Below are 41,981 nucleotides of genomic sequence, written 5' to 3'. Positions count from 1 at the left end.
GGGCGGGAAGGCGGCAAGGGGCGGGAAGGCGGCCAGCAGTGCCTCGGCCGAGGATGGGTCCACCGGCGCGGACGGGCTGACACCCGCCGCCGTCTCGGCCGGGCTGCCGCCGGCTGCCGGTGCGGACGGGTCGACGTCCGAGGTCGGCGTGGTCGCACCGCCGGGCGGGTCGTCGGTAAGGGGCCGGGCGGGTTCGACGTAGACGCGGGCCGCCGGGACGGAGACGAGTTCGCGTTCGGGGTAGCGCAGGGCGCTCAGGCTGCCGCCGAACACGCAGCCGGTGTCGACGCACAGGGTGTTGTTGACCCATTCCGGTTCGAGTGTCGGCGTGTGGCCGTGGACGACGGTCGCCCGGCCGCGGTACTCGCGCGCCCACGGGTGGCGCACGGGCAGGCCGTACGCGTCGGTCTCGCCGGTGGTGTCGCCGTAGAGCGCGAACGAGCGCACCCGGGCCGAGGCCCGGCCGTGGTAGGCCTCCTTCAGCCCGGCGTGCGCGACGACGAGCCGTCCGGCGTCGAACACGTAGTGGGAGACCAGGTCCTGGCAGAACGCCGTCGCCTGGGCCTGGAACTCGGCGGGTTCGGCGGCGAGCTGCTCCAGCGACGCGGCCAGCCCGTGGCTGACCGTCACCTTCCGTCCGGCGAGCGCGCGCACGAGCTTGTTCTCGTGGTTACCGCAGACGGCGAACGCGGTGCCCTCGGCGACCATGCCCATTGCCAGGCGCAGCACGCCGGGGACGTCCGGCCCCCGGTCGACGAGATCCCCGACGAACACCACCCGCCGCCCGTCCGGGTGCCACGCCGACACCGCCCGTCCACCGGCGGCCTCGTCGCGGCGCAGCTGGTAGCCCAGGCCGGTGAGCAGCTGCTCGAGCTCGTCGCGGCAGCCGTGGACGTCGCCGATGATGTCGAACGGTCCGGTCTCGTGGCGCAGGTCGGTGAACAGCTTCGTGTACTCGAGGGTCGCGGACGCCACCTCGTCCACCGAACGCAGCACGTGGACGCGGCGGAAGCCCTCGCGGGCCAGGCCGCGCAGCGAACGGCGCAGGTCGGCGGCCTGGCGGCGGATGACACCTGGCCCGAAGGCACGGTCCGGACGGTCGGCGTTGCGTGCCACGCAGACGCGTTCGGGCAGGTCCAGCACGATCGCGACGGGCAGCACGTCGTACTCGCGGGCCAGCTGGACGAGTGACGCCCGGGCCTTCGCCTGGACGTTCGTCGCGTCGACGACGGTGAGCCGCCCGGCGGCGAGCCGTTTACCCGCGATGTAGTGCAGCACGTCGAAGGCGTCCGGGGTGGCGCCCTGGTCGTTCTCGTCGTCGGCGACGAGGCCACGGCAGACATCCGAACTCAGGACCTGCGTCGGCCGGAAGTGGGCGCGAGCGAACGTCGACTTCCCCGACCCCGACACCCCCACGAGCACCACCAGGCACATCTCGGGAATCGCCAGTGTGCCGATCATGTCATCCCGTCCGTTCGAAGATGGCGAGCTGAGTAGGTGCGCCGAGGTCCGGATCGGGTTCACCGACGCCGCCGAGACGGGCCGTGTACGGGTAGCTGTCGGTAAGGCCGCCAATCCAGGCGGCGAACTCGTCGCGAGTCCACTCGAAGCGGTGGTCGCGGTGGCGCAGCGTCCCGGGGGCCAGACCCTCATAACGGACGTTGAACTCGACGTTCGGTGTGGTGATCACGACCAGCCGCGGACGGGCCGCGCCGAACACGGCCTCGGCCAGCGCCGGCAGCCGCGGCGGATCGACGTGCTCGACGACCTCGCTGAGCACCACCGCGTCCAGGTCGGCCAGGCGCGCGTCCCGGTAGGTCAGCGATGAGGCGACCAGGCGCAGCCGGTCCCGCACCCGCTCGGGCATCCGGTCCAGGTGCAGCCGTCGAGCGACGAGCTCAAGCGCCCGGTGCGACACGTCGACGGCGACCACCTCGGTGAACGCCGCGTCGGCAAGGAGAGCTGCTACCAGCTTCCCGTCGCCGCAGCCGAGGTCCGCGACGCGACCCGCTCCTGCCGCCCGCAGCACGTCAAGGATCACCTGCCGCCGCTGTTGCGCCAGCGGCACCCGTTTCGGCGACGTCTCCACGTCGGCTGCGGGCAAGGCTTCGGGCCCGACTGCCGGCTCCGCACCGGCACCGGCACCGGCACCGGCACCGGCACCGGCGGCATCAGTACCAGCGGGATCGGGTTCCTGTTCGGCGGCGACGAGGCCCGGCTCGAAGCCGGTGGCGATGCTCTCGTCCGGAACGTCGTCGGCCGCGGCCAGCTGCGCGAGGGCGAGGCCGGCGAGACCGCGGCGGTGGGCCAGATACCGACGGGCGATGAGGTGGCGTTCGGGATGCTCTCCGAGCCAGCGCGCGCCCTCCCGGACGAGCTTGTCGGCCTCGGCCTGTCCGACGTAGTAGTGCTTGCCGTCGTCGAGGACGGGCAGCAGCACGTAGACGTGGGTGAGTGCGTCGGCGAGGCGCTGGGTGCCGGTCAGGGTGAGGTCGTGGTGCGGCGCCGTGCCCCACTCGGGAAACTGGGGGTCCAGCGGCGCCGGGCGCGCCTCGACGGCCCAGCCGAGCGGGGCGAACAGCCGCTCGGCGAGCGCCGCCCCACCGCCCCGGCACGGCACGGCGGGAATGCGGATCTCCAGAGGGATGGCGGTGGCGGCCAGCTCCGGCCGGGACTTGCAGATGCCCGCCATCGCCGTGGAGAACACCGCCGCCAGGGCCACCGCGAGCAGGCTCGACGCCGCATACGGCCGGTCGTCGACGTAGCGCGCCTGCGCGTCCGCCGCCGATCTCCCACTCCTGGTTCCGTTTCCGCCGGGACGACCCGCGGGCCCGCCGCCTCGACCGCGGACGAGGCCGACCGGATCGATGTCGAGCAGCAGGGCCGCGGTCGTGCGCTCCTCGGTGGCCTCCGGATAGAACACGTGCGCAGTGCCGGCCGCAGTCGCGAACTGCTGCGCCCGTTCGGGATGCTTGTGTAGCAAAAACCCCAGGTCAGTAGCGGGCCGTACGGTCGTCGACACGGTCAGCAGCACACCAGCATTCTGCCAACCACCCCGCGGATCCAGCCAGCGACTTTCGTCTACGGTGCGCCGACCCCGTCGTGCCCTTGACCTCAGGTCGGGTTGAGCTTCTAGCGTCAGCATCGGAACCCCCACCCGTCGACACGGCCACGGGAGCAGAGCCGAAACAAGGCCGGCGACCCGACGCCGCAGGAGAAGGCGAAGCCATGACGCAGACCAGGACACGCCCGGCGCTCGATGATGACCCGGCGGCGCATGCCGCGGCCGAGGCGGCGGTGGCGCGCTTCACCGCCGAGCTGCAGCAGGCCCTCGACGCCTCCGACGCCGACGCCTATGACAGGTCGTTCGCCGCCGATGTGCTGTGGGGCAGTCCGTACGGCGCGGCCCTGGCCGGCTTCGACGAGCTGAACGCGATCCATCGGCGTCTGATGGCCGTCCGAACCGCGCCGCCGTCGACGTTCGAGGTCGTCGCGGTGCGTGCCCCGGCGCCCGGGATGGCCATCGCCCACATCCGGCGGCAGGCGAACGACGGCAGCGGGTTCTCCGAGCTGGCGCTCTACACCCTGGTCGAGCGGGACGGCCAGTGGTGGCTGGCCGCCGCCCAGAACACCCCGATCGCCGCACCACCGGCGCAGACCTGACCCGGTCGCCCGCCCGGCCCGGCCCACCGGCGGCCCGGCCGGGCCCACCCCGCCCCGCCCGTCAACCCGCGTCACTCACTCCGTGACGGTGGGCGGCGCGGTCAGGAACGGCCGCACCTCCAGCCACTCGTAGATCGGCGCACCCCCCGGGCCGGGCGCGGCCGACAGCTCGCCGGCCAGCTCCACGGCCCGCTCCCACGACTCCACGTCAATGATCATCCAGCCGGCGATCAGGTCCTTCGTCTCCGCGAACGGGCCGTCGGTCACCGGCGGCCGGCCCTCGCCGTCGAACCGCACGAACGCACCCTCCGGCGAGAGCGCCTGACCGTCGACGAACTCCCCCGACTTCTCCAGCCGACCGGCGAACTCCTGCATGAACCGGATGTGCGCGTCCACCTCCTGCGGCGCCCACTGGTCCAGCGGCGGGAAGTCGACAACCCGGGTCGGGCCGCCACGGTAGTGCTTGAGCAGCAGGTACTTCATCTCGGTTCTCCTCGGCTGTCCGGTGGCCCGTCGCGGCCACTCATGCCCCAGGGACGGAGCCGGCCCCCCGTTCTCGACACCCGTCGCCAAGGAATTCCAGGATTTTTTCGCGGCCCCGTCCGGGCGGAGGGTCAGCGCTCGTCGAGCCAGGCGCGGGCGTTCTGGAAGATGCGCAGCCACGGGCCGTACGTCTCACCGCCGGTGTCGGGGCCGGGTTCGTCCCCGGTGGTTGCGGTGCCGGTGCGGACAGGCAGCCAGGAACGTTGCTGGGTGAGGAAGGCGCGCTCGGGGTGGGGCATGATCAGGGTGACGCGGCCGTCGTCGGAGGTCACGGCGGCGACGGCGGCGGGGCTGCCGTTGGGGTTGGCCGGGTAGTCCTGGGTCGGCTTGCCGTGATTGTCGACGTAACGGGCGGTCACCGCACCGGGGGTGCCGGCGGGGCCGAAGTCCATCCGTCCCTCGCCGTGGGCGATCGGCACGGCCAGCACCGAACCGGCCATCCCGGCGAACAGCACCGCCGGTGAGTCCTCGATGAGCAGGCTGGACACCCGGGCCTCGAACCGTTCGGAGGTGTTCTCCAACAGGGTCGGCCAGCCGGTGGCGCCGGGGATGAGGGTGCGCAGGCCCGCGACCATCTGGCAGCCGTTGCAGACACCGAGGGTGAGCGTGTCCGGGCGGTGGAAGAAGGTGCGGAAGGCGGCGGCGAGGTCGGGGTGGGCGAGGATCGACTTCGCCCAGCCGAGGCCGGCGCCGAGCACGTCACCGTAGGAGAAGCCGCCGCAGGCCGCCAGCACATGGAAGTCGTCGAGAGTGGCGGTGCCGGTGAGCAGGTCGGTCATGTGGACGTCGACCGCGTCGAACCCGGCCGCGTCGAACGCCGCCGCCATCTCGACGTGGCCGTTGACGCCCTCGTCCCGCAGGATCGCGGCCTTCGGCCGGGTGCGGGCGGCGGACGGCAGCAGGGTGAACGTGATCCGTTCGGTGATGCCGGGGTCGGCGTCGTCGAGGATCGCGTCGAACTCGGCATCCGCGGTGTCGGGGTTGTCCCGCAGCCGCTGGACGAGGTAGCTGGTCGTCGCCCAGACCCGTTCGAGCTCCGCCCGGCCGTTCGTGTAGACGACCGTGTCGCCGTCGCGCAGCACGATCTGCTGGGCGAGGGTGGGCCGGCCGAGCACGTGGATCCGGTCCGCGCCCAGCGCGGTGGACAGGACCGCGACCACCCGGTCGACGGCGGGGCCGGCCACCTGGAGGACGGCGCCGAGTTCCTCGGCGAACAGCCGGGCCAGCAGCGTGCCACCGGGCAGTCCGGCGAGGTCGACGTCGAGGCCGACCCGACCGGCGAAGGCCAGCTCGACCAGCGTCGCGAGCAGGCCGCCGTCGGACCGGTCGTGATAGGCAAGCACGTCACGGTCGGCGACCAGGGGCCGGGAGGCGGCGAAGAACGACCGCAGCACCTCGGCGTCGGCGTCGGGGACGTCCGCGGGTACGTGCCGCCCGTACGCCAGGGCCAGCGCCGAACCACCGAGCCGTCCCCGGGCGCGGCCACCTGCGCCGACACCGTGACCAGCGCCGACACCGTCACCGTCGCCGGAGAGGTCCACGAGGATCAGGCGGCTGTCCTCGTCGCGGGCGAGCTGGGGGGTGAGCACCCGGGAGACGTCCGCCACCGGCGCCCCGGCGGTGACGATCAGCGACACCGGGGAGGTGACGGCGTGGTCGCCGGCGTCGTCCGTCCAGACGGTGCGCATGCTGGTGGAGTCCTTGCCGACCGGGATCGGGATGCCGAGCTCCGGGCAGAACCGTTCGCCCAGCGCCTCGACCGCGTCGTAGAGCGGGGCCTGCTGCTCGTCCACGCCGACGGCGGCCATCCAGTTCGCTGAGAGGGCCACCTGGCGCAGGTCGGCGACGGCGGCGCCGGCCAGGTTGGTGAGGGCCTCACCGACGGCCATCCGGGCCGCGGCCGGGGCGTTCACGGTGGCCAGCGGCGTGCGCTCTCCCATCGCCAGCGCCTCGCCGGTGCGGCTCCCGTACGCCGACGCGGTGACGGCGACGTCGCTGACCGGCACCTGCCACGGCCCGACGAGCTGGTCGCGCACGGTGTGGCCGCCCACGGTGCGGTCACCGATGGTGATGAGAAACTTCTTGCTGCCGACCGCGGGCACCCGCAGCACCCGCTGCACGGCCTCGGCCAGCACGATCCCGGACTCGTCGAACGGCGCCGTCTCGACGGTGACCGAGCGTGCGGTGCGGGTCTGCCGGGACGCCTCGCCGAACAGCAGCGACATCGGCACGTCCACCGGTGCCGTCTCGAACAGCCGGTCGCGCACGACGAGACGCCGCTCGTCGGTCACCGTGCCGACCACGGCGAACAGGCAGCGTTCCCGCGCGCACAACGCGGTGAAGGTGTCCAGGTCGGCGGCGGTGATGCCGAGCACGTAGCGTTCCTGCGCCTCGTTGCACCAGATCTGCAGCGGGGTCATCCCGGAGTCGGCGTTCGGCAGGTCGCGCAGCTCGAACACGGCGCCGCGGCCCGCGTCGTGCACCAGCTCGGGCAGCGCGTTCGACCAGCCGCCGGCACCGACGTCATGGATGGACACGATCGGGTTGGCCTCGTCCAACGCCCAGCAGGCGTTGATGACCTCCTGTGCCCGGCGCTGCATCTCGGCGTTGCCGCGCTGCACCGAGGCGAAGTCGAGCTCGGCGTCCCCCGCGCCGGTCTGCATGCTGGACGCGGCCCCTCCGCCGAGCCCGATCAGCATCGCCGGCCCGCCCAGCACGATGACCAGGTCACCCGCCGCCAACCGCCCCTTGCCCACCAGGGCGTCGCGGACGTTGCCGATCCCACCCGCGATCATGATCGGCTTGTGGTAGCCCCACCGCTGGCCTCGACCGTCCGGCGCCTCGAAGGTGCGGAGGTAGCCGACGAGGTTCGGCCGGCCGAACTCGTTGTTGTAGCCGGCGGCGCCCAGCGGCGCATCCGTCATGATCTCCAGCGGGGACGAGATCCGCTCTGGACGGCCCTCCTCGCCCTCCCAGGCACAGTCGTCGCCGGGGATGCGCAGGTGGGAGACGGTGTAGCCGGCCAGGCCCAGTTTCGGGACGCCGCCGCGGCCGGTCGCACCCTCGTCGCGGATCTCCCCGCCGACACCGGTCGCGGCGCCGGGGCCGGGCGCGATCGCGGTCGGATGGTTGTGCGTCTCGACCTTGACGAGGATGTGCGCGGGGCCGTCGTGGCGACGGTAGGCGTGGGTGTGCGGGTCCGGGTAGAACCAGGACGCGGGTTCGCCGCGCAGCACGGCCGCGTTGTCCGAGTACGCCGAGAGCACGTTCTCGCCGGAGCGCGCATGCGTGTTGCGGATCATCGCGAACAGGCTTTTGCGCCGGGCCTCCCCGTCGATCACCCAGTCGGCGTTGAACACCTTGTGCCGACAGTGCTCGCTGTTGACCTGCGCGAACATCATCAGCTCGACGTCGGTCGGGTTGCGGCCGAGCTCGCGGTACCGCTCGGCCAGATACGCGATGTCCCCCCCGCCGAGGGCCAGGCCAAGGTCCGCGTTGGCCTCGGTGAGCGCCGAGTCCCCCTGGCCGAGCAGGTCGATATCGGTGTGCGAGTGCGGCTGCCCCGCGGCGAACAGGGCACCAGCGGCGTCCAGCGACGTCTCGACCACCTCGGTCATCCGATCGTGCAGCAGCGGCGCGAGCGCACCCAGATCAGATGCCGCGGCGCCGGGCAGGTGGTAGACGGTGGCGCGTTCGATCCGCCGCACGGCGGTGAGCCCGGCCGACGCGGCGATGTCCGACGCCTTCGACGACCACGGCGAGATCGTCCCCGGCCGCGGCAGCACCACCAGGGTCAGTACGGTCGCCGACCGGTCACCGCCGAACCTCTCCCCATAGGTGAGCAGCCCGCGCAGCCGCGTCTCGTCCAGCCCGCTCAGTCCGCCGGGCTCAGCCATCTCAGCCACACCGGCCGGATCGGCCAGGTCGACGAGATGGACATACTCGGCGGAGACGTCCGTCACACCCGGCACCACAGCCTGCAGCCGGGCCAGCAGCCGGCGGCGTCCCGCTGCGGTCAACGCCGCAATGTCGCCATATGTCCTCATCCCGCCGCCTCCATCGCTGCGCCACGCCGCCCCTGCGTCGAGGAACCCCACGGGAGCGTCACTGTATCCGGACATCCCGCGGCGACCTGCCCTTCCCGCCTATGGTCGGCGGCGTGTATGCGACCCGGATGAGCTGGCGGATACGGGCACCACGGACGGCGGTGTACCGGGCGTTGACCGATCCGGCCGCGATCGCCCGCTGGCGCGTACCGGACGGGATGAGCGCGTACGTCCACCTCTTCGACGCCCGCCCGGGCGGCGCCTTCCGGATCTCCCTCACCTACGACCAGCCCTCGGGTGACCAGCCCTCGAGCCCCGCCGGATCCGCCCCGGGACCGGCGGGCGGGCCGGTCGGCAAGTCGGGCGCCCGCACGGACACCTACCGTGGCCGCTTCCTGCACCTCGTCCCGGACGAGCAGGTCGTCGAGGAGCTCGCGTTCGAGACCGACGACCCGGCCCTGCACACCACGATGACCATCACCACCACGCTGAGTGACGCCGACACCGATGGTCAGGTCACCGTCGTCCACCTCGCGCACGACGGCATTCCGGACGCCATCCCCGCCGCCGACAACGAGAGCGGCACCCGCATGGCCCTCGCCAGACTCGCCGCCCTCGTCGAGGGCCAGTCGACTCACCCGTGACCTGGCCGCGGCGACCTGGCCGCGGCGACCAGGCCGCGGCGACCAGGCCGACGCGCAGCCCAACCGGCGGCGCTGCCGGCGGGCCGTCAGGCCGGCAGGGTGAACACCACGCGGGTACCCACGGCGAGCTCGGTGTCGAGGTGGATCGTCCCACCGTGGTACTCGATGATCTTCTTGCAGAGGGCGAGGCCGATGCCGGTTCCCGCGTACTCCTCCCGGCTGTGCAGTCGCTGGAAGATGACGAAGATGCGCTCGCTGTACTGCGCCTCGATGCCGATGCCGTTGTCGGTCACGCTGATCCGCCAGTGGTCGCCGTCGCGTGCGGCACCGACGTGGATGAGCGGGGCGCGCTCGGGGTGGCGGAACTTGATGGCGTTGCCAAGCAGGTTGGTCAGCAGCATCTCCAGGTGTGCGGGGTGCCCGGTGACGGTCGGGAGCGGGTCATGGGACACCTGCGCGCCGCTTTCCTGGATGACGAGGTCCAGGCCTTCGACCACCCGGCCGTGGAGCTGTTCGAGGTCGACGGTCTCGGCGGGGCGGTCCGCCCGGCCCGCGCGGGAGAACGCGAGCAGGTCCTGGATGAGTTTCTGCATCCGGGCCGCGCCGTCGACGATGAACGTCATGTACTGGTCGCCGCGCTCGTCGAGCTGGCCGGCGTAGCGCCGCTGCAGCAACTGGCAGAAACTCGTCACCTTGCGCAGGGGTTCCTGCAGGTCGTGGGACGCGACGTAGGCGAACTGCTCCAGGTCGGTGTTGGACCGACGCAGTTCCTCGGCCTGGCGGTCGAGCTCCGACCGGGCCTGTTCGGAGGCGGCGAGGGCGGTGGCGAGCCGGCTGCGCATCAGATCCACGGCGCGGGCCACGGTCTGGATGTCCGCGGGGCCGCCGATGCGGATCGGATGCTCGAAGCTGCCGGCGGCGACCCGCTCGGCGTCGCTGGCGAGGCGGGCCAGCGGCGTGGACACCCCGCGGCGCAGCCCGACGAAGGCGAGCACCGCGCCGACGAGGATCACGGCGGCGATCGCGCCGAAGGTCCAGTTCCGCAGCCGCCGGACGTGGATCAGATCCGTGCGGGCCTGGGCGCGGGCGGTGCCCAGCCGATCCTGCAGGGTGATACTCGCCGCGCGCAGACCGTCGAACGCCGCCTTGCCGACGGTGGCCTGCGCGGTGGCGAACGCCACGGGGGCGCCCGGCGGTGCGGCGACGACCCGGTCCGCGTACACCCGATGCCAGGTGCTGGCCCGTCCAAGCAGGGCGTCCAGGGGGCCGGTGGGGGTGCCGTCGACGGTCAGCAGCCGGCGCAGGTCGCCCACCAGCCGGTCCTGATCCGCGAGCCCCTGGCGGTACGGCTGGAGGAACTCGGCCTGACCGGTCATCCCGAAGCCGCGCACCCCGCTCTCCTGGCCCACCAGAGCCGCGTCGAGGCGGACCGCGGCGAGCAGCGCGGGGGTGCTGCGGTCGATCAACCGCTGGTTGACCGAGGTCGCGTGGGCCAGCAGCCAGGTGCCGAGCACCCCCAGCGCGACCAGCACTGTCAGCGTGCTGCCCACCCCGGCCGACAGCCACCGGGCGGTGGTCCAGCCGGACGGCCGGCGCCGCCCGTCCTCGCCCGGTTCTGCCTGGTTGCGGGCGGTCCCGGGCCCCGTCGGATCGACCTCGCCGAGGACTGTCGGTTGCGACGCCACTTCGCCCGCCTTCCACCGGTCCGTCGCACCTGGGGCCCGCCCGTCGGGCACCCAACAAGATCATCGCACTGGACGTCCGGGTCATGTCATGATGACGGGGCACCAACCACCGCACGACGAGTGTGGGGCGATGGAGACCGGGAACCGATGACCGCTGCCGCACCAAGCCGCCCCTACGACATCCTGCTCGCCGAGGACGATCCCGGTGATGCCCTGCTCATCGAAGAGGCGTTTTCCTCCCGGGGGCTCGGCCAGCACCTGCACACCGTCGGCGATGGCGTCCAGGCGCTGGAACACCTGCACGATCCGTCCCGGCCGCGGCCGGACCTGATCCTGCTCGACCTCAACATGCCGCGGATGGATGGCCGCGAGACGCTCGCCGCCATCAAGGCCGATCTGGAGCTGCGCACCATCCCGGTGGTCATCCTCACCACCTCGAACGCGCCCGACGACATCGCCGGCAGCTACGAGCTGCACGCGAACGCCTACGTGTGCAAACCCACCGATCTAGACGACTTCCTCGACACCGTCCACACCATCGACGACTTCTACCTGGGTCTGGTCCGGCTACCACGGCCCTGAGCCGGCCTGACCGGCTCCACGGCGAGCAGCTCCGGTCGGGCAGATGTCCGGTATCTTCCGGGCAGATGTCCGACGATCAGGCGATCATGGGCCGCGGAAGTCAGGATGGGTGCGGTGACGTCGGGCTCTGAGCGGGGGGCGACGCCGGCGGAGCTTCGGGCCGAGCAGCTGCTGGACTCCATGCCGGTGGGGTTCATCGCGTGGGACGCCGACTGGCGTTGCAGCGGCGTCAACCCCGCGGGTGAGCGCCTGTGCGGTCGGTCCCGCGCCGAGCTGCTGGGCAGATCGCTGTGGGACATCTTCCCCTTGGTGGTCGGCACCGAGTTCGAGACCGTCTACCGACGCGTCGCGGCCCGCCGAGCGCCGGAGAACATCGAGATCTTCTACCCCGAGCCGCTGAACCGATGGCTCGACATCCACGTCATCGGGGACACCAGTACCGCCGGTGGTGTCGCGGCCTACTTCCTGGACGTGACGCAACGCCACGAGGCGATCGAACGGGAACGGTCCATCACCCGGTCGCTGCTCGACATCTCCGCGGCCCGCGACGTCGCGGCGCGCCAGGCCGCCAGCCTGGCCGAGGTCGCGCTCGCCCTGACCACCGTGGACACCGTCGAAGCCCTCGAGGCCGTCGTGGTGGTGCGGGGGCTGGCCACCCTCGGCGCCGACGGCGGTGCTGTCACGTCACCCGACCACAACGGCACCTGGCGGATCACCCTCAACGCCGCCCTCGGTGAACGTGCCCAGCGCACCTACAGCCTCGCCCCGTATGACAGTCCGCTGCCCGTCTGCTGGACCGCCCGGACGGGCCGGCGGCTACTGTTGCCCACCCAGGCCGCCGGCCTGGCCTTCGACCCGGTGATGGCCACCGTCTACGCCGACACCGCCCGGCTGGGCTGGGCCGTCCTGCCGCTGACCGTGCGGGGCGAGATCCTGGGCAGCCTCGCCGCGGCCTGGGTGGAGGAACACGAACCCACCGAGAGTGAACTGGACCTGCTCGCCGGCTTCGCGGCCCAGTGCGCGCAGGCGCTGCACCGGATCCGCTCGGTCCAGCAGGAACGGCGCACCGCCCGGGAGGTACGCCAACTCGCGGAGGCCCTGCAGGGCGTCCTGATGACCCCGCCGCCCACCCCCGCCGGCCTGCAGATCGAGGTGCGCTACCAGTCCGCCCAGGACGCCGCCCAGATCGGCGGCGACTGGTACGACGCCTTCGAACACGCCGACGGCTCGACCGTCCTCGTCATCGGCGATGTCACCGGGCACGACAGCACCGCGGCCGCGAAGATGGCGCAGTTGCGCGGCCTGCTGCGCACCCTGGCCTACACCGCCGACCTCACCCCCGCCGCCAACCACATCCCCACCCCCACCGAGGCCGTCCCGGCCTGCAGGCCGCCGGCCAGGGAGCCGAACAGGCAGGACCATCAGGACCGGCCCGGTCCCCTCGCCGCCGTGCTCAGCGCGCTCGAACACACCGCGGTGGGTCTGGGCGTGGACGCCCTCGCCACCATCGTCCTTGCCCGCGTCGGTGCCGCCCCCGCCGACGCCGACGCCGACAGCAGCACGCAGGTACGCGCTCTGCACTGGTGCAACGCCGGGCATCTGCCACCGATTCTCGTGCACGCCGACGGCTCCACCGAAATCCTCGAAACGGCCCGGATCGACCGGCTGCTCGGCTTCGACACCCTCGCCGACCGGCGCGACCACACGGCACCCCTGCCCCCTGGCACCACCCTGCTGCTCTACACCGACGGCCTCGTCGAACGTCGCGGCGTCTCGCTCGACGAAGGACTCGACGACCTCCGGGCGGTTCTGGCCGACCTCGCCGCCGAGGATCTCGCCGGCCTCTGCGACGGTGCCCTGGCCAGAATGGCGCCGCGCACCGGAGAAGACGACATCGCGCTACTCGCCCTGCGTTCCATACCCGCGCACTGACCGGGATACCCGCCGGCCCCGGGTGGCCGTGACAGCGCTGGGTACATACGGAACCGACTGGATTTTCGGCCCGATCCCGGAACCGCGATGTCGCGCCGGGAAAAACTCTTCCGGCCAGTTTCTGGCCGACCACAGTCAGGGCAGGACGACTACCGGTCACATCACGTCCGAAAAGTAATCTCGACGCGGCGGTTGCGGGCCCGGCCCGCCGGATTGTCCTGGCCGTCGGTCGTGTTCGCTGCCACCGGTTCGGCCGAACCCCGTCCCTCGACCGAGAACCCCAGACCCGGCAGCCGCGGACGCAACGCCGTGGCCACCGCCTCGGCCCGTTGGCGCGACAGCGGAACATTCACCGTGTCGCTGCCGACATCGTCGGTGTGACCGACTACCTCGACCGTTCCGGATGCACCCGCCGCCGCCTCGACCAGCGAGTCCAGGCGGGCGCGGGCGCCCGAGGTCAGGGTGGCGCTGCCGAACTCGAACAACACGTCGGAGGCCAGCGTGACCGTGGTCTCGTTGCCGACCTTCCGACTCGACTCGGATCCGTCCAGCGCCTCGACCTCGAAAACCAGCGGCAGAACATCGGCCTTCGTCGCCAGAATGTCGGAAACCAGCGGCACAATTGTGGGCACGGCAGGTGTTCCGATTGCCGGCAGCGGCAGGGCCGGTACCTCCACCGGCACCTGCGCGGCTGCCGGTGGAGGCGAGAAGCCCACCATGGGAGCGACCATCAGGACCATCACCAGGCCAATCGTGAGCCGCCCCACCGGAGCAACCCCCTGACGGCTCATGACAGCGGGACCCCGCCGGCCAGGGTGAAACCATCCCAGTTGACGGTCAGGCTGGACACGTTCTTCGGGGGCGCGGGAAAGGTCACGATGGCATCGGTGCGGGCGCCGGGCGACAGGTCCTCAGTGAAGGGAAAGGGGGTGCAGACACAGTTATTGTCCGTATCCCGCAACGGATAGTAACGAAGCTTCGCGACCGGATCGATGAGCGTCACTCCGGAGGCGGTCATGGAGCTGTATTTCAGGCCGCTACCAGCCAGAACGGAGTAGGACATCGGTTCCGACCCGCCGTTCGTGATGGTGACGGCCAACGTCACCGTGGTCGACGAATCCCGCCGCAGGGACGTCACGGCAATGGCTACTCCGGATCGTTCCGGCCCGGTGCCATGCACGGTCGCAAGCACCGTGGACGACTGCGCCGGTGCCGCCTCGTTCGCCACCACGGACGAGCCCCGGTTTCCCTGCGGCGGAGCAGGCGACTCACCGTCGCTCCCCGATGCGCAGGACGCCAAAGGAAGAATCACGACCGCAAGGAAGGCAGCGAGAAGGGCGGATCCTCTCGTCATGTACATGCAGGACATATTGCCTCATAACATCGAGACAAGGCCTGGTACGGCGACTTTCGGTCGGGATCCCGACAATTTTGCTGACCAGCAGACCAGCAGACCAGGCAGCGGGTTGCCGGGAGAACCCAGGCCGTTCGTCTACAGGTGGTATTGCGGTCTACAGGTGGTACTGCGGACCGCGGGCGTAGATGCGGCGGACGACATCCTCGATGTCAGGTTCCTCGACGGTGAAGTCGAGGACCTCGGCGCGCTGCGCGACCGCGGCGAACACCTGGGCGGCGGTACTGGCCTGCGCGTCGAACGCCAGGCGTTGCCGCAGTCCGCGGATCTCGCTGGCGAGGTGACGTGCGCCGGGGATGTCCGTCAGATCCGGTGTGGGTTCGGCCAGGACCACGGCCAGCACCCGTTCGGCGCCGGACGCGCGGGCGAGCCCGGCCAGGTCGCCATCGTAGACGAGCCGGCCGTGGTCGATGACCAGCACCCGATCGCACAGCCGCTCGACGTCGCCCATGTCGTGGGTGGTCAGCAGCAGCGTCGTGCCGTGGGAGCGGCGCTGTTCGACGAGGAACTCGCGCAGCCGCTGTTTGGACAGCACGTCCAGGCCGATCGTGGGTTCGTCCAGGATGATCAGTCGGGGCGCGTGCAGCAGCGCGGCGGCGATCTCGGCCCGCATCCGCTGGCCCAGCGACAGCTGGCGGACGGGGACGGTCAGAAACTCGGCCATGTCGAGGCGTTCGACCAGCTCGGCGGTACGGGCCCGTTCGACGTCACCGGGCAGGGCGTGGATCGCGGCCAGGATCCGGAACGACTCCCGCAGCGGCAGATCCCACCACAGCTGCGAACGCTGGCCGAACACCACCCCGACCTGCCGGGCGATCCGGCGGCGGTCGGCGACCGGTCGCAGTCCGCAGGTCGTCACCGTTCCGCTGGTCGGGACGAGGATGCCGGTGAGCATTTTGATGGTGGTGGACTTGCCGGCGCCGTTCGCGCCGATGTAGCCCACCGCCTCCCCCGGCTCGATCCGGACGCTCAGCTCGTCGACGGCGGTCAGCACCCGGCGCCGAAGCCCCTCTCGGACTGTGAACCGCCTGGTCAGACCGACGGTTTCGATGATCGTGCTCATCCGCCCCCGCTGCGGTAGTGCCGGACGCCCCAGCGCCAGGACAACAGTGCCATTCCCCACACCCACAGCGCGGCCAGCGGGCCGCACCAGCCCAGCCAGGTCGGAAACCAGGCCGGCCCCGGCAGACCGAGTAGCCGCAGGGTCGGCAGGAATCCGGTGAACGCCATGGGAACGGCAAACCCGAACACCGCCCTGACCGGCCGTGACCACACCGACGCCGGCTGGGTGGCGGCGTAACGGCCGCCATACGTCACCGCATTGGTCATCTCCGCACCGTCAATCAGAAAGAACTGGGCCCCCGCCGCCCAGACGAACAGCGCGGCGAACATCGCGACCCCGCTGACGAGGGCGACCACCACCAGGGCGACGCTCGACGCGCCCCAGGCAATGTCGTTGACGGCCAGGCCGGCCCCGAGCGCGCCGACGCCGACGGATGCGCGGGCCAGCCGACGCAGTGAGATGTCACAGGTGACCAGCTGCAGCAACAGTGGCTGCGGCCGTAGGTAGAACACGTCCAGGGTGCCGGCGCGCAGATAGTCGGACAGTTCGTCGCAATGCCCGAAGGTCAGGTCGGCGAGGCTGAAGGCCAGATCGGCCAGCCCGAAGACCAGCAGCATCTGCTGGAATTCCAGCCCACCGAGCCGGGTCACCGCGTGAAACAGCACCCAGATCTCCGCCAGCTCGACCACCGCGGCGAGCAGCGAACTCACCAGGTCCAGGGCGAAGTTCGCCCGATAGGCGGTCTGCGACCGGGCCCGGGATGCCAGCACCACCCGATAGGGCCGCAGCCGCGCCCGCAGATCGCCCCGCACCGGCAGATGGGCTTCACCGCCCCACCGCCAGATGTCCTTCCCGGCCGGTACCTCAACCACCCCGCACCTCAACCACCCCGCACCTCAACCACCCTGCACCTCAGCCACCCTGCACCTCCAGATGGCGCCGGCCGGCGCGGGTGAGGACCTGACCCAGCGCCGCGATGCCGGCCAGCCAGGCGACCTGGGCCGCCAGCCGGCCGCACATGCCAGCGACGTCGGTGTGCCCGCCGAGCACGTCCACCGGGTACATCATCATGGCCGGGAACGGTGTCGCCTGCGCCAGGATTCGCAGAAACGGCGGAAACAGCGCGACCGGAACGAACATGCCGGCCAGGAAACCTGACATCACCATGTAGCAGATCTGGATGCCGCGCGTCTCCACCAGCCAGAACCCGGCGACCCCGACCAGGTAGGCACTCGCCACCGAAAGCACGATTCCCAGCACGATGCTGAGCGCGCCGAGCGGGAATGCCGCCGCCGAGGCCGGCAGCGCCATTCCGATGGCAGCCCCGATAGCAAGCATCGGAATGGCGCGCGAGATCAGCGCGAACAGTGCACGCCCGACCTCGATCGTGATCTCGGCCGCCTGCACATCGAGCGGACGCAGGAAGTCGACCACGACAGACCCGTCCTTCACCCGGGTGGCCATCTCGCTGCGCCCGTTGAGGTTGAGCGCGCCGAGCAACCCCTGGGAAATCCAGATGTAGGCGTTCATCTGCCCGACGTCGTAGCCGGCCACCTCACCGCCGGCCGCCCGGACCGTGGCGAACAGCACCGCCACCTTGAGCAGCCCGAACGCCGTGTTGGCCGCCAGCCCACCCAGCATCGCCGCCCGATAGGCCGACTGCCGGCGAAAACCCGCCCGCAACAGCCGCCAGTACACCCGTGCCGTGGCCCGCGGGCCGAAACCGACCCCCGGCTCCGCCATAACCACCGACAGACCATATCTCCCATGGACAGATCTCGACGGCCCACAGCGACCGTCTGGCGTCGAATGATCGCCTCTGGTCGTCAGGTTCCTGACCCGGCCACCGGCGTGAACAGCACCACGGCGCGCTCTTCGACCGGCACGAAGCCGAGCCGTTGATACACACCGTTGCTGGTCGGGTTCGCCAGATCGGTGAACAGCAGGACCTCGCGCGCTCCCGCGTCGAGGGCCGCCTGGCTCACCGCTGCCGTCACCGCACCGGCATAGCCATGGCGCCGCAACGCCGGCGGCGTGTAAACGGGCCCGACACGCACCATCGCGCCCACCGGCTGGGCAATACCTGCTACCGAGACCGGCGTGCCATCAACCTCCCACACGGTGAGGCCGCCGTAGCCGAGCCGATTGTCGACCTGCCGTGCCGCATCACCGACCGAATCACCGAGATCCCGATGGAAGGCCGCGATCCAGGCCACCAGCAGATCCCGGTCGGCCGCCTCGGCCACCCGGGGACGACCCGCGGGGCCGGGCCGCGGCGGCACCAGGCTCCCGAGCCGGTACAACCGCTCCCGACGACGAAGATGCGCCGCGGCAGCCGTCCGTCGCTGCCACGCCGACGCGAACGCGCGGGCAACATCACCGCTGGCATTCACCCCGGACAGCGGCCTTCCGGACGGCCAGGACGCGACCAGCGACTCCACGGCCTGCTCCGAAGCCTTCGTCAGCAGGAGACCGTAGGGCGGGGTGTGTACAAAAGCACTCGCCACGAGACCATCGGCCGACAGCCCACCAGCCGAACAGCGGAGCAGCATCCCCGAACGCCGCCAGGCCTCGCGCCCGCAGCGTCTCGACGACCGTCACCAGCACGGTGTTCTCCGCCAGCCGCGACGTCAGAAAACCGCCCGCCGCCGCAAGATAGTCATCAGGGTTATCCGTCATGAACCAGGCCACGCCTCATGGTCCAGCCGAGAACGCCTCGGCGCACCTCGTTTTTCTGCGGCGCTGTCCAAGGCCGCATGACTGTGGCCCGCGGGGCCGGGAGCCGTCCCGACACAGACCACGTAGCCGGGCCGATTCCAACCTCCAGCAAACCGGCCACCCACTTCTCTGCGGGGAGAATGCCGGCGGATCCGGATCTCGATCCTCTTCGCCCGGCCGACCAGGCAGTATTCTCGTGGTTCAGAGGCTGCCATGGTCAGGGTGCGGAGCGCGGTCGCTGGGCACGGTGACAGCCGGGCTGAGCGACCACGCTGTGGCGGGTGACCCCGGGCCTCGCAACGATCGAGCCACAATACGCACACCCAGTATCAGGATGGCTACATTGCGCGGAGGACAGGAGTGGCGCGCAGCTGCTCGACACCACTCAGGGCATCCTCGACGGCGCCGTGGCTCGGCACCGCCGGCCGACAGCACGTTTCCCTCGCAACGGTGGCCCCCTTCCGACACGCACGGGGGTCCCCTTTCACGGAAGGGCGGATCAAACCCAGAAAACTCGTCCGAACTGGGAAGTTACGCACCACGCGTGCGACACCCCCGGGGAATTTCTAAATTATTCAACGTTGACCGGACCTTCGGTGGGCGGTGTATTCGAGCAAAAGGCCAGATGGGAGGATGCCACCGGAAATCGAGAGGAGATCCCCCGTGAATCCTGCCGGACCCGAGGGTGGAGACAGTGCGGACGTCCATGAGGTCACCACACTGACGGCACAGCGGGCCCCGGCCCGGCTTCCGCCACCAGCACCACCCGCCAGCACCACGAGACCCCTGACCCCCATGACGTCCCACCGGCCCACGATTCCCACCCAGGCCGCCGTCATCGAGACCACGGCCGGCACCGTTCACACCGGTCCGTCCACCTCGGCACGCCAGACCGGGCCGGCGCCGCTGACGGAGATGGCGCCGCTGACCGACGAGGACGCCTGGGAAGGGGTACCCGTCGGCCGGTTGCGCACCCTTGCCGGACCAGCGCTGGCCATGGTCGTCGTCCTGATCGGGGCGGTGTACCTGGTCTGGCGGGCCGGTGGGTTGGGTGGCACCGGGGTGGCCGGAGGCCTGTTCTACGCGGCGGAGGTCGCCAGCTATTTCGCGGTCGTGTGGACGGCGGTGATGACCGCGCGGATCCGGCCGGGTCGGGTCCGCCGTGCGCCGGCGCCCGTGGGCACCCTGGACGTGTTCGTCACCGTCTGCGGCGAGCCGGTGGAGATCGTCGAGGCGACGCTGCGGGCGGCCGTCGCCATCGACTACCCGCATCGCACCTACGTCCTCAACGACGGTCGAATCGCCCGCCGGAACAACTGGCGTGAGATCGACGAGCTGGCCGCCCGGCTCGGCCTGACCTGCTTCACCCGCACGGACGGGACCAGGGGCAAGGCCGCGAACCTGAACCACGCCCTGGCCCGCACCGACGCCGAGGCGATCATGACGCTGGACGCCGACCACATCGCCGTTCCCGACCTGGCCGAGCGGGTCCTGGGCTATCTGCGGGTCCCGACGGTCGGGTTCGTCTGCACCGAGCAGCGTTTCGACGTCGGCCGGTACGACGTGCTCAACAATGCCGAGCCCATGCTGTACCGGGCGGTGCAGCCGGCGAAGGACCGCGACGGCGCGGCGAGTTCCTGCGGAAACGGCACCCTGTACCGGCGTACGGCACTCGAGTCCGCCGGCGGTTTCAGCGAATGGAACATCGTCGAGGACCTGCACACGTCCTACGAACTGCATTCCCGCGGCTGGCGCAGTGTCTACCATCCACAGCCGGTGTCCGTCGGCATCGCGCCGGCCACCGCCGCCGAGTACGCCCGCCAGCGCAGCCGGTGGGCGATGGACGGGCTACGCCTGCTGCTGTTCGACAGCCCACTGCGCAAGCCGGGGCTCAGCGGCTGGCAGCGCGCGCACTACCTGCACACCGGCATCGGCTACCTGGTGGCCTGTGCGCAGATGATGTTCCTGCTCGGTCCGCCGCTGAGCGCCGTGGCCGGGATCCAGATCGCCGCCGGCAGCTCGCTGACCGCCTACATGCTGCACGCGCTGCCGTACCTGCTCGGCTCGATGCTGCTCGTCGCCTACCACGCCGGTCTGCGCGGCGCGCACCGCACGATCGCGAGCACCCTGTTCAACGCGCCGCTGTACGCGCTGGCGTTCGTGCGCGTCGTGCTCGCCGGACGGCCCGAGTCCGGCACCACCGCGAAGACCGCGCTGCCGCGGATGTCGCTGCTGCTGCTGCCCCAGGCCCTGTTCGCCGCCGCGCTGATCGCCACCATCGTCGTGGTCGGGCTCAACCCGGACATGGCCGACCTGTCCGCGCTGGTGTGGGCGGGTGCACTGCTGGCGATGATCGCCGGGCCGCTGTCCGCGATCTCGCGGCGACCCGCGCTGGTCGAACGGGCCCAGCTGCCGATCCGCCTCACCATCGCGGCGACGGTGCTCGGCTTCGCCGCGACCGCCCTGCTCACCGGCTGATTCCGGCGGCCCGGCCGATTCCCGCTGATCCCCGGACCTGCTCGACCACCGGACCTGCTCGACCACCGGACCTGCCCGACCACCGGGGGTCCGTCCGCCGTGTCGCCCACGCTCGGAGGCACGTCACAGCAATCGCGCGACGGCGGGCACAACACTAGAATCCGTGGCGATGCGTCTCATGTTGCTCCGCCACGGACAGACCCCGCACAACGTCGCCGGTGCCCTCGACACCGGCCGGCCGGGAGCCGAGCTGACGGCTTTCGGCCACACGCAGGCGCAGGCCCTGCCCGACGCGCTGCACGGGCAACCGATTTCAGCGCTGTACGCCTCGATCCTGATCCGCACCCAGCTCACCGCGGCGCCCCTCGCCCAAGCCCGTGGGCTGGGGGTCACCGTGGTGGAGGGCATCGAGGAGATCACCGCGGGTGATCTTGAGCTGCGTAGCGACCGGGCCTCCGTCGTGGCGTACATCGACGTGATCGGCAGCTGGCTGCAGGGCGATCTGGACCGCGCGTTGCCGGGTGGGCACTCCGGGCACGCGTTTGTCGCCCGCTATGACGCCGCCCTCGCCGGCATCGCAGCCGCGCACGACGAGTCCGACGCCGTCCTGGTCGTCAGTCACGGTGCCGCGATCCGGGCCTGGGCGGGCCTGCGGGCCCATGGCGTGGGATCCGTCGAGGACCGGTGGCTCGCGAACACGGGCATGGTCACCCTCGACGGCGACCCCGCAGCCGGCTGGACCTTCGTCGACTGGCAAGCCCACCCGCTGGGCGGGGCCGTTCCGGCCGCCGTCGCCGCGCACGACGTCACCGGCGCCCCCATCCCCGAGGCCGTCACCGAGAGCTGAGCCCGCTCGCGCGTCGCCCCACGCGGTGACGCGGCGGGCCTCGTCAGCCAGGGAGATCGCGGGCAGGCGGGTCAGGGCGGGTGGGTCCTGGGCATCACAGCTCGCCAGCTCGTCACCCGACCTGTTCCTGCTCGACGGGGTCCCCAACCGGAAACGCTCCCGGCCGACGGAGATCGCGGACCAGTCCGTCAACCACATCGGGTGTCACATGCCGCATCGTGAACAGGTGCGCGTAGGTTCGCCGCCGCCCGCGCACGTGGATCGTCTCGTACGACAGCGAGTACTTCTGGACGAGCCAGGCAGCGGGCCGGCGAAAGCGAACGGTGAGCGAGAACGGGCTGCGCGCCACCCACAGATCGAGACCCAGCTCCTTCTCGAGCGCTCGCAGGCAGCTCTCGGCGTACGCTGCCATCCGGTCGCATTCGGCTGCCCACCGGGCCTGTTCGTCGTAGGAGTGGCGAGCCAGATAATCCCACATCAACAGGGGCGAGAATCCGTTGCGTGATCCGGCGAGGGTCGTGTCGGCCGATCCTATGTACTCGGACTCCCGGGGCGGAACCATCTGGAGCCCGGTGCGTGTCATGAAGACTCCGCACGGCCAGGGTGCCCCCATCCACTTGTGGCCGCTCGCGGTGATGGAGTGCACCGTCGACAGGCGGAAGTCGAACACCGGGGGCGCCGCCGCGACCAGGCCGGCCCGGCGGGCCATCTCCAGATAGGGAACATAGCCAGCGCCCAGCGCACCGTCCACGTGGACCCAGTACCCGGTGCGCAGATCGAAGTTCCCGGGCTGGACCTGGTCTTCACGGGCATGGTGGTCGAAATAGACGGGGCGTTCGTCCAGGCCGTGTTTCGCGCAGATCTCGTGAACCGTCCTCGATGCAGCCTCCACATCGTCGTAGGAACCCTTGAAGGTCGAACCGTAGTTCAGGTTGACCAGAACGGGAAACCCGCGGGACGCGAAGAACTCCACAAGCACCGCCAGCCGGTCGACGTCGATCGTGCCATCGCCGTCGGCGCCACCGACCGACGGCACCTCCGCCGGCCAGGGGGTGCCCGGATCCAACGGGTTCTCGTCCGGGAACCAGCGGCGGCCGACGTCCTGGAAGGTGTCGATACCCAGTATCCTGGTCGCCTTGGTCAAGGAGTAGTGCGTGTCCTGCGAGTAGAAGATGACCGGGTGAAAGCTGTTCGATCCCGGCCCGGCCGGACCACCAGCCGGTGCGTACCGGCCACCGCCGGATGGCCGTGGATCCTGTCCAGAATGCAGCATAAGGTGCCCGGAGAGATACTCCCGGGCATTCCACAGGCCGTACAGGTTCCCCTCGCTGGCACCCATCGTCAGGGAGTATCCCCAGTAGGAGTCGGGGTCGTCCCTCCGGTGCGGCCACTTGGCGTTCCAGAGGGAGGCGAAGTAGTCGAGCACCGCACGCTCGAGGATCTTCGAGTTGTGGGTGTAGGCGCCGGTCTGGTATGGATCCCCCACATTGTTGAGAGTCAGACCGAGGTATGGCCCAAGACGTTCCTGGTAATCCAGGTCGCCGCTGACCTGGAAGCCGACCGACGCCTTGCACTGCTGCTCCAGCCAGGATCGGAAAAGATCCTCCGCCGCCGCATACTGATCTTCGGTGAGTCCACTGGCAGGCAGTTGGAACTGACCGTAGGGGGTTCCCTGGACACTGACGTAGGCCTGGCGGGGATCGCTGCTGGGCGGCGTCACGTCGGGTGATCCCGAAATCAGCGCGAGTCCACCGAAGGAGTTCCGCCAGGGCGTGTCCGCCGGCCCGAAGGCGATCTCGGGAACTCCTGGGTCCGTAGGATGTTCTGACATCATTCCTCTGTCCGGTCGGGCGTGTCCCGCGTCCGCGGGATCACACCGCGGGCGGATCCGGTTCGCGCCAGACGGGGTAGAGGGATGGTCCGCCGGCCGGCAGCACGATCTCGTTGCCGACCCGGCGCAGCCCCATCTCCAACCACAGGTCGCGGTTCTGCTGGCTCGACGCCTCCGCGTACAGGCCAAAACCCCGCAGGTCCTCCAGCTTCAGCAGGGCACGTATGAGCAGGACGGCCCGCCCCACAGCCGCCGGTTCGGGACGCGCGGCGGCGAACATCACGTGATAGTGGGCCGGCAGGCCCGGCGGGTGCTGGTCGTCGAGGGCCCGCATCAGCGCGACAGCCCGTTCGCCACACTCGCCGCAGGCCTCGGCCAGACGCCGGAAGTACCGCGCCTGTTCCCGCTCACCCAATGCCGGCTCGCCGGGCGGCGACCACACGGCGACCGCGGCGTACTCGGGTGCGACCCCCACCTGCCCGCCGTGTTCGAGCAGTAGTTCGGTGGTGATCCGGAAGAAGGCGGCCATCAACCGTTCGCGGTGTGCGACGGTCGGCGGGAAGGCCCAGTTCAGGATCGGGTCAGGGCCGAACGCCTGGGTGAGGGTATCGACCACCGCCGCCATGTCCGGTGTGGCGGTGACCAGGACCGGGTTTCTCCGAGGTCTACGGGTGTGGCTGGAACTCGTCGTCGGCATGGTCATCTCGGCACCTCTTCCTGCAACCCGTGGAGCGGGTTTCCTGCCACCCGTTGACTGGGCCGGGAGGAATCGGCGCCATGTTGCCGGACACCGGCATGTCTCCCGCAGCCGTGGCCAGTGTCGCACCGGCGCCGGGATCGACCATAAATTGCCAGCCGGTAACCATCGTTCGATAACTCTTCGAAATACCTGAGCACCTACCTTGACAGCGGTCCGGGGCGCTCACCCGAAAAATGATCACGCGATACTTTCCGGCCGAATGCCATGGCCACGGAACCGGTCCCCGCGAAACTTCCGCCCAAGCGACGTCTCGACCCAGGTCGGACGCCTTCACCTGGCACGGGACAGCGAGCCGAATATTTTCCCACACGACTCGGCACGGATGCCCTCAATTCACCATGCAGGTTGCGTGCCGAAAGAATCGGAGCATACCTCCGGCAAATTCTGGGAGTTTTCGACAGAACCCTCCGCGACCCCGATGTCGCATTATACTGTTCCCCTATGGCCTGATAGAGAGATCGATGTGGCCGGCCCGGTCACCAGGGCGCAGTATTCGTCGGGGAGCGTCATCCGGCAATGAGGGAGCACAGCTGGTGTCCACGCGAGATCTCTACACGCAGACCCCCGAAGCAGACCGCTGGACCGCCGACGCCGGCGGCCACCCTGTTTTCACCTGGGAATACGACCCCGAGCACGGCCGGCTGCTGGACCTGTACCAGAAGGGCAAGGACCGGCAGTGGGACTCGACCAGACGGATCGACTGGGACCTGGACGTCGACCCCGATGATCCGTTGGGCATTCCCGACGAGGCGAGCGTCCTGTTCGGAACCGACCACTGGAACCGCATGTCGGCGGCCGACCGTACACAGGTGCGCCGGCACTTCGCCGCCTGGCAGTTCTCCCAGTTCCTGCACGGCGAGCAGGGCGCGCTGATCTGCGCGGCACGCATCGTGGAGACCTCCCCCGGCCTGGACGCGAAGCTCTACTCCGCCACCCAGGTGGTCGACGAGGCCCGGCACGTCGAGATCTACACCAGGTTTCTGCACGAGAAGATCGGCCTGCTCTACCCGATCAATGACAGTCTCCAGGGCCTGCTGGCCGACAGCCTGAACGACACGCGGTGGGACCTGCCGTACCTGGGCATGCAGGTCCTCATCGAGGGCCTGGCCCTCGCCGCCTTCGGCCTGATCCGGGACAGCACGACGAAGCCGCTCCCGAAGCAGCTGCTCACCTATGTCATGCAGGACGAGGCCCGGCATGTGGCCTTCGGCCGGATCGCGCTGCGCGACTACTATCGGGGGCTTTCCGACGCCGAGCTCCGGGAACGTGAGGAGTTCGTGATCGAGGGCTGCTACCTGATGCGCGACCGGATCCAGGGCGTCGAGGTCCTGGAGAACCTCGGTCTGCGCCCGGCGGAGGCCAGGGAACTGGTCGAGGCCAGCGAGATGATGAGGATCTTCCGCACGCTGCTGTTCGCCCGGGTCGTGCCGTGCGTGAAGGACATCGGCCTGTGGGGCCCACGGCTGCGGCAGGCCTACGTCGACATGGGCGTTGTGGACCTCGGCGACGCCGACCTGGACCAGCTCATGGCACAGGACGACGACGCCGCCGAGGCACTCGACGTCGAACGCCTGCGCACACGGGAGGAGCAACGAGTCGCCGAGGTGACGGCGACCATCGCCGCCGGCAGGGAGCACCCGGACCCGCAGTAGACCCGCTGTCGGAGCACGACGCGCCAGCCGTCAGAGCCGACGCGCCGGGCCCGAGCGGAGCACCGGGTTTCCCGTCACTCGATTCGGAGCCCGGAGATCGCCCGCGAGATGATGAGTTCCTGAATCTGCTCGGTGCCCTCGTAGATGTCCATGATCTTCGCGTCCCGGTGCCAGCGCTCGACCGGGAACTCGCGGGTGTAGCCGTAGCCGCCGAGGATCTGGATGGCGCGTTCGGTGACCCACACCGCGGTTCGGCCAGCATACAGCTTCGACATCGACCCCTCCGCGTTCTGGTACGTCCCGTTGTGGCCGAGCCAGGCTGCCCGCCAGGTCAGCAGCCGGGCCGCGTCGATCTGGGTGCACATGTTGGCGAGCATGAACGCGATGGACTGCTTCATGATGATCGGCTTGCCGAAGGCGTGACGTTCCTTGGCGTAGTCGAGCGCGTATTCGTAGGCGGCTCGCGCCACGCCGAGAGCCTGGGCGGCCACGGTGGGGCGGGTGGCCTCAAAAGTGGCCATGGCCGGCTGCTTGCCGGAGTGCGCGCCACTGGGCCGCACGAGCGCCTCCCGAGCGCGGGCCAGTTTCGCGTCGAGCTTCTCCTTGCCCCCCAGCAGGTGCGAACCGGGTACCCGTACGCCTTCGAGGACGACCTCCGCGGTGTGAGAGGCCCGAATGCCGTGCTTTCTGTATTTCTGGCCCTGGCTCAGGCCGGCCACCCGGGGGACGACGAAGCTCGCCTGCCCCTTGCCGCCCAGGTTCTTGTCGACGGTGGCGACGACCACGTGGATGTCGGCGATGCCACCGTTGGTGATCCACGCCTTGGTGCCGTCCAGCACCCACTCGTCGGTCCTCTCGTCGTAGACGGCGCGGGTGCGCAGCGACGAGACGTCCGATCCCGCGTCCGGCTCGGACACGCAGAACGCTCCGAGCCGGACGTCGTCGGCGCTCCCATAGCACTGCGGGACCCACTCCATGACCTGCTCAGGGGTACCGTTCGCCGCGATGCCGGCGGCTGCCAGCGCGGAACCCATGATGGCCAGGCCGATGCCCGCGTCGCCCCAGAACAGTTCCTCGACGGCGATCGGCAGGGTGAGGCCGGTCGGGTCACCAAAGGTGCCGTTGCTGACGAAATCCACGCTGTAGAGGCCGATTCTGGCCGCTTCCTGCACCACCGGCCACGGGAACTCCTCGCGCTCGTCCCACTCGGCGGCCACGGGCCGTATCACGTCCACCGCGAAGTCGTGCACCCATTTCCGCAGTGCGCGTTGGTCGTCGTTGAGCGAAACGGAGAAATCGGTCATCTTCTGTGCCTTCCTACCTGGTCGTCGCCAGCCCGCCATCCACCGGGATGACCGCGCCGGTGACATACGCACCGGCCCGGCTGCACAGGTAGACGGCAACACCGGCCATGTCGTCCGGGCGGCCGATGCGACCCAGTGGTGCGGCGGCGACGATCTCGTCGCCGGAGGCTGCCAGGGTGGCCGCCATCATCTTCGACGCGAACGGACCGGGAGCCACGGCGTTGACCGTGATGCGCCTTGGACCCAGTTCCCTGGCCAGGTGACGGGTCAGGTGATGGAGAGCCGCCTTGCTCGCGGAGTAGGCATAGGTCGGCCCGACCGGAACCGTCAACCCGTCGATGCTGCCGACGTTGACGATGCGGGCCGGGTCGTCCTCCGAGGCCGCCGCCTCCAGCAGCGGCAGGAACGCCTGGGTGAGGATGAACGGCGACCTCACGTTGAGATCGAGCACCTTGTCCCAGGCCGAGCTCGGGTACTCCGCCAGTGGCGCACCCCAGGTCGCGCCGGCGTTGTTCACGAGAACATGGACGCGTTCCTCGCGATCGCCGACCTCGTGCGCGAGCCGAACGCACTCGTCCTCGCGGGAGAGGTCGGCGGGCACCGCCTCGACCCGCCCGTACCGGGCCAGCTCCGCACGGGCGGACTCACAGGCGTCGGCCTTGCGCGAGCTGATCCAGACCGAGGCGCCGGCCTGCAGCAGACCGCGCGCCATCATCATGCCGATGCCGCGGGTGCCGCCGGTGACCACCGCCGTCCTGCCGGTCAGGTCGAACAGGTCCACCCGTTCTCCTCCTCGTCGATCAGCACGGCAATGGCCGTCAACAGGTGACAGCCGGCCCGGTCTCCCGCCAGACCATGGAGTCGCATCGGGTGGTGGATGATCGTGGTCAGACCGGATTCGATACGGTGCGTCACTGGTGCCGGCAACGTCTGCGCTCTAAGTCACAGCTTGTATACCAACGTGATGGTGCACGGGCAAGCAGAGGCAACCATCGTGGACGTCGTCCCGTGCAGGGAGGCCGTCCTCGCTCGGGCCCAGGCCTCCCTACCGCTGGACCGTGGCGGTGATGCGGGCGTAACCGAGAACGTGGCTGGACAGGGTGAAGGCCACGACGGTGGGTGGCGTGGTACCCGTCAGACCGAGGCTGGGCGTGTCCAGGGCGTACACGGTGAACTGATAGCGGTGGGCGATGTCGCCGGCCGGCGGGCACGGCCCGAGATAGCCGGCGACGCCCGCGTCATCGGTGCCCGACACCGCGCCGGGCGGCGGTGTCGGGCCAAGCCGGGTGGCGGTGGCCGGGATGTCCCAGACCAGCCAGTGCCAGAAGCCGGCTCCGGTGGGTGCGTCCGGGTCGAAGAGGGTGACCGCGTAGCCGCGGGTACCCGCCGGCGCCCCGGTCCAGGTGAGCCGCACCGGCTGGTTGGGGGCGTCGCAGCCGAACCCGTTCGCCCAGTGGCTGGCCGACAGCGCGCCGCCGTCACGCATGTCCGGGCTGCTGACCTGGAAGTGGGCCGCCCTGTCCGGAATGTTGCGGCGGACAGCCGTGTATCCGTAGCCGTCGGTGTGCGCGGGGCCGGACCCCGCGGTGGCCGCAGTGATCATTCCCGCGGTGCAGACTGCCACGAGCGCGACAGCGGTCGCGACGCGAAACGGTGATTTCATCAGTGCCTCCCGCTCGGTGGTGTGCGCGGACCACGGTGCAGGCACCGGCACGAAGGTGGAAGGCGTCGCGCATGCTGGCATTCGGAACACCAGGATCGCCGCTGGCGTCTGCCCGGGCAGGGGTCGATCATGGGCAGATGACGCACCCGCGGACGACACGACGCCCGGAGTTGGCGCGGTTCCTGCGGGCGAAGCGGGCCCGGCTTCGACCGCAGGACGTGGGCCTGCCCTGCGGCGACCGTCGCCGCGCGCCGGGCCTGCGGCGTCAGGAGGTCGCACAACTGGCGGCGGTCAGCGTCGACTGGTACATCCGGTTGGAACAGGGACGGGTGGGCATCCCGGGCGCCGAGGTACTCGACGCGGTCGCCCGCGCCTTGCTCCTGTCCCCGGCCGAGCGCCGCCACCTGCATCTGATCGGGCGTGACGAGGCGCCGATCGACGCGGCCGTGCCCACCCCGGTCAGCGACTCGCTGCTGGCCCTGCTCGACGGTATGCCGCTGGTGCCCGCCTACCTCATGGATTTTCGCTGTGACATCCTCGCCCGCAACGCCGCCGCAGCGGCGCTGTTCGGTGAGACCTTCGGCCTCGGCGACGCGGCCAACAACGCCTATCTGCTTTTCCTGGACCCACGGACCCGGAAAACACAGCTCGACTGGACGCGCATCGCGCGGGAGGCCGTCGGGAACCTGCGCGCTGATTTCGCGCGTCACCGCGATGACGCACGACTGGCGGAGGTCATCGCGCGCCTGCGCCGAGACAGCGCCGAGTTCGCCGCCTGGTGGGACGACCACACGGTGCAGGAGCGTTCCCATGGCGTCAAGCGCATCTGCCATCCGGTGGCCGGCGAGCTGACCGTCGCCTATGACCTTCTCGCCACCCTCGACGGTTCCCACCAACGCCTGTTCGCCGTCACTCCGGCCGATGCGGCGACCGACCGCGCGCTGCGTGGGCTCATAACGGACCGCGCCCGAACCATGACCGGCCGGTCATCCCGTGCCATCCAGGATGCTGCCGCGACAGCTCCGCTCGCGCCGGCATCGACGTCGCCGCTTGACTGATCGCCCTCGACGGCATGGTCACCGTCGTGGTCAGACCTGGCGGGAGACCCACTGGTTGATCGCGGTCGCGGCGGTGACCGGATCCTCCACCATCCAGAAATGGCCGAGCCCTTCCAGCCGCAGGACGTCCGCGCCGAGCGCCTGCGCCACCTGCGCGGAGCGGTCGGCGTCGTCGAACGGATCCGTGGTCGCCTGAAGGATCAGCCCGGGTCGGACCGACCGGCCGGACGACGCCGTCTCCCAGCCGGTGTGCACGTTGGGAACGGCCGACCGGTAGAGGTCGAGAACAGCCGATGCCATCGGCGCGTCGAAAGCGGACGCCATCTTCCGGCATTCGGCCGGCGGAACACCGAGGGGGGCGAGCTGGGAGAAAAGATTATCCGGGTCATCGACAGACGACGCGAGCGCCTTTTCCATCCATTTTTCACCCTCGCCCGGGGTCTGCCACAGTTGTGCGTACCCGTGCCACACGTAGTCGGGGTGGGAGACCGCGGCGACGTCGACAGCCCAGCTGCGTACTCGGTCCGGATGCGCCACGGCGATCCGCAGGGCCAGCGGTGACCCCCAGTCGTGGCCGATCAGATCGACGGGATCCGCAATCGCGTCGAGCTGGCGGAGTATCCAGTCGACCTGGGCGTCCCGCCCGCCGGCGAAGCCGGGCGGTGTGGCCGACCCGAATCCGGCGAGTTCGACCGCCACGGACGGAGCGTCGAGTCGAGCCCGGACCACATCCCACACGCCTGCGGTCTCCGGTACGCCATGAACAAGAACGATGGTCACAGCCACTCATTTTCCACGGCCTGCGACGTTCGTCGATCGAGTCCGGTCGTGCCACGAACGTCGGGACAGCTCGGCCGACCAGTTCATGGAGAATCCGGCGGGGATCGGCGACGCTCCGGCGCGCCGCACCAGGCGGGTGACGCCGAGTCAGGTCCCCGCCGGGACACCGCCCGGCTTTCCGTGCCGAAAACAGCTCGACCCCTCGTTCACCGTCGCGGCACGTCCCCGGGTGGCCGATGCCGGGGGTATCCCAACCCGCCGCCGTGGAGACCTCCCGACCGCACCCTCACGATCCCAGGACCGGATGATCCTGAGATCGGTCGAGGTCCTCAGGATCGACACGACGAAGCTCCCGCCGGCGCTCGTCTCCCAGCTGTGCCGGCCCTCGAGCCAGAGCGTCCCGACTCGTCACACGCCCGGCACGATGCGCATGTCACGAACGGCACCGCCGTCGAGGACGGCCAGGGCCTTCTGGTACGCGGGACTGTCGTGTGCGGTCCGGGCGGCCTCGACCGAATCGAACTCGATGAGCACGGTGCGGGTCTTCTCCCCGGCCTCGTACGTCTGCTCGGGAAGGCCCCGGGCCACGAAGGTACCGCCGGCCGCACGCAGCGCCGGCCCGGCCAGCGCGGCGTACGCCGCGACCTTGCTCTCATCGACGATCTCCTGGTAGATACTGATCCAGTAGGCAGTCATGACGCCATCGTGCCCGAGGACGGCATCCAGCGGAGTCCCAGCCCCAGAACGATCGGGCCAAGGACATGCCCGGAGCCCGGGTGAGACCGTCGATGATGTGCTGACCGCACCGGGAAACGCCCGAGGCCCCGGCAGGAGAAAGCGGCGCTGCCCCGAAGGGCGACACCGCTTCCACTGATCCTGCTAGTTCGGCTGCCTTGCCGAGCACCGATATCCCCGCGCTGGTGCTCGTCAACGGGCACGGCGGCAACTACGTCCTGAGCACCTGCCGATCCGAACCATGCGCGCCCCGCAACGGAAAACTCGGCCAGCACCCCACCCAGAGCGGCAGCAGCGGTGGCGTCGAGCACAGCTCGACCGCGGGGGGCTCGGGGGGTCATCCCCCGGAAAACATCGCGGCCCGCCGGGAAGCTGACCAGAGGTCAGCGACCACGGCGGGCCAGCTCGTGGAGGTGGCGGGAATCGAACCCGCGTCCTCCGGCACCGAACCAGGGCTTCTTCGGGCGGAGCCTGCTACTTGTTTCTCGGCCCCGTCAGACTCGCAGGCAAGCTGACATAGGCTCAGTCGCTGTTTGATTTTCCGCCTCGCCCCGCGACCGGGCCAGACGGTGATCCTCCTAGCGACGCCAGATCCTGGGCCGGAGGAACTCCCAGGCTGACGGTTGAGCTACTTAGGCTGCGAGGGCGTAAGTAGCGTCAACAGGCTGCGTCTTGTTGGCAGCTGTTTTTTTGAGCGGAGCGTTAGCGAGATAACCGCTCATCCTCGACCCGCTTCCCCTGTCTCGACGTCCGAAGTCGAAACCGATCACCCCCAGGTGCGATGGTGCTGAGGGCACAGTCTACCCCAGGACCAGACGGACGCCGCCCCGCCGCGAGACCATGGCGGCAGGCGCGGCGCGGCGGGCATGTCCGGGCGCCCGGGATAGTTGTATCGGCAACAACGTTCGTGCGGGCACCGCGTCCGCCGCCTTCGGGGAGAGCATCGTGGCCATCAAGGAACTGGGGCACCTCGTCCTGTACGTGCGCAACCTCGAACGCTCCGTCACCTTCTACCGAGACGTCCTGGGTTGGCGCCAGGTGTTCCCCTACCCCGCCGACGACAGCGGCAGCCCGCTGCGCGCACCGGTGGCAGCGTTCTCCGCCGGGCACACCCACCATGAGCTGCTGCTCATCGAGGTCGGCGACGATGCGGCCGCCGTCCCGGCCGGACGCCGGCTCGGCATGTACCACTTCGGGCTGAAGGTCGGCGACACCGACGACGAGCTGCGCGAGGTGCTGGCGACGATCCAGCGCGCGGGCGTCCAGATCGTCGGCGCCTCCGACCACACGGTCACGCACAGCCTTTACATCCTCGACCCGGACGGCAACGAGATCGAGCTGTACATCGACGTCGCGGGCGCCGACTGGCGCTCCGACCCGGCCCTGGTGGCCGCCCCGATCCGTCCGCTGCGTCTCTAGCAGTCTCGGCGGCCGGGGACGGCCCCCGGCCGGAAGCGGCTTTTTCCGCGCAGCGCGTCGACGAGGCTGGCGGGGGCGGTGGCGGGCGAGCCGGCGTCGTACGGCGGCTGCGGGTCGTACTCGATGCCCAGCTGGATGCCCTGCGCTCGCCGGTCCCCGGCGATGCGGCCGGCGAGTGCGAGCGCCATGTCCAGCCCGGACGACACCCCGGCCGCGGTGACGTACTTGCCGTCGAACGTCACCCGCTCGCGGCTCGGGACGGCGCCGAGGGCGGCCAGCTCGTCCACGGCCAGCCAGTAGGTCGCCGCCCGTCGTCCCCGCAGCAGGCCGGCGGCGGCGAGGATCAGCGAGCCGGTGCACACCGACGTCGTCCAGGTGCTCGTCCGGTCCACCGCCCGCAGCCAGGCATGCACCGGGCCCTCGGCCATGTGGTCATTCTGGCCCGGCCCGCCGGGCACCAGGACGACATCCGGACTCGTCACCTCGGCCAGCGACGCGTCCACGGTCAGGCCCAGGCTGCCGGACTCGCTGCGCACCGTCCCGACCCGTTCGCCGACGAAGACCACCTGCGTGTCCGGCAGATGCTGCAGCACCTCGTACGGCCCGATCGCGTCCAGAACCGTCACCCGTTCGAACAGCAGGATCGCGATCTGCATGTCCACCCCTCGCCCCCACCCGGCGCTCCCAGTCACTTTGGGTGACACTACGCCAGTGGTGGCGTCCGAGGAGCCGGCGGACCGGTCGGAGAAGACGGACCGGCGGGTGTGGCTGCTGATGGCGATGGCCGGCCTGACCGGTCTGGTGGACGCGACCAGCTACCTCGGGCTCGGCCACGTGTTCGTGGCCAACATGACCGGCAACGTCGTTTTCCTCGCGTTCGCCCTGGCCGGAGCCCCGAGCCTGTCCGCCGATCTGTCCGCGCTGGCCCTCGTCGGCTTCCTCACCGGCGCCGCCCTCGCCGGCCGCATCGGACGCCATTCCGCACCCGGACGGCACTGGCTGCTGGTCGGGATCGGCACCCAGGTCATCCTGCTCGGCGCCGCCCTGCTCGCGGCGGCTCTCACCGATGCCGTCGGCACCGGTGGTGGGCACGACCCGAGGCTGCGGTACGAGGTGGTCGTGCCGCTGGCGATGGCGATGGGCCTGCAGCACGCGACCGCGCGGCGGGTGGCCGTGCCCGACGTCCCGACGAACGTGCTGACCACGACGCTGACCGGCCTGGTCGTCGACTCCCGCCTCGCCGGCGGACCCGGCTTCCACGTCCCCCGCCGCCTCGGCGCACCCGCGGCGATGTTCGGCGGCGCGCTGCTCGGCGGCGCCTGCCTGCTGCACGTCGCGGCCCTCGTCCCGCTCGCCCTCGCCGCCGCACTCGCGCTGGCCTGCCTGCTGGCGACAGCCCTCGGACGTCCACCCGACGCCTGAGGCGCAATCGTCAGCTGCCGCCCGCGGCCGGACGGGGTGGCGCCGACGATGATGACGGTGGCGGTGGCACGGGGGTCGCTGGGACGCAGACCAGAGCCCAGGGTTCGTCGCGCAGCCGGGTCATCATGACGGTGACGGCGGGACCGCCGGGGACCAGGTCACGGCGGCGCGGAAGCAGCCGACGGCGCAGCGCGTCGACGTCGCCGGCAAGGCCACGCCGACGGATCTCCAACGATCCGATACCGCGGGAACGCAGCAGCGCGCTCAGCCGGCGCACATCGAACGGCAGATCGGCGTCGATGCGCAGCAGACGCGCGAACGGGGTGCCCACCGGTTCGTCGGACGTCAGAAAGGCGATCATCGGGTCGATCTGCCAGGCATCCAGACGGCGTGCAAGCTCCCCCACGAGCCCGGCGCGGGTCACCGCGGGGCTGGGGTCGTACAGATACCTCCCGGGAGCGCCGAGCCGGCCGTCCGACTCAGGTGAGTCCGACTCCGGTGAGTCCGGCTCCCCTACCAGGGTCACCGTGGCACCTGGCGGCTCCCTGCGCACCGAGCCCGCCGGTGCCGCCGGTGCTTTCCCCGGCGGTTCCGCGGAACCGTCCGACGGGCCGGGGTGCAGGATCGTCGCCCGGCGGCGGGCAGAAGCCAGCGCGGGGGAGAACAGGACGGCTTCCTTGAGGTCCCGGCCGTCCGCGACGAACTCGATCTCCCAGCCGGGAGGCACCTGCGCGACGTCGATCCCCGGGGCGGCCTTCACCGCCACCGCGTCGACCTGATCCACCAGGGCAAAACACCACGGCAGCGGGGGTTCACAGGCGGACGATCCCAGCCGCCGATCCCCGGCCCGCCGCGCCGGATCGACGAACACCCCGTCGAACCCGGCAAGATCGACCTCCCGGACATCCGCCAGCCGTGTCCCGATCCGCGCCCTGATCCCCACCTCGGCACGACCCACGGACGTGACCGGGGACGTGCCGCCAGCGCTCCCCGCACCGCCGAGCACGGCACCGGCGCTGTCCGCGGCGGCGTGGAGTGCGGCGGCGTGCGGTGCGGCGGCGTGCGGTGCAGCGGCGTGGAGTGCCGCGTTGTGGGCGGCCATCCGCAGGTGCAGTGGGTCCCGGTCGACCAGCAGGACCTCCCGCTCGGCCGCGCCCGCCTCGCCACCCGCCGCGGCGACCAGGGCCTGGGCGTCGCCGCCGATGCCGGTGCACAGATCCGCCAGCCGGGTCAGGCCCGCGAAGCGCTCGGCCCGATGCGCGGCGGCGGCCTGCGAGGACGCCTGCTCCAGGCCGGCGCGGGTGAAGAACATCCGCTCGGCAAGCGAGAACTTGGCCAGGGCTCGATGGCGCAGCTCCGCCTGGCTGAACGCGACCGCGACCAGCTCGGCCGGCACCCCCTCGGCCCGCAGCCGCGTACCTACGGCCAGCTCACGAGCCGCGACCGCCCCGGACCCGCCCGTCCCGGCATAGACGGCGCAGGCCGCCGCCAGAACCTCGGCCCCCTGCGGGGTGAGCAGAGCCTCGAACCGGGACAGCCGGCCGTCATCGCCAGCGCCGAAACCCCCGCTGTCACCGTCGTCGACAGCGGGGGCACCGGCCGAAGCGGCGGATCGGCTGGCGTTCAGGTGTAGCGGCCCTTGACCCGGCGGCCCATCTCGCGACTGATCTCGCGGGCAGCGTCCCGATCGGCGAGGGCATGCCGCTTGTCGTAGGCCTTGCGACCGCGGGCGAGAGCAATCTCGATCTTGGCCCGGCCGTCCTTCCAGTACAGGCTCAGCGGGACGAGGGTGAGGCCGCCCTCCTGCGTCTTGCCGACGAGCTTCTCGATCTCGGCCCGGTGCAGCAGCATCTTGCGCTTGCGCCGCGGGGCGTGGTTCGTCCAGGTGCCCTCGGTGTACTCCGGAATGTGCACGTTGTGCAGCCAGGCCTCACCGTCGACGATCTGGGCGAACCCGTCCACGAGCGACGCCCGACCGGCCCGCAACGCCTTCACCTCGGTGCCGCGCAGCACCAGACCCGCCTCGTACGTGTCGAGGATTTCGTAGTCGTGGCGGGCCCGCTTGTTCTGCGCGATGGCCTTGCGCCCCTGCTCCCTCGGCACTGTCTGCGCCCCTTCTCCTATCGTCCACCCGCACCGTCGCCAGGTCCGCCAGGTCCACCGGCCGACGTCCACCCGGTCCACCGGCGCCGTCCACCGGCAAGCCGCCGGTGACGTTCACCAAATACCGGTCTACCAGCGCCGTCCACCAGTTAACGCCACCGGTGGACGCGGCCAGGCGACGCGGGTGGTCGACGCGACCAGACGACAGACATCGGTGGACGCGCTCCCGGTCGATACACCCCATCATATCGATCATGCCGAGGCACCCGGCGTCCGCCGCCGCCCCGTGCCCGCAACACCGTCGTCAACCCCGTCATGCCGCATGCCGCATGCCGCATGCCGCGGTCCAATCGCGAAATCGCCCTCGAACCCATAACAACCCCTGCGATGACCCCAGACACCCCCGATATAACTCTAAGTCTTCGATGCAATGCACAATGTCATGAAACCGGGACGCCGGCGACCCGCCGTCCGAAGCAGCACGAATCGCTTACCTCCGGACAACCACATCACCGAGGAACCGCACGCCCCGCAGATCCTGCCGAGGCTCAGTGAAGGATCCAGGGCCTCAAACCTTCACCAAGCCTCGGCAGGATGCGATCAAGCCCTCCCTCGTACCCACCGGAGGCGCCGGATCGGCTCCAACCGTTCGCACGCGATTCCCGAACCCCGCGTGGGCGTCGGACCACGACCCAGACCTCAAGGAGGAGCTTCGCGCTGGTCCCACCGTCACCTGCCCACCGTCACAGGTGGCGGCTTGGTCGGGAAATCACCGAGACGCGCAGACGCCGACGGATCGGAGGTCAGACGCGCAGGTGGCGGCGCAGGGCCAGGGAGGCCATGGCGGCGGAGGCCAGCAGGCCGACGGCGAGGACGGCGGCGGCGGATTCCCACACGGCCGACCAGCCGAACAGGGGGAAGGTGGACTGGCGGGTGAACTGGCCGTCGACCAGCAGGATCTTCGCGGCGACCAGCAGGCCCGCGGCGCACAGGCCGCCGACCACGCCCGCGACCGCGCTCTCCAGCACGAACGGGGCCCGGATGGTCCCGTTGGAGGCGCCGACGAGACGCATGATCGCGGTCTCCCGGCGCCGGCCGTGTGCCGAGATGCGGATCATCGTGTAGATCAGCGCGAACGAGGCCAGAGCCTGGACCGCGGCGAGGGCGAACGCGCCGATTGTGAACGCATCGAGGAAACGGTAGAGCGGTTGCAGGAGGGCCCGCTGATCACGGACGCCCTCCACACCGTCGAGGCCGGTGTAGCTGACGACGACGTCGCCGGATGCCCGCGGGTCGGCGAGGGTGAGGCGCAGGGCGGCGGGCAGGTCCTCGGGGCCGACGCCGGCGACGACGTCCGGAGAGCCGCGGAAGTCGCGGCGGAACCGGTCGAAGACCTGCTGTTTGCTTTCGTATCGGACAGCGGTGATCGCGGGGTCGGAGTGCAGCCGGTCCTCGAGGTCGGTGCGCTGCGCGGCGGTGATGTCGTCGGTGAGGTCGACGACAACCTCGAGCTGGCCGAGCAGATAGCGGTCGATGGTGTGCACCTGGGCGCGCAGCAGCAGGCCGGCGCCGAGCATTGCCAGGCAGATGGTGATCGTGACGATGACGGAGGCGGTCATCGCGAGGTTGCGGCGCAGTCCCGTCCACCACAGTGCGGCCAGCGGTCCCGGACGCATCAGCCCACCGGTCCGCGCGGAGCCGGCGCCCAGGGACTCGGTGGCGCCCCCGGCACCCCTGGCGTCCCTGGCACCCCTGGGCCGGGCTGCACCGGGATGCGCGCCGACGACGGTGCCGAGGCCGGTACTGGCGCCGATGACGGCGGTGATGTCGGCGGTGATGTCGCCGGTGCGGTGGGGAGCGCGGTGGCGAGCGGGGGCACCGGGGCGGTGTCGTAGCCGCCACCGGCCTCGTCGCGCACGAGGACGCCGTCGGACAGTTCCAGCACGCGGCGGCGCATCGCGTCCACCAGGGCGGCGTTGTGGGTGGCCATCACCACGGTCGTGCCGGCCTGGTGGACGGCGTCCAGCAGGTCCATGATCTCGAGGCTGGTGGCGGGGTCGAGGTTGCCGGTCGGCTCATCGGCGAGCAGCACCCGCGGGCGGCCGACGAACGCCCGGGCGATCGCCACCCGCTGCTGTTCACCGCCGGAGAGCTCGTCGGGGTAGCTCTGCGCCTTCTCCCCCAGCCCGACGAGCTCCAGTGTCTCGGGGACGATGCTGCGCACCACGTGCCGGGGCCGGCCGATGACGTCCAGGGCGAAGGCGACGTTGGCGGCGACCGTCCGGTTCGGTAGCAGTCGGTAGTCCTGGAAGACACAGCCGACAATCCGGCGCAGCCGCGGAACCCGGCGGTCGGGGATGCGTGCGACGTCCCGGCCGGCGACGACGACCTGCCCGGCAGACGCCCGTTCCTCCCGCAGCAGCAGCCGCAGCAGGGTCGACTTGCCCGAGCCGGACGGGCCGACGAGGAACACGAACTCCCCCGCGGCGATCTCGACGCTCACGTCGGACAGAGCGGGACGGATGCCGCTGGGATACCACTTACTCACCGCGTCCAGGACGATCATTGCACCCTCCTCACGCGAGGCATCAAACCGCATACATTAAGTGACGGAGATGGTAGGACGTGACCGGAGCCGCATCGCGCGGGCGCGCCGCCCGGCGGGGTTTCCCACCACACACGGTCGCGTCTCGGACTGGCCGAGGGCGCGGTGAAAGGTTGCGGGCGGGCGTACGGTGAAACCGGCACAGTTCTGTCGCGACACGGCGGCGCTCCGCCGCCGGGGTACACCAACGACGGGTACACCAACGGCGAGGCTTCTCCGCGGTGGGAACTGCGACCGTGGGGGCTCCCGCACCAGGGTGGTGGCCACCAGCGTGGCCCGAGGCGGAACGAACCTCCCCGGCGAGACGTTTGATGTTTTCGCAGGTGCGGTCCGACGCCGCAGGAAGGAGGCAGCATGGGCAGCGAGGATCTGGTCTGCGCGAGCTGCTCGGGCCTGGTGATCGAAGGCCGGTGCCCGACCTGCCGAGCATCTCGGGAATACCTGCGGCGTAACTCCGCGAATCTGTCCCTCCAGCTGCTGCTGGCGATCCTCGCGATCGTCATGATTCTTGCGGTCCTCGCCGGCCGGCACGCCAGCTGACCATCGCGCATGCCACCCGGGCGTCCCATGATCCGCGTCCTGCGTGACACCGCACGCGGCCGAAGCCGGCCTGGCCGGCAGTGGTTCGACCGTCGGCGCTGGTGGGCGTTCGTGGTGTCGGCCTGCGCGCTGGGCCTGGTGGCCTGCGCCGGCCCAAGCGCGGGCACCTCTTCTCCCACCGGGTCCACCGTCGGCGGATCCAGCGGATCCCCGGGAGGCACCACGCCCTCCCGGGAGGCCCGCAGCGCCGCCGGGGCCGGCGGGGGCGGCGGGACTGCCGGGGTACGGACGGTCGTGGACGGGCTCGACGCGCCGTGGGACGTGGCGTTCCTGCCCTCCGGAGACGCGCTGATCAGCGAGCGGGACAGCGGGCGCATCCTGCGGCTGCCGCCGGGCGGCACCACGCCGAGCGTGCTGATGACGCTGCCCGGTGTGGTGCACCGCGGCGAGTCCGGCCTGCTCGGCCTCGCCGTTTCGCCCACGTTCGCCACCGACCGGTATGTCTACGCCTACTACACGTCCGCCCAGGACAACCGCATCGTCCGCTTCCATGTCACCGGTGGGGGTACCGGCGCGGGGGCGGGCACGGGCGGCGGCACCGGCACCGGCCGTGGTGCGCCGCCGCGGGTCGACGCGCCGACGCCGATTCTCACCGGCCTGGCCGACGGCGTCATCCACAACGGCGGGCGGATCCGGTTCGGTCCCGACGGCATGCTGTACGCGGGTGTCGGCGACACCGGCGACCGCAGCCTGGCCCAGAACCGCGAGCGTCTCAACGGCAAGATCCTGCGCATGCGCCCGGACGGCACCGTCCCGCCGGACAATCCCTTCCCCGGCTCGCTGGTGTACAGCCTGGGGCACCGCAATGTCCAGGGCCTTGCCTGGGACGCGGGCGGTCGGCTGTGGGCGGCCGAGTTCGGCCAGGACCGCTTCGACGAGATCAACCTGATCGTGGCGGGCGGGAACTACGGCTGGCCGGTCGTCGAGGGAACCGGCGACACCGAGGGCGGTCGCTTCCGCAACCCGCTGGTCACCTGGACGACCGCGCAGGCCTCCCCCAGCGGCATCGCGATCCGCGGCTCGACCCTGTATGTCGCCGCCCTGCGCGGGCAGCGGCTGTGGGAGGTGCAGCTCGCCGGGGCAACCGTACGGGGTAAGCCACAGGCGGTTCTGACCGGCACCGCGGCGATGGGCCGGCTACGCGCCGCCGTCGACGCCCCCGACGGCTCGGTGTGGATCATCACCAACAACACCGACGGCCGCGGCCAGCCCCGCGCCGGCGACGACCGCATCCTCGCCCTGCGCTGAGTGGCCCGCAGCACGCTCGGATGACACGGGACGGCTAGCTGGTGGGCGGGGAGTCGTTCGGCTGAGCGCGCAGGGCCGCGCGGGCCGCCTGGTGGCCGTCGAGGAGACGCGCGCGCAGGGAGACCACGTCACCGAGGACGATGACGGCGGGCGAGGCGATGGCGGCGTCGGCAGCGAGTCGGGCGATGTCGGCCAGGGGGCCGACGACGACGGTCTCGTCCGGGGTGCCGCCGGCGTGGATCACCGCGCTGGGGGTGTCCGCGGGCCGACCGCGTTTGAGCAGTTCGCGGCTGACTCCGGCGAGCGCCGTGACCCCCATCAGCACGACGATCGTGCCCGGGCCGGTCGCGAGGGCGTCCCAGTCAACGGTGGAACCGGGGTGGGACGGGTCGACATGGCCGCTGACGATGGTCACGTCCTGGGTGACGCCCCGGTGGGTGACCGGGATGCCGGCGAGTGCCGGGACGGCGACTGCGCTGGTCACCCCGGGGACGATCTCGCAGGGCAGGCCGGCGGCGGCGCAGGCCAGCGCCTCCTCGCCGCCGCGGCCGAACACGAACGGGTCGCCGCCCTTGAGTCGCACCACCCCGAGGCCGCGGGAGGCACGGTCGACGAGCACGGCGTTGATCTCGTCCTGGGTGAGGTTGTGGCCATGCGGCGCCTTGCCGGCGTCGACGATCTCGGTGCCGGGCCGGGCTTCGGCCAGCAGTTCCCGCGGGGCGAGCCGGTCGACCACGACGACGTCCGCGATCCGCAGCAGCCGCAGCCCACGGACCGTGATCAGATCCGCCCGCCCCGGACCGCCGCCGACCAGTGCCACCCATCCGCCGATGGACCCGTCCAACGCCGCTCACCTCCACCCGTCCGCCGCACGCCTCGTCGCTGCCCCGTTCGCCGGACGACTACCCGCCGGATGGCTGCCACAGCCACCTGCCGGGCGGACGCCAGCTCACCGCCAAGGCATACGACCTGCTCCAGTGTGCGGGCTGACCAGCGTGAGCGGCGCAGAACCCCCACATGCGTCACAACCCCGGCCGTCCACAGGTGTCCGCCCGGGCCGAGACCGCGCAGGGTGCCAGAAGGCCGATCGGGCTGGAACCGCCCGGGCCCACGACCGGCCGCGGCGCGCGACCGGGGCCCGCCACAGCGGCCGGTGGGAGACAGCTGCCGGCGGGAGGGCTCAGGC

At 70.8% G+C, this 41,981-nt stretch carries 36 protein-coding genes and 1 other RNA gene; 12 read left to right on the top strand and 25 right to left on the bottom strand.

From position 1 onward, the window contains the following. Both ND747_RS05260 and ND747_RS05255 read right to left on the bottom strand, forming a co-directional pair. Positions 1-1,461: AAA family ATPase (locus tag ND747_RS05260; protein ID WP_251732264.1), on the bottom strand; the 1,461-nt coding region annotated here is incomplete at its 3' end. A 1-nt stretch (position 1,462) separates the two neighbouring features. Beyond that, a complete protein-coding gene (locus tag ND747_RS05255) occupies positions 1,463-3,034 on the bottom strand; it encodes a 3' terminal RNA ribose 2'-O-methyltransferase Hen1 (RefSeq protein ID WP_251732262.1) in 1,572 nt (523 codons plus the stop codon). Between the two features lie 194 nt (positions 3,035-3,228). On the opposite strand from ND747_RS05255, the gene ND747_RS05250 reads away from it, so the two are divergent. After that, positions 3,229-3,663, top strand: a complete 435-nt coding sequence (locus ND747_RS05250) for a nuclear transport factor 2 family protein (protein WP_251732260.1) — start codon at positions 3,229-3,231, stop codon at positions 3,661-3,663. Positions 3,664-3,738: 75 nt separating this feature from the next. Here the strand turns inward: ND747_RS05250 and ND747_RS05245 are convergent, their stop codons facing one another. Beyond that, positions 3,739-4,146 carry a YciI family protein gene (locus ND747_RS05245; protein ID WP_251732258.1) on the bottom strand — a complete coding sequence of 136 codons (408 nt, stop codon included), beginning with the start codon at positions 4,144-4,146 and terminating at the stop codon, positions 3,739-3,741. A 131-nt stretch (positions 4,147-4,277) separates the two neighbouring features. Further along, positions 4,278-8,252, bottom strand: coding sequence for a phosphoribosylformylglycinamidine synthase (purL, locus tag ND747_RS05240; RefSeq protein WP_251732256.1), 3,975 nt, complete (start codon positions 8,250-8,252; stop codon positions 4,278-4,280). Between the two features lie 113 nt (positions 8,253-8,365). On the opposite strand from purL, the gene ND747_RS05235 reads away from it, so the two are divergent. Continuing rightward, positions 8,366-8,896, top strand: a complete 531-nt coding sequence (locus ND747_RS05235) for an SRPBCC domain-containing protein (protein ID WP_251732254.1) — start codon at positions 8,366-8,368, stop codon at positions 8,894-8,896. A gap of 86 nt (positions 8,897-8,982) precedes the next feature. Here the strand turns inward: ND747_RS05235 and ND747_RS05230 are convergent, their stop codons facing one another. Next, positions 8,983-10,581, bottom strand: coding sequence for a sensor histidine kinase (locus ND747_RS05230; RefSeq protein WP_251732252.1), 1,599 nt, complete (start codon positions 10,579-10,581; stop codon positions 8,983-8,985). 147 nt (positions 10,582-10,728) lie between these two features. On the opposite strand from ND747_RS05230, the gene ND747_RS05225 reads away from it, so the two are divergent. Both ND747_RS05225 and ND747_RS05220 read left to right on the top strand, forming a co-directional pair. After that, on the top strand, positions 10,729-11,163 hold the full coding sequence (locus tag ND747_RS05225; protein ID WP_251732250.1) for a response regulator: 435 nt from the start codon (positions 10,729-10,731) through the stop codon (positions 11,161-11,163). Between the two features lie 114 nt (positions 11,164-11,277). Beyond that, positions 11,278-13,095, top strand: a complete 1,818-nt coding sequence (locus ND747_RS05220) for a SpoIIE family protein phosphatase (RefSeq protein WP_251732248.1) — start codon at positions 11,278-11,280, stop codon at positions 13,093-13,095. Positions 13,096-13,256: 161 nt separating this feature from the next. On the opposite strand, the gene ND747_RS05215 is transcribed toward ND747_RS05220, so the two are convergent. The 6 genes from ND747_RS05215 to ND747_RS29685 form a co-directional block, all read right to left on the bottom strand. After that, the gene (locus ND747_RS05215) at positions 13,257-13,886 is read right to left on the bottom strand and encodes an OmpA family protein (RefSeq protein ID WP_251732247.1); all 630 of its coding nucleotides are present in this window, start codon (positions 13,884-13,886) and stop codon (positions 13,257-13,259) included. Then, positions 13,883-14,326 carry a hypothetical protein gene (locus ND747_RS05210; RefSeq protein ID WP_251732245.1) on the bottom strand — a complete coding sequence of 148 codons (444 nt, stop codon included), beginning with the start codon at positions 14,324-14,326 and terminating at the stop codon, positions 13,883-13,885. The genes ND747_RS05215 and ND747_RS05210 overlap by 4 nt, the downstream gene beginning before the upstream one ends. A gap of 280 nt (positions 14,327-14,606) precedes the next feature. Next, entirely contained in the window at positions 14,607-15,572 is a 966-nt protein-coding gene (locus ND747_RS05205) for an ATP-binding cassette domain-containing protein (protein ID WP_251732244.1), read from the bottom strand. Further along, complete coding sequence (locus ND747_RS05200; protein WP_251732268.1) at positions 15,569-16,390, bottom strand: ABC transporter permease; 822 nt, start codon at positions 16,388-16,390, stop codon at positions 15,569-15,571. The genes ND747_RS05205 and ND747_RS05200 overlap by 4 nt, the downstream gene beginning before the upstream one ends. A gap of 94 nt (positions 16,391-16,484) precedes the next feature. After that, a complete protein-coding gene (locus tag ND747_RS05195; RefSeq protein ID WP_251732242.1) occupies positions 16,485-17,315 on the bottom strand; it encodes an ABC-2 family transporter protein in 831 nt (276 codons plus the stop codon). Positions 17,316-17,398: 83 nt separating this feature from the next. Next, on the bottom strand, positions 17,399-17,818 hold the full coding sequence (locus ND747_RS29685; protein ID WP_251732240.1) for a GNAT family N-acetyltransferase: 420 nt from the start codon (positions 17,816-17,818) through the stop codon (positions 17,399-17,401). 1,135 nt (positions 17,819-18,953) lie between these two features. Here ND747_RS29685 and ND747_RS05185 point away from each other — a divergent pair. Next, a complete protein-coding gene (locus tag ND747_RS05185) occupies positions 18,954-20,768 on the top strand; it encodes a glycosyltransferase (RefSeq protein WP_251732238.1) in 1,815 nt (604 codons plus the stop codon). Positions 20,769-20,937: 169 nt separating this feature from the next. Next, positions 20,938-21,615, top strand: a complete 678-nt coding sequence (locus ND747_RS05180) for a histidine phosphatase family protein (RefSeq protein WP_374216147.1) — start codon at positions 20,938-20,940, stop codon at positions 21,613-21,615. A gap of 112 nt (positions 21,616-21,727) precedes the next feature. Here ND747_RS05180 and ND747_RS05175 read toward each other — a convergent pair whose 3' ends face one another. Next, complete coding sequence (locus tag ND747_RS05175; protein WP_251732234.1) at positions 21,728-23,335, bottom strand: pyridoxal-dependent decarboxylase; 1,608 nt, start codon at positions 23,333-23,335, stop codon at positions 21,728-21,730. 151 nt (positions 23,336-23,486) lie between these two features. Then, positions 23,487-24,149, bottom strand: coding sequence for a GNAT family N-acetyltransferase (locus ND747_RS05170; RefSeq protein WP_251732233.1), 663 nt, complete (start codon positions 24,147-24,149; stop codon positions 23,487-23,489). 590 nt (positions 24,150-24,739) lie between these two features. Between ND747_RS05170 and ND747_RS05165 the strand changes: the two genes are divergently transcribed. Then, positions 24,740-25,858 (top strand): ferritin-like domain-containing protein, encoded by a 1,119-nt coding sequence (locus ND747_RS05165; protein WP_251732231.1) that lies wholly within the window; start codon positions 24,740-24,742, stop codon positions 25,856-25,858. Between the two features lie 74 nt (positions 25,859-25,932). Here the strand turns inward: ND747_RS05165 and ND747_RS05160 are convergent, their stop codons facing one another. The 3 genes from ND747_RS05160 to ND747_RS05150 form a co-directional block, all read right to left on the bottom strand. Continuing rightward, the gene (locus ND747_RS05160) at positions 25,933-27,162 is read right to left on the bottom strand and encodes an acyl-CoA dehydrogenase family protein (protein ID WP_251732229.1); all 1,230 of its coding nucleotides are present in this window, start codon (positions 27,160-27,162) and stop codon (positions 25,933-25,935) included. 13 nt (positions 27,163-27,175) lie between these two features. Next, positions 27,176-27,943 (bottom strand): SDR family oxidoreductase, encoded by a 768-nt coding sequence (locus ND747_RS05155; protein ID WP_251732227.1) that lies wholly within the window; start codon positions 27,941-27,943, stop codon positions 27,176-27,178. A gap of 264 nt (positions 27,944-28,207) precedes the next feature. Beyond that, entirely contained in the window at positions 28,208-28,825 is a 618-nt protein-coding gene (locus tag ND747_RS05150) for a YbhB/YbcL family Raf kinase inhibitor-like protein (RefSeq protein WP_251732225.1), read from the bottom strand. Between the two features lie 137 nt (positions 28,826-28,962). On the opposite strand from ND747_RS05150, the gene ND747_RS05145 reads away from it, so the two are divergent. Continuing rightward, complete coding sequence (locus ND747_RS05145) at positions 28,963-29,883, top strand: helix-turn-helix transcriptional regulator (protein WP_251732224.1); 921 nt, start codon at positions 28,963-28,965, stop codon at positions 29,881-29,883. A gap of 30 nt (positions 29,884-29,913) precedes the next feature. Here ND747_RS05145 and ND747_RS05140 read toward each other — a convergent pair whose 3' ends face one another. From ND747_RS05140 to ssrA, 3 genes are all read right to left on the bottom strand, one after another. Beyond that, the gene (locus ND747_RS05140) at positions 29,914-30,663 is read right to left on the bottom strand and encodes an alpha/beta fold hydrolase (RefSeq protein ID WP_251732222.1); all 750 of its coding nucleotides are present in this window, start codon (positions 30,661-30,663) and stop codon (positions 29,914-29,916) included. A gap of 408 nt (positions 30,664-31,071) precedes the next feature. Next, positions 31,072-31,359 (bottom strand): DUF1330 domain-containing protein, encoded by a 288-nt coding sequence (locus ND747_RS05135; protein WP_251732220.1) that lies wholly within the window; start codon positions 31,357-31,359, stop codon positions 31,072-31,074. Positions 31,360-31,803: 444 nt separating this feature from the next. After that, positions 31,804-32,172: a transfer-messenger RNA gene (ssrA, locus tag ND747_RS05130) on the bottom strand. Positions 32,173-32,343: 171 nt separating this feature from the next. Here ssrA and ND747_RS05125 point away from each other — a divergent pair. Further along, positions 32,344-32,817 (top strand): VOC family protein, encoded by a 474-nt coding sequence (locus ND747_RS05125; protein ID WP_251732219.1) that lies wholly within the window; start codon positions 32,344-32,346, stop codon positions 32,815-32,817. Here ND747_RS05125 and ND747_RS05120 read toward each other — a convergent pair. Continuing rightward, positions 32,814-33,473 carry a DJ-1/PfpI family protein gene (locus ND747_RS05120; protein WP_251732217.1) on the bottom strand — a complete coding sequence of 220 codons (660 nt, stop codon included), beginning with the start codon at positions 33,471-33,473 and terminating at the stop codon, positions 32,814-32,816. The genes ND747_RS05125 and ND747_RS05120 overlap by 4 nt on opposite strands. A 55-nt stretch (positions 33,474-33,528) precedes the next feature. Here ND747_RS05120 and ND747_RS05115 point away from each other — a divergent pair, with 55 nt between their 5' ends. Further along, positions 33,529-34,239 carry a YoaK family protein gene (locus ND747_RS05115; RefSeq protein ID WP_251732215.1) on the top strand — a complete coding sequence of 237 codons (711 nt, stop codon included), beginning with the start codon at positions 33,529-33,531 and terminating at the stop codon, positions 34,237-34,239. Between the two features lie 10 nt (positions 34,240-34,249). Here the strand turns inward: ND747_RS05115 and ND747_RS05110 are convergent, their stop codons facing one another. The 4 genes from ND747_RS05110 to ftsE form a co-directional block, all read right to left on the bottom strand. After that, complete coding sequence (locus tag ND747_RS05110; RefSeq protein WP_374216148.1) at positions 34,250-35,551, bottom strand: class I SAM-dependent methyltransferase; 1,302 nt, start codon at positions 35,549-35,551, stop codon at positions 34,250-34,252. A 311-nt stretch (positions 35,552-35,862) separates the two neighbouring features. Next, positions 35,863-36,342: an SsrA-binding protein SmpB gene (gene smpB, locus ND747_RS05105; RefSeq protein WP_251732214.1), complete on the bottom strand. Its 480-nt coding sequence runs from the start codon at positions 36,340-36,342 to the stop codon at positions 35,863-35,865. Between the two features lie 803 nt (positions 36,343-37,145). Then, a complete protein-coding gene (gene ftsX / locus ND747_RS05100) occupies positions 37,146-38,018 on the bottom strand; it encodes a permease-like cell division protein FtsX (protein ID WP_251732212.1) in 873 nt (290 codons plus the stop codon). Next, on the bottom strand, positions 38,018-38,908 hold the full coding sequence (gene ftsE / locus ND747_RS05095) for a cell division ATP-binding protein FtsE (protein ID WP_251732210.1): 891 nt from the start codon (positions 38,906-38,908) through the stop codon (positions 38,018-38,020). Before ftsE ends, ftsX begins: the two co-directional genes overlap by 1 nt. A gap of 393 nt (positions 38,909-39,301) precedes the next feature. Here ftsE and ND747_RS05090 point away from each other — a divergent pair, with 393 nt between their 5' ends. After that, complete coding sequence (locus ND747_RS05090; protein ID WP_251732208.1) at positions 39,302-39,487, top strand: hypothetical protein; 186 nt, start codon at positions 39,302-39,304, stop codon at positions 39,485-39,487. A 9-nt stretch (positions 39,488-39,496) separates the two neighbouring features. Next, positions 39,497-40,795, top strand: coding sequence for a sorbosone dehydrogenase family protein (locus tag ND747_RS05085; protein ID WP_251732207.1), 1,299 nt, complete (start codon positions 39,497-39,499; stop codon positions 40,793-40,795). Between the two features lie 34 nt (positions 40,796-40,829). Here ND747_RS05085 and cobA read toward each other — a convergent pair whose 3' ends face one another. After that, positions 40,830-41,639 (bottom strand): uroporphyrinogen-III C-methyltransferase, encoded by an 810-nt coding sequence (gene cobA / locus ND747_RS05080; RefSeq protein ID WP_251732205.1) that lies wholly within the window; start codon positions 41,637-41,639, stop codon positions 40,830-40,832. Positions 41,640-41,981: the final 342 nt, after the last annotated feature.

The organism is Frankia sp. R82 (assembly GCF_023716925.1).
In the GTDB taxonomy this organism is placed as follows: Bacteria; Actinomycetota; Actinomycetes; order Frankiales; family Frankiaceae; genus Frankia.
This window is presented reverse-complemented; position numbering and strand designations above follow the sequence as displayed.

Excerpts from the sequence above, each read along its gene's own strand:
- ND747_RS05120 (WP_251732217.1), bottom strand. The coding sequence starts at position 33,473 with ATGCAGATCGCGATCCTGCTGTTCGAACGGGTGACGGTTCTGGACGCG.
- ND747_RS05150 (WP_251732225.1), bottom strand. The coding sequence starts at position 28,825 with ATGAAATCACCGTTTCGCGTCGCGACCGCTGTCGCGCTCGTGGCAGTC.
- ND747_RS05145 (WP_251732224.1), top strand. The coding sequence starts at position 28,963 with ATGACGCACCCGCGGACGACACGACGCCCGGAGTTGGCGCGGTTCCTG.
- ND747_RS05250 (WP_251732260.1), top strand. The coding sequence starts at position 3,229 with ATGACGCAGACCAGGACACGCCCGGCGCTCGATGATGACCCGGCGGCG.
- ND747_RS05090 (WP_251732208.1), top strand. The coding sequence starts at position 39,302 with ATGGGCAGCGAGGATCTGGTCTGCGCGAGCTGCTCGGGCCTGGTGATC.
- ND747_RS05160 (WP_251732229.1), bottom strand. The coding sequence starts at position 27,162 with ATGACCGATTTCTCCGTTTCGCTCAACGACGACCAACGCGCACTGCGG.
- ND747_RS05245 (WP_251732258.1), bottom strand. The coding sequence starts at position 4,146 with ATGAAGTACCTGCTGCTCAAGCACTACCGTGGCGGCCCGACCCGGGTT.
- ftsX (WP_251732212.1), bottom strand. The coding sequence starts at position 38,018 with ATGCGTCCGGGACCGCTGGCCGCACTGTGGTGGACGGGACTGCGCCGC.
- ND747_RS05085 (WP_251732207.1), top strand. The coding sequence starts at position 39,497 with ATGCCACCCGGGCGTCCCATGATCCGCGTCCTGCGTGACACCGCACGC.
- ND747_RS05180 (WP_374216147.1), top strand. The coding sequence starts at position 20,938 with ATGCGTCTCATGTTGCTCCGCCACGGACAGACCCCGCACAACGTCGCC.
- purL (WP_251732256.1), bottom strand. The coding sequence starts at position 8,252 with ATGAGGACATATGGCGACATTGCGGCGTTGACCGCAGCGGGACGCCGC.
- ND747_RS05205 (WP_251732244.1), bottom strand. The coding sequence starts at position 15,572 with ATGAGCACGATCATCGAAACCGTCGGTCTGACCAGGCGGTTCACAGTC.
- ftsE (WP_251732210.1), bottom strand. The coding sequence starts at position 38,908 with ATGATCGTCCTGGACGCGGTGAGTAAGTGGTATCCCAGCGGCATCCGT.
- ND747_RS05215 (WP_251732247.1), bottom strand. The coding sequence starts at position 13,886 with ATGAGCCGTCAGGGGGTTGCTCCGGTGGGGCGGCTCACGATTGGCCTG.
- ND747_RS05170 (WP_251732233.1), bottom strand. The coding sequence starts at position 24,149 with ATGACCATGCCGACGACGAGTTCCAGCCACACCCGTAGACCTCGGAGA.
- ND747_RS05225 (WP_251732250.1), top strand. The coding sequence starts at position 10,729 with ATGACCGCTGCCGCACCAAGCCGCCCCTACGACATCCTGCTCGCCGAG.
- ND747_RS05110 (WP_374216148.1), bottom strand. The coding sequence starts at position 35,551 with ATGTTCTTCACCCGCGCCGGCCTGGAGCAGGCGTCCTCGCAGGCCGCC.
- ND747_RS05135 (WP_251732220.1), bottom strand. The coding sequence starts at position 31,359 with ATGACTGCCTACTGGATCAGTATCTACCAGGAGATCGTCGATGAGAGC.
- ND747_RS05195 (WP_251732242.1), bottom strand. The coding sequence starts at position 17,315 with ATGGCGGAGCCGGGGGTCGGTTTCGGCCCGCGGGCCACGGCACGGGTG.